The organism is Nocardia yamanashiensis (genome assembly GCF_021183565.1).
In the GTDB taxonomy this organism is placed as follows: domain Bacteria; phylum Actinomycetota; class Actinomycetes; order Mycobacteriales; family Mycobacteriaceae; genus Nocardia; species Nocardia yamanashiensis.
Window position 1 is genome coordinate 6,278,592 of sequence record NZ_CP089226.1, and the last position, 55,330, is coordinate 6,333,921.

A 55,330-nucleotide genomic window follows, 5' to 3' on the forward strand; every position below is an offset into this window, starting at 1 on the left:
CAGCCGGTCCGCGGCGGCCTGCTGGTCCGCGTCGAGCACCACGGTCTGCGTGTCCATGACTACCTCCCACATCCTCTACATCAGTAGAGCTTCCTCTATAGTTGTAGAGGATTCCGCAGCCGCAAAGGAACAAAGGTGACCACTCCCACAACGGACCGCCGCTCCCTGATCGTGGAGAGCGCCATCGATCTGATTGCCGCCCAGGGACTCCGGGCGCTCACCCATCGCGCCCTCGATACCGCCCTGGAGCTCCCCGCCGGCTCGACGTCCTACTACTTCCGCACCAAGCGCGCCCTGATCGAAGCCATCGTCGATCGCATCGCCACCCGCTCGCGCACCGATTTCGCCGCCGCCCAGGCCGACGGCAGCACCCCGCCGCCCACCGGACTCGAGCCGCGCGACATAGCGCACGGCATGGCGGTCTGGCTGGATCGGCTACTGGCGCAGCGCCGTAATCATCTGATCACCCGCCACGCCCTGATCGTCGACCTGCTGGCCGACCCCGGCCTGCACGAGAAGCTGGTCGGTTCCCTCTTCTCCCATCACCACGCCGCCGGGCTCTTCCACGCGCTGCACGCCGACGACCCCGACACCGCCGCGGCCGATCTCATCGCCGTCATCGAGGGAGCGATCTTCGACCGCTTCGCCGGCGCCCGGACCGAACTCGCCCCGGGCACCCCGGCCAGCGTGAATCAACTGGCCCGCATCCTGACCGCCCAGCTCAGCGCGTCTTCGTGATCCGCACGTCCGGCCACGGCGGCCGCCGCACCATCGCCGCGGTAGCGAGGGCCGCCGCCACCAGCCCGGTCAGCACCCCGAGGATCGCCACCCGCCCGGCATCCACCGCCGCCTCGAACTTCACCTGGCCCCCGTGCACCACGAACACCCCGATCGCCCGGTTCCCCAGCAGGCCATTGGAACTCACGGTGATCACCGTGGAGCCGTCCGGCGTCTCCACCGGCTCCCCGAACGCCATTTCCTGACTGGCCACCGAATACTTGTTCAACCGACTCGGCAACTTCATGCCCGGCCTCCCGATCTAGTCCTGCGGCCCAATCTACGCCGGACCCGGACCCGGAACTCGTGTTCCACGCCCGGCCCGCCCGATCAGCCGGCCTGCGGCAGCAGCACGACTTTGCCGGTGACGGTGCGGGATTCGGCCAGGGCGAGGGCGTCGCCGGCGGCGGTGAGCGGGAAGCGGGCGGCGATCTGGGGATCCAGTTCGCCGCGGGCGGCCAGGGCGAGCACCGCGGTCAGATCCTCGGCCAGGCGGGCGCGGAAGGCGGAGCGGCGGCGCAGACCGGCCCAGATGTTGTAGAAGTGCGCGGAGCGCTTGTTGGGCAGGGCATTCCAGAGCAGCAGGCGGGCGAAGAGAGCCAGGACGGGGAGGCGGGAGTTGCCGGTCTCGTTCTTGGTGGCGGCGCTGCCGTAGGCGACGAGGGTGCCGCCGGGGGCGAGCAGGCGGAAGGAGTCGAGGATGCCGGGGCCGCCGACATGGTCGAAGACCGCGTCCACGCCATCGGGCGCGAGGGCTCGCACCTGGGCGGTGACGTCGCCGCGGTAATCGACCGGGGTCGCGCCGAGCGCCGCCACGGCTTCGGCATTGCGGGCCGAGGCGGTGCCGATCACCCGGACGCCGGCCAGGCGGGCCAACTGCACCAGGGTCGAGCCCACTCCCCCGTTGGCGCCGTGCACCAGGATGGTCTGCCCGGCACGGACTTTCGCGTGGCGGTGCAGCATCTGCCAGGCGGTGATGCCGTTGACGACGAAGGTTTCGGCGGCGGCCGGATCCAGGTTCTCGGGGACGGGGACCAGGTCGGCGGCGTCCACCAGCACCCGGGTGGCCCAGCCGCCGATCTTGGTCAGCGCGGCGACGCGGCGGCCGAGGAGCGCGGGATCGGTTCCGGGACCGAGGGTTTCGACCGTGCCGACCAGGTCGTAGCCGGGGACGAAGGGGAAGGCGGGCTGGTCGTAGTACTTGCCGCGGCGCATCTGCTGTTCGGCGAAGGAGACGCCGGTGGCTTCGACGCGGACGAGGGCCTGGCCCCGGGCGGGCGGCGGGAGTTCGCGCTGGACGGTGCGCAGTTCGTGCGGTTCCACGAGGCCGGGGAGCAGGATTTCGGTGGTGGTGGACATGAGATTCCTCGATTCATGGTGAGTGACTACTCAGTCACCCGATAGGTGAAAGAAAGGCCCCGAGCATCGGGGCCGAAAAATCAGGCCGTGTGGGCGGTTTCCGCGGTCTTCCCGACGGCGGAAGCCCCGGGCGTTTCCGGGTAGTGGCGAATGCCGGCGGTGAGCACCGCGGCCCAGCCGCCTTCGCCGCCTTCCAATCCGAGCGTGGTGATGAGATGGCACAGCTGGCCGTAGGCCATGAAGCGCTGCACCGCTTCGTCGGACGCACCGGAGCGGGCCTTGGCGTAGTCGGTGACCCGCGCCAGTCCGCGCCGCACCGCGTCGGCGATATCGGCGATATCGGCCGCCGACTGGGCGTGCACCTGGAGCATGAGCAATCGCTTGTCGGCGATGAGTTCGGCGTAGGCCCCGCCCATTTCGTGCAGGACGGCTTCGGGATCCGCGCCCGGAACCCGCGCAGCACCGGTGGCCAGGGACTTCTCCACCAATTCGAAGCAGCGATCGAGCGCCGCCACGAACAACCCCACCTTCGACGGGAACAGCTTGAAGACATAGGCGGTGGAGATGCCCGCACTCGCCGCGACCGCCGTGGTGGGCGTGCCGTGGTACCCGGTCCGGGCGAATTCGGTGATCGCCGCGTCGACGACCGCCTCGCGCCGCACATCCGAGGTGGAGAGGGAAACTCCGCGCTTTGCCATGTGAGTGACTGTACACTCACTCTCGTCGGCGGCACAACCCTCGCAACGCGGAACACCCCCGAGCGCCGTCCGGAGCGCTCGGGGGTGCTTACGAATCACCCTGCGGGCGAGGCTAGTTCGAGGTCAGCACCAGACCGGAGGTGGGCACGCCGGTACCGGCCGTGACCACGATGTTCTCCAGGCCCTCGACCTGATTCACCGAGGTGCCGCGAATCTGGCGCACGCCCTCGGCGATGCCGTTCATGCCGTGGATGTACGCCTCGCCCAGCTGACCGCCGTGCGTGTTCAACGGCAGCTTGCCGCCGATCTCGATGGCCCCGTCCTTGATGAAGTCCTTGGCCTCGCCGCGACCGCAGAACCCGAGCTCCTCGAGCTGCATGAGCACGAAGGGCGTGAAGTGGTCGTACAGGATGGCGGCCTGCATATCGGCCGGGGTCAGCCCGCTCTGCGCCCACAGCTGATCACCGACCAGGCCCATTTCCGGCAGGCCGGTCATGGCATCGCGGTAATAGCTGGTCATGACGTACTGATCGGCTCCGGAACCCTGTGCGGCCCCGGCGATCAGCGCCGGCTTGTTGGGCAGATCCTTGGCCCGCTCGGCACTGGTGATGACGATGGCCACGCCGCCGTCGGTCTCCTGGCAGCAATCCAGCAGGTGCAGCGGCTCCGCGATCCAGCGCGAGGCCTGGTGCTCCTCCAGGGTGATCGGCTTGCCGTAGAAGTGCGCGGCCGGATTCACGGCGGCGTGCTTGCGATCGGCGACCGCGATGCGGCCGAAATCCTCACTGCGCGCGCCGTATACGTGCATGTAGCGCCGCGCCACCATCGCCACCTGCGCGGCCGGGGTGCCCAGGCCGTGCGTGTAGGAGAAGGCGTTGTCGACGCCCGAGGAGCTGGGGTTGCCGGTCGCGAGGTGAGTCGCGAACTGCCCGAACCTATTTCCGGAGCGCTCGTTGAAAGCCCGGTACGCGACAACGACATCCGCGACGCCCGTGGCCACCGCGAGCGCGGCGTGCTGCACGGTGGCGGCGGCCGCGCCGCCGCCGAACGGGATGTTGGAGAAGAACTTCAGGCTCGGGATACCGCTGGCCCGGGCCACGGCGGCCTGGGTGTTGGTGTCCATGGTGAAGGTCGTCAGGCCGTCCACGTCGGCGGGCGTCAGGCCCGCGTCGGCGAGCGCCGCGGTGACCGCCTCGGCGGCCAGGCGCAGTTCACTGCGACCGGAGTCCTTGGAGAAATCCGTCGCGCCGATGCCGACGATCGCGGTCCGGCGGCTGGTGCCCGTCACTGCTGGGCCTCCTGAAGAGAGATAACGGCTTTCGCCACGATGTGATCACCGAGGCTGTCGCTGCCGGTGACCTGGATGGTGACGTCGGATCCCTCGATCTCGGTCACGGTGCCGGAAAGCGTCAGCGTGTCACCGGCGTACAGCGGCACGCCCAGGCGCAGCGAGATGGACTTCACCCGCGCGGCCGGACCGGCCCAGTCGGTGACGAAGCGCTGCACCAGACCGGTGTCGGTGAGGATATTGACGAAGATGTCCTTGGACCCCCGCGCGACCGCCTTGTCCCGGTCGTGGTGCACGTCCTGGAAATCCCGCGTCGCCAGCGCGGTGGCGATGATGAAGGTGGGGTCGGCATGAATCGCCAACTCCGGCAAAACCGTTCCGACGGCGACGGTGGCCGGTTCGATGGTGGATGTCATCGGACAGCCTTCCAGTAGGGCACGGTGTTGTCGTCGTCGATCTTCAGGAACGCGGCCTCGACCGGCAGGCCGATCTCGACCTCGGACGCGTCGACGCCGGTCAGCTCACCGAGCATGCGCACGCCCTCTTCCAGCTCGACCAGGGCGATCACGTACGGCAGCTGCCGTCCCGGCACCTTGGGCGCGTGGTGCACCACGAAGCTGAACACGGTGCCGCGGCCCGAGGCCACGACGTAGTCGGTCTGCTCCGTGTGGTCCTTCCACAGCGCCGGCACCGGCGGATGCTGGAGCGAACCGTCGGGCCGCTGCTGGATGCGCAGCTCGCCGAGCTTGGTGCCCTCCCAGAAGAATTCGGTGTCCTTGGAGACCGTGGGCCGCACCCGCTTGGCCAGATCCTCCGCCGAAACCTCGCCGGATTCCTCGGGGGCAGCCGTCTTTCCGGTCCCGGGCGCGAACTTCAGCATCCGGAACTTCATCTCGGTGACGAGCTCGTCGCCGACGTACCAGTTGGTGAGGTAGGTGGTGAACCACCCGTCGCCGAGCCCGGTCTTCTTGGGCCCCACGATGTCTCCGATGCTGGTGCGCACCGTCACCTGCTCGCCCAGCTCCAGGTACCGGTGGTAGACCTGATCGCAGTTGGTGGCCACGACCGAGGTGAACCCGGCCGCGTCGAACAGCTCGTTGGTGCGGGTCATCGGGTCGTCGTCGGCGCGCACGCCGCCCAGTCCCAGCATGGTCCACACCTGCGCCATGGCGGGCGGGGCCACGATCCCGGGATGCCCGGCCGCCTTCGCGGCGGCCTCGTCCACGTAGATCGGGTTGGCGTCGCCGAGCGCCTCGACCCAGTTGTTGATCATGGGCTGATTGATCGGATCCCGCCCCGCGCGCGGCGCGGACTCACCGTCGGCCTTGATCTTCTCCAGGCCCGCGCGGATCTCGTCGGCCGTGAAACTCGTTGTCACGCTGAAACTCCTATCGCGGCACGCGGGGCAGCCGCAGGCCCATCTGGGCAATCGGACCCAGCCGCATGATCTCGTCCTTCATCGGGGCACCCGCGGCAGCCGCAGGCCCATCTGGGCGATCAGCTCGCGCATGATCTCGTTGACGCCGCCGCCGAAGGTGACCACCAGGTTCTGCTTGGTGCGGCGGTCCAGCCACACCAGCAGGTCCGCGGTGGCGGGTTCGGCGGGATCGCCGTAGCGGCCCACGATCTCCTCGGCCAGGCGGCCGGCCTCCTGCAGCGCCTCGGTGGAGAACACCTTGGTGGCGGAGGCATCGGAGATGACATCGGCCGGATTCGCGTCGGGGCGTTCCATATTGGACGCCACCTGCCAGTTCAGCAGTTCGTTCAGCCGGACCATGGCGTGCAGGCGGCCCAGCGAGCGGCGCACTTCCTGCTCACCCAGCACGCCCTGCTTCTGCGCCCATTCGCGCACCCGCTCGTAGAGCTGCTCGATCTTGCCCGACGGGCCGAGGCTGACGCGCTCGTGATTGAGCTGGGTGGTGATGAGCTTCCAGCCGCCGTTCTCCTCCCCGACGATCATGTTCGCGGGCACGCGCACATTGTCGAAGTAGGTGGCATTGGTGTGATGCGCGCCGTCGGCGGTGATGATCGGCGTCCAGGAGTAGCCCGGATCCTTGGTATCGACGATCAGGATCGTGATGCCCTTGTGCCGGGATTCCACCGTCCCGGTGCGCACCGCCAGCCAGATGTAATCGGCCTCGTGCGCACCGGTGGTGAAGATCTTCTGCCCGTTGACGATCCAGTCGCCGTTCGCGTCCTTCACGGCGCTGGTGCGCAGCGCCGCCAGGTCGGTCCCCGCGTCCGGCTCCGAGTATCCGATGGCGAAATGCACGTCACCAGTGAGGATCCCGGGCAGGAACTTCTGCTTCTGCTCCGGCGTGCCGAAACTCTGCAGCGCCGGGCCGACGGTCAGCAGGGTGACCAGCGGCACCGGCACGTCCGCGCGCACGGCCTCGTTGTAGAAGATCTGCTGTTCCAGCGGGCCGAAACCCTGCCCGCCGTATTCGACGGGCCAGCCGAGGCCGAGCTTGCCGTCCGCGCCCATCCGCTTCACCACCGCGCGATAGGCATCGCCGTGGCGGTTCACCAGCATCTCGGCCTCCTCTTCGGGAGTCACGAGACCGGTGAAGTACGAACGCAATTCGTCGCGCAGCTGCCGCTGTTCCGCGGTCAGTTCGATGAACATCTGGCTCCCAAGCGATCCAGCCGGAACGATTCGCCGCCGAGCCAGCGCGCGATGTCCTTGGCCTGTGAGTAGTAGCGGTGCAACGGGTGGGTCATATCGACGCCGAGACCACCGTGCAGGTGATGGCACTTCTGCATGGCCGCAGGCAGCTCGGAGGCCACCGTATAGGCCAGCACGTCCAGATCGTCGTCGATGCGGTCCAGGTGTTCGGCGGAGTCGTCGTCCTGCGCGAGCGCCCAGTTGGCCGAGGTGTTCGCGGCGTGCAGCGTCCGCGAGACCACGTAGACATCGGCGATCTGCTGTGCGACAGCCTGGAATTCGGCCAGCGCGCGGCCGAACTGCTGCCGGGTGCGGACATGTTCGGCGGTCAGCGCGATGACGCCCTTGAGCAGGCCGTCGGCCACCGAGCCGATGCTCGCCAGCGCGAAGCGGTGCAGTTCGGTCAGCCCGCCGGGCAGCAATTGCTCGGCCGGGATCTGCACCTCGTCGAAGGCCACCGAGAACTCCGGCACGCCATCGGAAGTGGGGCTCGCGGTCTTGGTGATGCCGGGGGCGTCACCGTCCACCACGGCGATACCGCTGTCGGTGGGCACCAGCAGCCAGCGCGTGGTGTCCGCGTACGGCACCGCCACCTTGCGGCCGGTGATGCGCACGGTGACGCCGTCCGGCGTGGCCGTGGTCTCGGGCTTCACGGTGAACGGCGAGCCGGTCTCGTGCAGGGCGGCGGTCAGCACCGCACCCTGCGCGACGGCCGGAAACACCTTCTCCGCCAGCGCATCCGGCGCCCCGATGGCCAGCAGGGGCAGCACGCCGAAGCCCAGGGTGCTCAGCGCCGGGGTCTGCACGGCATCGGTGGCCAGCTCGGTGAGCAGCGTCGACACCTCCAGCAGCCCCATCTCGTCGCCGCCGAAGCGTTCGGGCAGCGGCAGGGCCAGCAGTCCGGACTCGGCAATGACCGGCCAGAGCTTGATATCGCGCGCGCTATCGTGCTCCAGCAAACTTACGACAACCTCGGCGACAGCATCCTGGCTCTCGTCCCGCGTGAAGTCCAATTCCATACTCCCGGTTGAAGGGTGGGCTAGCCGTGCGACTCGCGCGGCAGTCCGAGGATCCGTTCACCGGCGACGGTCAACAGAATCTGCTCGGTACCGCCAGCAATCGACAAACAGCGTGTGAGCAGGAATTCTTTCACCACATCGGTCTCGAGAGCACCCGCCGCACCGGACAATTCGACCGCAAATTCGGCGACCGCCTGGCGGTGTCTGACACCGACCAGCTTGCGCACGCTGGACTGCGGTCCAGGATCTCCACCGGACAGCAGCTTCTGCGCGGCACGAGCTTCCAGCAAAGTTCCAGCGACCGATTCGGAGATGAGTCCTCCGAGTCGGTCCGCCACCCGTTCGGCGCCGGGGCCCGACTTCGGAGCGGCGGCGATCATGGCCTCCAGCTCGTCGCCGATTCCCTTGCCGCCCATGGCGACCCGCTCCGCCGACAGCGTGGAACGGGCGATCTTCCACCCATTGCCGAGCTGACCGACCAAGCAATCGTCCGGGACGAAGACATCGTCCAGGAAGACCTCGTTGAAACGCGCCTCGCCGGTGATCTCGACCAGCGGGCGGATATCGATCCCGGCGGACTTCATATCCACCAGGAAGTAGGAGATGCCCTTGTGCTTGGGGGCGTCACCGTCGGTGCGCGCCAGGCAGATGCCCCAGGTCGCCTTGTCGGCGAGCGAGGTCCAGACCTTCTGGCCCTGGAGCTTCCAGCCGCCCTCGACCCGGGTCGCCGTGGTGCGCAGCGCCGCGAGATCGGAACCCGCGCCCGGCTCGGAGAACAGCTGGCACCAGAGCACATCGCCGGTCAGCGTCGGCAGCGCGTAGCGCTCGATCTGCTCGGGCGAACCCCATTGCAGCAGGGTCGGAATCGCCCAGTTGGCAATGGCCAGCTCGGGCAGTTCGATCCCGGCCTTGCGGACCTGATCGTCGAGGAAGGTGCGCAGGATCGGGCCCGCGCCCCGGCCGTACGGCTTGGGCCAGTGCGAGGCCAGCAGGCCGGATTCGGCCAGCGCGACGCGCTGCTGCTCCGGCGGCAGGGCGGCGATCTTGGCGAGATCGGCGGCCAGCACGGCCGCTTCACCGGCATCCAAACCGACGGTGTCCCAATCGGCTTCGCCCTCGCCGTCACCCAGGTCCAGGCCCACGGTGCGGCGCTGGCCCGCCAGGGTCAGTTCCGCGACCCGGGCCCGCCAGCGGGCGCTGCCGCCCAGCAACTGGCGGATGGCGGTGGCCTTGCGCAGGTACAGGTGGGCGTCGTGCTCCCAGGTGAAACCGATTCCACCGAGCACCTGAATGCAGTCCTTGGCGGTCTCGACGGCGGCATCGAGCGCGACCACCAGGGAAATGGCGGCGGCCAGCGGCAGTTCGGGGCTACCGGTGTCGACGGCGTGCGCGGCATCGGCGGCGACCGCGCGAATCTGCTCGGCCCGGCACAGCATCCAGGCGCAAATGTGTTTCACCGCTTGGAATTCGCCGATTTTCTTGCCGAATTGCTCACGCACCTTGGCGTATTCGACGGCGGTCTCCAGGCACCAGCCCGCGAGGCCGGCGGCCTCGGCGGCAACCAGCACGGCGGCCAGGTCCAGCACGCGCTGCCGCGGCTGGAAGATCTTTTCCGGCGCGACAGCAACATCCGAGCAGCTGACCTTGGCCAGCGGGGTGCTGCGGTCGATGGCGTCGAGGGGCTCGATGCGCAGACCGGCGGCGTCGGCGTCGACCAGGCACCAGAGTGACCGGTCGCCATCGACGATCGGGAGCAGGACGGCGGTGCCCGGGGCAGCGCCCAGGACCGAGTCCCACTCACCGGACAAGATCACACCGGATTCCCCGGCGGATATTGCGATTTCGCCCCCGAGAGCCACGCCGCACGGCGTATCCTCGTCGAGCATCTCGCCGGCAACGAGACCAGCCAATGCCGTCGAGAGCACGGGACCGCCGACCAGATCATGCGCCGCCTGCTCCACCAGGACAGCCAGATCCCCGACGGAACCACCAGCTCCGCCGTTCTCCTCCGGGACCGCGACCCGGAAAATTCCGAGTTCGGCCAGGCGCGACCAATATTCGCGCCAATATTCCGGTGCTCCGGTTCGCATTGTTGCAATTGGACGCACCGCCGCGGCCCATCCGCGCATCGACTCCTGAACGGCTTTATGCTCGTCAGTGGTGGCTATGGTCACACTCCATACCGCCTTTCCGGAGTGACTTCCGCTCCTAGAACATGTTCTAATGTTCAGGCCGGGCGGAAGTCAAGCGCCGTCAGGTCGCGGTACGAACTCGTAGCCCACCGCCACCGGACGACTGGGTGAGATGACCGAACGATTCGTGCAGGAAAGGACTTTCAACCGATGGCCAGTCCCTCCCGATCGCAAGCAGCAGCCGATCAGGTGGCCGCCGCGCGCACCGCGCCCGTGACCACGCTCAGCGAGGAGGACCTCAGCTCGGCCGCGCAGCGCGACCGGCGCAAACGCATTCTCGACGCCACCCTCGCGCTCGCCTCCAAGGGCGGCTACGACGCGGTGCAGATGCGGGCCGTCGCCGAACGCGCCGATGTCGCCGTCGGCACGCTCTACCGGTACTTCCCGTCCAAGGTGCACCTGCTGGTGTCGGCCCTGGCCCGGGAATTCGAGACCTTCGAGGGCCGCCGCAAGCCGCTGGTCGGCGCCACCGCGCAGGAGCGCATGCACCTGCTGCTCACCCAGGTCACCCGCGCCATGCAGCGCGACCCCCTGCTCACCGAGGCCATGACCCGCGCGTTCATGTTCGCCGACGCCTCGGCCGCGGCCGAAGTCGACCGGGTGGGCAAGGTCATGGACCGGTTCTTCGCCCGCGCCCTCGCCGACGAGAACCCCACCGAGCGCCAGCTCGCCATCGCCCGCGTCATCTCCGACGTCTGGCTCTCCAACCTGGTCGCCTGGCTCACCCGCCGCGCCTCCGCCACCGACGTCACCGAGCGCCTCGAGTTGACCGTCGACCTCCTCATCGGAGACAGCAAGAAGTAGCACCGCGCGAACGCCCGGCGGGCGTTCGCCGGGTGTGACGAAGGTCCGTCCACTGCCGGAGAGTGGGCGGGCCTTTTCGTTGTTGCTACAACGTGACTGGTCAAGGGGGGTTCGCACAGCGGAACCGGACAATCGGTGAACGAGACGCAAGTGTCTTGTAAACGCTATGTATCACCACACATACGAAGGGGAAACCAGTACCCAGTAGCATCACTCGCGCCCTGAAAAATCTCCTCCGATCATTAGGTTGGATGCGTGAGCGCACAGGATTTGCCACTCGAACTTCGCCGTGCGTTGGCGGCCATCGCCCGCGTGCCACGGCTGCTGGTCGCTTCGGACTACGACGGGACCATCGCGCCCATCGTCTCCGACCCCGCGAAGGCCTATCCCCATAGGGAATCCGTCAGCGCCCTGCGCGCCCTGGCTTCCCTCACCGGCACCACCGCCGCCGTCATCTCCGGGCGTGCCCTGCGAGATCTCGCGGCCCTGTCCCGGCTGCCCGTCGAGGTCCAACTCATCGGCAGCCACGGTTCCGAATTCGATGTCGGCTTCGTGCACGCCATCGACAACGACGCCAAACAACTACTGCAAGAGGTCACCTCGACCCTCACCCAGATCGCGCAGGACAATCCCGGCGCGACGGTCGAGATCAAACCCGCCTCCGTGGCACTGCACGTCCGCAATGCCAGCCCCGAAATCGGCCGCCGCGCACTGGTTCAGGTCCGGCAGGGCCCCGCCAGCTGGGTGGGCGTGCAGATCACCGAGGGCAAGGAAGTCATCGAACTCGCGGTCGTCGAGACCGACAAGGGCGCGGCCCTCGACATCGTCCGGCATCAGCAGGGCGCTTCGGCGGCGGTGTTCATCGGTGACGACGTCACGGACGAGAAGGCCTTCAAACGGCTCTCCGGGCCCGATGTCGGCATCAAGGTGGGCGACGGGGAAAGCCTCGCCAAGTACCGAGTCGCCAGCACCGAGGAGGTGTCGAAGGCGCTGGCGTTCCTGCTCGAGGAACGCCGCACATGGTTGGCAGGTGCCAGCGCCCCTCGAATCGAGCGGCTGACCATGCTGGCCAGCCCGCGCTCCAAAGCCCTTGTCACCCCGGACGGCACCATCACCTGGCTGTGCCATCCCGAACCCGATTCGGCGGCGGTGTTCGCGCACCTGCTCGGCGGGCCGGGCGCGGGCCACTTCACCATCCAGCCGGAGCGCGCGGGCCTGCCGCTGTCGCAGCGGTACGTGGACGGCACCATGACCGTCGAAACCCGTTGGTCCAGTTTGCAGGTGGTGGACTACCTGCCGCACGATGTCGTCCCCGAGCGCACCGACCTGACCCGCGTCATCACCGGTGACGCCAAGGCGGTCATCACCTTCGCGCCGCGACCGGAATTCGGTCAGGTGCCGGTGCGCATCGTGCACGCGGCCGGCGGTTTGAAGGTGCAGGGCACCAACGATCCGATCGTGCTGCGCTCCCCCGGCGTGGAGTGGGAGATCCTCGACGAGGGCAACCATCACACCGCGCGGGCCGTGGTCGATCCCGCACAGGGCCCGATCGTGCTCGAAATGCGCTGCGGCACCTCCGATCTCGCCCCCGCCATGACCCCCGAGGCGGACCGGCGGCGGGAAGCCGAACGGTACTGGTCGGAATGGGTCGGCACGCTGGAACTGCCGCCGCTCAAGCCCGACCTCATGAAGCGGTCCGCGCTCACCCTGCGCGGGCTGGTGCACGCACCGTCCGGTTCCATCCTGGCGGCGGCCACCACCTCGCTGCCCGAGGACATCGGCGGCGTGCGCAACTGGGACTACCGCTACTGCTGGCTGCGCGATGCCTCGCTGACGGCGTCCGCGCTGGTCTCGCTGGGCTCGGTCGGCGAGGCCGAGGAGCTGCTGGCCTGGGTGCACCGGGTGCTGGAGACCCTGCCGGGACCCGAACGGCTGCACCCGCTCTACACGCTCTACGGCGAGACCCTGCCGCCCGAGGCCGTCATCGACCAGCTGCCCGGCTATGCCGGATCGCGGCCGGTGCGCGTCGGCAACGCGGCGAACATGCAGGTGCAGCTGGACGTTTTCGGTCCCATCGTGGACCTGATCTCGCAGCTGGCCCACGCGCGCGAGCGCAAGGGCATCACCGATCCGGCCAAGGCGCTGCCCGACGCCGATTGGGAATTGGTGCACGCCATGGTTTCCGCGGTGCAGCGCCGCTGGCGCGAACCCGACCACGGCATCTGGGAGATCCGCGGCAATCCGCGGCATCACGTGTACTCCAAGGTGATGGGCTGGCTCACCGTAGACCGTGCCCTCACCCTCGCCCGGCAGTTCGGCCGTCCCGCCGATCTGGACTGGGAAGCCCTGCGCGACACCATCGCCGACGAGGTGAAGTCCGAGGGCTGGAACGAGGAAGTGCAGTCCTACACCGCCGCCTACGAGGGCACCGACCTCGACGCGGCCACCCTGCACATCGGCCTGAGCGGTCTGATCGACCCCTCCGACCCCCGCTTCGCGGCCACCGTCGTCGCGACCGAAGCCGAACTCCGCAGCGGTTCCACCGTCTACCGCTACCACCACGACGACGGCCTGCCCGGCGGTGAAGGTGGCTTCCACCTGTGCGCCGCGTGGCTGGTCGAGGCGTATCTGCTCATCGGCAAGCGCGAGGACGCGGAAGCGCTCTTCGCCCAGCTGGTCGATGTGGCGGGTCCGACCGGTCTCCTCTCCGAGGAGTACGACCCCGTCGCCGAACGGTCCCTGGGTAACCACCCGCAGGCGTACAGCCACCTCGGCCTGCTGCGCTGCGCGCAGCTGCTGAGCCAGCCGGTCGCCGCGCTGACCACGTAGGTCCTACCGGACCTGAGAGAGATGGCCCCCGCGAACTGACGTTCGCGGGGGCCGTCCGCGTTTCGGGGGGGTAGCGCAGCGCCGCTTGCTTCGAGCGGCCGGTTGCGCTGTGGCCGCCATGGGTCGGCGGGAGTTCCCGCACCGCGCGCCCTGCCCCACATACCGTCGCCCGCGCCGTGCGCGCCGCCGCCAGGATCCTCCTCTACCGGGGGTGTGGGGGTGCAACCCCCACGTGTCCCCCACCACAACCGGGCGGTCGGATTACTGCCCTGCTGGACACTTGCGCTACATTTTAATGGCAATCGTTTTCGTTTTAGTTAAGCGTCAGGTTCCAGGAGTTACCGCGTGAACAAGAGATTTGCCCGAGGATTCGCGTTCTTCGCCGCAGGGCTCGCCGCAGTGGCAACCCTGACCGCTTGCGGGAGCTCGAAGCACGATTCCGATCAGCTCACCGTGCTGGCCTCCACCAATGTGTGGGGCGATATCGCCAAGACCGTCGCCGGCTCCGATGCCAAGGTCGAGTCCCTGATCTCCGATCCCAGCGCCGACCCGCACTCGCACGAGGTCAGCCCGCTGGAAGCCACCAAGATCCAGGATGCCGCGCTGGTCGTCTACAACGGCGGCGGCTACGACGAGTTCATCGACAAGGCCATCAGCGGCAAGAACAAGAAGACCGTCAACGCCTTCGAGATCGCCTCCGGCCACGACGAGCACGCCGAGGCCGCGAAGTCGCAGCCGACCGAGACCGCGGGCCACAACCACGGCGATACCAACGAGCACGTCTGGTACGACCCGCACACCGTCGGCCACGTCGCCGAGCAGATCGCCGACGCTCTCGGCGAACTCGACCCGGACCACAAGCAGGGCTACGCCGATCGCGCCGCCGGCTTCGTCACCCAGCTGACCGGTATCGAGACCATCATCGCCAAGATCGCGGCCGAGCATCCGAACCAGCCGGTCCTGCAGACCGAACCGCTGGCCTACTACCTGCTCGTGGACGCCAAGGCCGACGACCGCACCCCGCATTCCTTCCAGGAAGCCGTCGAACAGGGCACCGACCCGTCCCCCGCCGATGTCGCCGCCGTGCGAGACCTGTTGAACGGCAAGCAGGTTCGCGCCCTCGTCTACAACATCCAGACCGAGGACAAGGCCACCAAGGACCTGCGCGCCACCGCCGACAAGGCCGGCGTCGCCGTCGTCGAGGTCACCGAAACCCTGCCCGAGGGCCAGAACTACGTGCAGTGGATGACCACCAACGCCCAGTCCCTGGCCAAGGCGCTCGGCTAGGCCCGCGCCATGCCCACCGTTCCGCTCAGCGAGGACATCGCCGCGACCGCATCCCGGTCCCGGCGGAATTCCCCGGACGCCCACTCGGCGTCCGGGGAATTCCCCGCTCCCGGAACCGGTTCGACAGCCACGACCCCCACCCGGACCGCAACCCCCACCGGGAGCACCGCCATGAACGCGCACCACGCTGTATCACCGCCGCTCGCCCGCCCCGACGTCGCCGTAGACGAAGACGCAACGCCCGCAACCGAATCCGCGATCACCTCCGGCACGACTCCGCCCGCAACCGAATCCGCGAGCCCCTCCGACACGACTCCGCCCGCCGCCGAAATCCGCACGCCCGCCGCGGGAGCCGCGATTCCCGCGGTTCGGCTGACCGGGGCGCGGCTGGCGTTCGGGGAGCGCACGCTGTGGCAGGACCTGGATCTCGAGGTGCGGCCGGGCGAGTTCATCGCGGTGCTGGGGCCGAACGGGTCCGGCAAGACGTCGATGCTGAAAATGCTGCTCGGGCAGGTGAAGTTGTCGGCGGGGACCGTGGAGATCGCGGGCTCCGGGGCGCGCACCGGGAATCCGGATATCGGGTACGTGCCACAGCAGAAGACCATCGACGGCGGGGCGCAATTGCGCGGCGTCGATCTGGTCGGGCTCGGTGTGGACGGACATCGGTGGGGATTCGGTCTGCGCGGCCGCAAAGAACGCAAAGCCAAAGTGGCGCAGGCCATCTCGGACGTCGGGGCGGAGCGGTTCGCGTACGCGCCGCTGGACGTGCTCTCCGGTGGCGAACAACAGCGGCTACGGGTGGCGCAGGCGCTGGTCGGGGATCCGCGGGTGCTGCTGTGCGACGAGCCGCTGCTGTCGCTCGACATGGCCAATCAGCGGCTGGTGTCGGAGCTGATCGACAAGCGCCGGCGCACCCACGACACGGCCGTGCTGTTCGTCACCCACGAGCTCAATCCCATTCTGCCGCTGGTGGATCGGGTGCTGTACCTGGTCGACGGCAAATTCCGGATCGGCACACCGGACGAGGTGATGACCTCCGAGGTGCTCTCCGAGCTCTACCGCACCCAGGTCGACGTACTGCGCGTGCGCGGGCGGCTGGTCGTGGTCGGCACCGGCGACAGCATGGACGCGCTCGGCTCGGCCGGGCACTGCCACGGCGAGGATCCGAACTGCCACGAGGACAAGGCATGATCGACAAACTCTCCGACGTCTTCTCGAAGATGTTCGACTTCTCCACCACCGGGCACCTGCTGTCCTACGACTTCGTACAGCAGGCGGTGCTGGCGGCGGCGCTGCTCGGCCTGCTGGCCGGGGCGATCGGCCCGCTGATCATCAGCCGGCAGATGTCGTTCGCGGTACACGGCACCAGCGAGCTCTCGCTCACCGGCGCGGCGGCGGCGCTGCTCGCCGGTATCGGCGTCGGCCTGGGCGCGATCATCGGCTCGGTGGTGGCGGCCGTCCTGTTCGGCGTGCTGGGTTCCCGTGCCCGCGAACGTGATTCGGTGATCGCGGTGGTGCTCTCGTTCGGCCTCGGCCTGTCGGTGCTGTTCCTGTGGCTCGGCCCGGAACGCGCGGGCTCCAAGTTCTCGCTGCTCACCGGCCAGGTGGTGAGCGTCGGCAACAGCGGGCTCACCCTGCTCGCGACCTGCACCGCCGGAGTGCTGATCGTGCTGGCGGCCATCTACCGGCCGCTGCTGTTCGCCAGCACCGACCCGGAAGTGGCGGTGGCGCGGGGTGTTCCGGTGCGCGCGCTGTCCATCGTGTTCGCGGTGCTGCTCGGCATCACGGCGGCGTTCGGCGTGCAGATCGTCGGCGCGCTGCTGGTGCTCTCCCTGCTGATCACCCCGGCGGCCGCGGCGGCACAGCTCACCGCCAGCCCGGCGCGCGCGGCGATCCTGGCCATCGTGTTCGCCGAAACCGCGGCGGTGGGCGGCATTCTGCTCTCGCTCGCGCCCGGCGTGCCGGTATCCACCTTCGTCACCGGCATCTCGTTCACCATCTATCTCGTCTGCCGTGTCGTCGGCTCCCGGACGCGAGCCCGCCGCCGCGCGCTCGTTCCCGCCTGACCTCACGCTCTTCCACCCATCCGGCGCAGCTGAGCCGCCCAGCCGGATGCGGCACGACCCCCGAAGAGCGTGGGGCTGCCATCTGCCGCATGAGGGGCGGCAGATGGTGCCCCGCCGCACCCCTTCCCGCGTGACGCCCCCTCGTCCCGTGCGGGGAGGGGTGCGCGCATTTCAGGCTTCGCCCGCCAGGGCGAACAGGCCGTCGGCGGTCTGCTCGATCAGGCCGTCGACCAACAGCGAGTCGAGGGCGCGGTCACGCTGGCCCGGATCGCGAGTCCAGGCCAGGTCCAAGCGGACTCGTTCGACGGGGCCGGTGGCAGCGCGCAGCACATCCAGGAGGCGGCCGCGGGCCTGGCGATCGGTGCCCTCGTACTTCTGGACGCGGCGGACCACGTCGGACGCCGGTCGGCCCGCGGAAACCCAAGCGCACGAAGGCAATGGGCAGCGGGCGCAGTCGGGGGTGCGGGCGGTGCAGACGGTCGCGCCCAATTCCATGAGAGCGGCGGAGAAGACGGCCGCGCGATCCACCTTGGCGGGCAACAGCGCTTCGGTTTCGGCGAGGTCGCGCGCGGCCGGATTGCCCGCTTCGGCGCGGCCGTGCACGGCGCGGGCGACGACGCGGCGAACATTGGTGTCCACCACGGGGACTCGCTGGCCGTAGGCGAAACAGGCCACCGCGCGAGCGGTGTACGCGCCGATGCCGGGCAGGCTCAGCAGGACATCGACATCGGTCGGCACCTCATCACCGTGATCACGCGCGAGCACCTGGGCGCATTCGTGCAGCCGCAGCGCGCGGCGTGGATACCCGAGTTTGCCCCAGGCCCGCAGCACTTCGCCTTGGGATTCAGCGGCCATGGCCGAGGGCACCGGCCAGCGCGCGACCCATTCCCGCCAAATCGGTTCCACCCGAACCACCGGGGTCTGCTGGAGCATGATCTCGCTCATCAAGATCTGCCACGCGGTCACCTCCGGCCGCCGCCACGGCAGATCACGGGCGGTTTCGCCGTACCAGTCGATGAGCACGTCGCTGTCCACGAAGACCTCCTGCCGGCAACCGGAGCCGGGATTTCCCCCACGAGCTCACGCCAGCGATGGTAGCTATCCCGCCTCCCCGCGCCTTCAGCGCCAGGCTCGAGTGCCCCCGAACGTCGGGCCGGCGACCGGCGGTCCGGCAAGAACTCCACTTCGCCCGTCCCCGACGAGTTACCCTCGCCGCACGACATCAGCTGTCACCTTCTCACCGGGTGCGGTGTGAGGTGGTCGGTCCCTCTTTGCCCGACCGTAACTTCGCAGACTCGCCGGTAACCGACGACGTATGGAAAATGGGACACATGCCGCATTCCAACCCGATCAGCGCCTGGAAATCCCTGCGTGAAGGGAATGAGCGCTTCGTCAACGGCGCGTTGCAGCACCCTAGCCAGGGGGCCGCCGATCGCGCCAAGCTCGTTTCCGGACAGCAACCGCAGGCCATTCTGTTCGGCTGCGGCGACTCGCGCGTGGCCGCCGAGATCATCTTCGATCAGGGCCTCGGCGATATGTTCGTGGTCCGCACCGCCGGTCACGTGGTGGACAGTTCGGTGCTCGGCTCCATCGAATACGGCGTGCAGGTGCTGAACGTGCCGCTCATCGTGGTGCTCGGTCACGACAGCTGCGGGGCCGTGCGCGCCACCATCGACGCCCTCGACCACGGCAATGTGCCGGGCGGGTTCATTCGCAGCGTGGTGGAGCGGGTGACGCCGTCCATCCTGATCGGGCGGCGCGAGGGCCTGAGCGAGGTCGACGAGCTGGAAGCGCGCCACGTGGAGGAGACCGCGCGCCTGCTCATGCAGCGTTCGATGATCATCTCGCAGCGGGTGGCCACCGGCGAGTGCGCCATCGCCTGCGTCACCTACAACCTGGGCGAGGGCCAGATCAAGCTGCACCGCGTGATCGGCAATATCGGCGAGGTCGTGTAGTACCGGACCAAACGGACACCTTGCGGAGCTCGCGGACGATACCGACCGCGCCGCAAGGTGTTTCGTCTTTCCGGGGCCCGCCACGCCGCCGCCGGGCGCGGAAATGTACCTGTCGCGTAGGCCGTTTCACCTCCGACACGCCGAGACCCTGCCGGGGATGCGTCCGACGGTGCCCTTACCGTTGTCAGCGTGCTGGAACCGAATGGACCGCTGCCGCCGGAAATCTACTGGCGTCGTCGCGCACTCGCGATCGGCGCACTGGTGGTCGCCCTCGCGATAGTGATCTGGGTGGCTTTCGCACTGCTGCGCGGCGGCGGTGGCGACGACGCCAAGGCCGACGGCAAGACCACCACTTCCGCGGGCGCGACCAACAAGCCCGCCGGAAGCTCCTCCGGCGCACCGGAGTCGAGCGCGCCCAAGCCCAGCGGCAGCGGCGCCAGTGCCGCGCCGGCGGCCTCCGGGCAGTGCCCGGACCAGTCCCTGGCAGTGAAGGTGAATGTCGGGCAGCCGACCTACAAGACCGGTGAGCAGCCGGTGTTCGGCATCGTCATCACCAATATCTCCAGCAGCGCCTGCGAACGGGACATGGGTTCGGGGCTGCAGCTGGTGTCGGTGCAGTCGCTGGACGGGCAGCGCAAGCTGTGGGCCTCCACCGACTGCTACCCGGACGGCACCCCCGACGTGCGCACCCTCAATCCGGGCCAGCAGGCCGCCTTCACCGTCACCTGGTCCGGGGCCACCTCCGCGCCGGGCTGCGCGGGCGAGCGCGTCGCCGTGTCGCCGGGGCCGTACACCGTTGTGGCGCAATTGGGTTCGGTGCGCAGCTCCCCGGAACCGTTCAATATCGCCTGAACTGTTCCGCCTCTCCGCGACTTCGGCGCACGGCTGAGAGCCGTCGCCAGTTGGCATGCGGGGCGGCGGTTCGGAGCCGAACCGCTTCTGGCGTACCCGATGAGTTACCCCGGTCGTCCCGAAATCAGCTGTCGCGTTCGCGGACGGAACGGGCCGCCTTCGTCGTTCCGGCGCGGCTCACGGGTGGCGGTGGTCGCCGAGCCGGGCCACACCCTCACGAATGCGGCGCGCCAGTACGGGATTCATGCCCTCCACCGCTTCCAGATCGGCCGGAGTGGCCTCCAGAAGCGCGCGTAGCGTGCCGAACGCGGCGACCAAGGGTTCGACCCGCCGGAAGGGGACGCGCGGGATCTGGGCGAGCAGGCGGTAACCGCGCGGGCCGACCGCGGTCTCCACGGCTTCCGGGGTGGCCGGATAGCCAAGGGGCGGAGCCAGATTCGCCAGCTCCACCAGATCGGCGTCGGCGAGCCGGTCCAGGCGGGCCAGCGCCCGGTCCACCTGCGTCTCCCCCGCCGCCTCGGCGACCAGGTAGTCGCGCACCAGCAGGCGGCGCAGGTTCTCGGTGTCGGCGACCAATTCGGTGAGCTGCAGCGCCAGCTGGCGGCCGTCCACGCCGAGCTCCAGGACATCCTGTTCGATCTCGCCCGCGGTGCGGCGCATGAGCTCCAGGCAGTGCAGCACGGTCAGCACGTCGCGCAGCGTCGCGAAGTCCTCCAGCTCCAGCGCGGACAGCCGGCGGGTCAGCTCGTCGAGCCGGAAACGGTAGCGCTGCAACGTGGCCATGGCCTGATTGGCCCGCGACAGGATGGTCGCCGAATCCTGCACCAGATGCCGGCCGCCCTGCATGTACACGGTCACCAATCCGGTGGAACCGCTCACCGACACCACCGGATATCCGGTCTGCAGCGCGGTGCGTTCGGCGGCTTTGTGCCGGGTCCCGGATTCCACCGTCGGCAATCCCGGATCGGGCACCAAATGCACATTCGCGCGTACGATCCGCATACCGTCGGTGGAAAGCACAACCGCACCATCCATTTTCGATAATTCGCGCAAGCGGGTGGGCGCGAATTCGGCATCCAATTCGAATCCGCCGTCGCAGATTCGCTCCACTCGATCGTCGTATCCGAGCACCACCAAACCACCGGTGCCGGCCCGCAGAATTCGATCGATTCCATCGCGCAATTGCGTCCCCGGCACCAGGCGCGCGATCACGTCCCGGACCACTTCCGCCGAATTCTCCTGACCAGCCGCGGAATCGCCGGCACTGGCGAGCACCGGCATCGAACGACCGAGCAGCCCGTTCATCCAGCGTCCCGCCATCACCCGCGCCCTCTCCGGCTCGCCCCCGCCACGATCGTCATTCGGCCAATTCCTCGCGCGGCCGTTCCCGCCGCCGCCCGCGCAGCCCGGTGATGGCCAGCGCCGCACCGAGATCCGCGACCTCGCGCAGCGTCATGCTGCGGCCGGCGCGGTCCACGCCGGGCGGCACCAGCGCCTCGGTGAACCCCAGCCGCTCGGCCTCGGCCAGCCGCCGCGACAGCCCGGTCACCTGCCGGACCTCGCCCGCCAGCCCGACCTCGCCGAGCACCACCATGCCGCTGGGCAGCGCCCGGTCCATACCCGCGCTCGCGATGGCAAGCGCGACAGCCAGATCCGCCGCCGGTTCCACCAGCCGCATGCCGCCGACGGTGGCCGCGTACACGTCCTGCTTGCCCACGTAGACCCCGCCGCGGCTCTGCAGCACGGCCAGCACCATCGAAACCCGGTTGTAGTCCAGGCCGCTCACCGCGCGGCGCGGCGCGGGCGCCTGGGTGTCCACGGTCAGGCCCTGCACCTCGCCGAGCATGGGCCGCTTGCCGTCCATGGCGACGGTGACCGCGGTGCCCGGCACGGCCGCGCCCCGGTGATGCAGGAACAGGCCCGACGGATCGTCCACGCAGTGGATGCCGGCCTCGCGCATCTCGAAACAGCCGACCTCGTCGGTGCTGCCGAAACGGTTCTTGATGCCGCGCACCATGCGCAGCGAGGAATGCTTGTCGCCCTCGAACTGCAGCACCACGTCCACCAGATGCTCCAGGGTGCGCGGACCGGCCACCGCGCCGTCCTTGGTGACGTGCCCGACCAGCAGCACCGCGATACCGCTCGCCTTGGCCAGCGAGGTGAGCGCCGCCGTCACCGATCGCACCTGGGTGACGCCGCCGATCACGCCGTCCGCGTCGGCGGCCAGCATGGTCTGCACCGAGTCCACCACCAGCAGTGTGGGTTTCACCTGCTCCACATGCCCCAGAATGGTCCCCAGATCGGATTCCGCGGCCAGGTACACCTTTTCGTGCACCGCACCGGTCCGGTCCGCCCGCAGCCGCACCTGCCCCGCCGATTCCTCGGCCGTCACGTACAGCGCGATCTCGTCCCGCACCCGCGCCCACCGATGCGCCACCTCGAGCAGCAGCGTCGACTTGCCCACCCCCGGCTCGCCCGAGAGCAGCACCACGGACCCGGGAATGATCCCGCCGCCGAGCACTCGATCGAGCTCCGAAACCCCCGTCGACCGGGCGAACGTCTTGTTCGCGTCGATCCCCGTGATCGGCACCGCCGCGGTGCTCGGCAACATGGCCCGCCGCCCCACCGCCACCGCGGCCGAGGACGACGCCACCTCCTCGATGGTCCCCCAGCCCCCGCACTCCGGGCACCGGCCCACCCATTTGGCGACCTCGTGCTGGCAGTCGGCACAGCGATACAGCGATTTCACCTTGGCCACGCGGGCAGCCTAACCAGCCGCCCCGACAGGTCCGGGCAGCCCGCCCCCGGCAAAAGATCGCGCCCCGCTTCGGTTTCCGAAGCGGGGCGCGATCGAGGCTGTGGAGCGGGGCTCAGTGGCCGCCCTTCCTCTCACCCTCCGCGGAGACGGGCTCCGGGCGCGGGTGGTCCGGGCCGGCGTCGACCGGGACGTTGACGACGACGGTGCCGGCGTCCTTGAAGTTGAAGGTGACCGGGTAGGTCAGGCCGGGGGTGACGTCCTTGGTCAGCCCGGTGACCTCGATCAGGACCGGCTTGGCGTCCGGGTCGGCGACCTTCTCCGACGCGGGGGCGGCCGCGGAGGTGGTGGCGCCGTGCGAGTCGTGCCCGGCCTCGGCCGCGCCGTGCTCGTCCTTCTTGGCGGCGGCGCCCTCGGCCTTGTCGGCGACCACGGTGGCCTGCGGCTTGATCTCGACCTTGGAGGCGATCTTGACCGGGCCCAGGTCGGTGGTGATGCTGACCAGCTCGTCGGTCTTGTACTCGCTCATATTGACGGCGCTGAAGGCGAGCACCGCCTTGCCGCCCTTGGCGTTGTTGTACTCCTCGGTCTTCGGCAGCAGGAAGCGCACGTCGCGCAGCGCGATATTGCTGACGTTGGCCGCGTTGCCGTTGACCGCCGCGACCTGGCTCGCGGTCTGCGAGATCTGACCGGCACCGCAACCCGACAGCGCGAGCACCGCACCCGCGGCGAGTGCGGCAACGGTCACGGCACGCCGCCGCTTCTTCGACGCAGTGGTGGCTTTCAGGGCAGTCACGGGGTCCTCCATGTCGACCGGGCTCACTCCACTATGGAGAGTAGTAGTCAAAGAGAGTAATCCGTGTCTCGCCGCGCCACACAGGCGGGCGGTGTTGTGGGTGGGACGCACGGGGCGCGCCCGGGCGTGATGATCGAGTGCGCACATCCACATGATCGATTCCGAGTTTGCGTCGTTGCGTTCGCAGCGGATGCAATGTCGTTTATGGGAGGTGCGCACTCGCGTATGCGTGAAGCGCTCCCGCATATGCGTCCGTTTGTAACTCCTTATGGCACAACGGGATGCATACGAATCGCGTTCTGTCAACCCCCGCCGCCGCCTCGTTGTGGCCCTGACCTGCGCCGTTGATCGCGCCGTTACCGAGTCGCATGTTAAACTGTGAACATCGAAAGGGGCACGGGACACATGATTTTTAAGGTCGGAGACACCGTCGTTTACCCCCACCACGGAGCGGCGCTGATCGAAGCTATCGAAACCCGCACCATCAAGGGTGTACAAAAGGAGTATCTGGTCCTGAAGGTCGCACAAGGCGACCTGACCGTTCGGGTTCCCGCTGAGAACGCGGAATACGTCGGCGTCCGCGACGTCGTCGGCCAGGAGGGCTTGGATCGAGTCTTCCAGGTACTGCGCGCTCCGCACACCGAAGAGCCCACCAACTGGTCTCGCCGCTACAAGGCCAACCTCGAGAAGCTCGCCTCCGGCGATGTGAACAAGGTGGCCGAGGTCGTTCGTGACCTGTGGCGCCGGGAGCAGGACCGCGGCCTGTCCGCCGGTGAGAAGCGCATGCTGGCCAAGGCTCGGCAGATCCTCGTCGGTGAGCTCGCGCTCGCGGAAGGTACCGACGACGTGAAGGCCGAGACCCTGCTGGACGAGGTTCTCGCCGCGGCGTCCTGACCGTGAACAGATCAGCCGGCGACTCTCGTGTCGTCGCACTGGTTCCTGCCGCCGGCATGGGTGTTCGCCTCGGTGAAAACAAACCGAAGGCGTTCGTCCACGTCGGCGGCAGTCCCATGCTCGCATTGGCGGTGCAGGGCCTGATCGATTCCGGGTCCGTCGACGAGGTTGTGGTTATGGTGCCCGCCGAACTCGTCGCCGAGACCCGCGCCCTGCTGCCCGACACCCCGACCCCCGTGCACGTCGTGCCCGGGGGCGCCGAGCGCACCGATTCCGTGCGCGCCGGGCTGGCCGCCGCACCGGACGCCACCTACGTGCTGGTCCACGACGCCGCCCGCGCCCTCACCCCGCCCGCGCTCATCACGCGCGTGGTGGACGAATTGCGTGCCGGGGCGCAGGCCGTGGTGCCGGGGCTGCCCGTTTCGGACACCATCAAATCCGTGGACGCCGCGGGTGCGGTGACCGGCACGCCCGACCGTTCCGCACTCCGCGCGATCCAGACTCCGCAAGGCTTCGATGCCGCACTCCTGCGCTCGGCCTATGCCACCGATACCCAGGCGACCGATGACGCGGGCCTGGTCGAACTGCTGGGCGCTATCGTGCGCACCGTGCCCGGAGACACCCTCGCCTTCAAGATCACGACACCGCTCGATCTGATCTTGGCCAATACGCTTGCCGCCCAGCGTGATACCGCCGACACCGTCAGCACCCTTGACCGGACACGCGAGGCGGTGACTGCGCCGTGATCGATCCCGCCTCGATGCGCGTGGGCATCGGCTCCGACGTGCATCCGATCCAGCCCGGCCGCCCCTGCTGGATGGCGGGCCTGCTGTTCGACGGCGACAGCGGCTGCGAAGGCCACTCCGACGGCGATGTCGCCGCCCACGCGCTGTGCGACGCGCTGCTCTCCGCCGCAGGTCTGGGCGATGTGGGCGCGGTCTTCGGCACCGGGAAACCGGAGTGGGAAGGCGTGTCCGGGGCGGCCATGCTGAAGGAAGTCCGGCGGCTGCTGGACGAGGCCGGCTTCACGATTGTCAATGCGGCTGTACAAGTAATCGGGAATCGTCCCAAGATCGGTCCGCGCCGGGCCGAGGCACAGCAGGTGCTGGGCGAGATCCTGGGCGCACCCGTGTCGGTCTCCGGCACCACCACCGACGGCCTGGGACTCACCGGCCGCGGCGAGGGCATCGCCTCGGTGGCGACCGCCCTGCTCTGTTGTCGGTCCTGATACGCCCTCGGTCCAGAAACCGATTCGAGTAAAAACCTGTTCGCGGCCGACCTCGAAGCCGTATCCGCCCGTAATCCGCTATATCTCAACAGCTAGGATGCTCTGTCGTGACTCTGCGCCTTTTCGACACCGAGACAAGGACCTTGCGTGACTTCACGCCGCTGGTCCCCGGTCATGCCTCGGTGTACCTGTGCGGCGCGACCGTCCAGGGGGAACCGCATATCGGCCATGTGCGCAGCGGCGTCGCGTTCGACGTCCTGCGACGCTGGCTGGCCGCCAATGGATTCGACGTCGCCTTCATTCGCAATGTCACCGATATCGACGACAAGATTCTGAACAAGGCCGCCGAACACGGCCGCCCGTGGTGGGAATGGGCCGCCACCCATGAACGCGCCTTCGACCGCGCGTACGAGGCCCTGGGCGTGCTGCCGCCGTCCGCCGGACCGCGGGCCACCGGGCATATCACCCAGATGGTGCAGATGATGGAACGGCTCATCGAGCGCGGCCACGCCTACCCGTCCGACGGGAACGTGTATTTCGATGTGCTGAGTTTCCCGGATTACGGGAAATTGTCGGGGCACAAACTCGACGACGTGCACCAGGGGGAGAGCGCCGGGACCGGTAAGAAGGATCCGCGCGATTTCACGCTGTGGAAGGCCGCCAAGCCGGGTGAGCCGAGCTGGCCGTCGCCGTGGGGTCCGGGCCGCCCGGGCTGGCATCTGGAATGCTCCGCCATGGCCGAGTTCTATCTCGGCGCGGAATTCGACATCCATTGCGGCGGTATGGATTTGATCTTCCCGCATCACGAGAACGAGATCGCCCAGTCACAGGCGGCCGGGGACGGGTTCGCCCGGTACTGGCTGCACAACGGCTGGGTGACCATGAGCGGCGAGAAGATGTCCAAGTCGCTGGGCAATGTGCTCTCCATTCCCAATGTGCTGCAACGGGTCCGGGCCGTGGAGCTGCGCTACTACCTGGGCAGCGCGCACTACCGGTCCATGCTGGAGTACTCGGACAAGGCGCTGGCCGAGGCCGCGACCTCGTACCAGCGGATCGAGGCGTTCGTCGAGCGGGTGCGCGAGCGGGCCGGGGAGATCCCGATCGGCACTTGGACCGACGCCTTCGCCGAAGCCCTGAACGAGGACCTCGGGGTGCCCAAGGCGCTGGCCGAGATCCATCACGTGGTGCACGAGGGCAACAAGGCCGTCGAAGCCGGCGACCTCGAGGCCGCGCGCACGCTGGCCGGTCAGGTGCGGGCCATGCTCGGCATTCTCGGGGTCGATCCGCTGGACGCGCACTGGGTGACCCCGGCCGACGACACCTCGGCCATCGCGGCCCTGGACGTGCTCATCGGGGCCGAACTCGAACGGCGTCAGCAGGCCCGCAAGGACAAGGACTGGGCCACCGCCGACGCGGTCCGCGACCGGCTCAAGGCCGCGGGCGTCGAGGTCACGGACACCGCGCAGGGTGCGGAGTGGACGTTGACGAAGGACAAGTGAACTTTCCGCCCCCGGGCGGAACGGGTGAGGTTCGGTCGCCGCGTGCGGCCGGACAGTGGAGGTGCTGCCCCCGGGCAGCGCGGATTGACAGGGGCGCAGCCGTTTCGCTGCGCCGACCGGATGCAGGTTTCCCGCAGTGATCGACGGAGCGCGGGTTCTCCCGTGACCGGCGAGTGCGGGTTTCCCGCGTGATACGGAAGGCGAAGTGATGGCAGGGAATTCGGCACGGCGCGGCGCGGTGCGTAAGTCGGGCACCAAGAAGGGGCAGGTCGTCGGGTCCGGCGGCAAGCGCCGCCGCGGGCTCGAGGGCAAGGGCGCGACCCCGGCGGCGGTGGACCGGCCGTACCACGCGGCCGCCAAGAAGGCCAAGGCCAAGGCGAAGGCGGAGAACGCCGCCGCGACCACCCGGTCCCGCAATGCGAGCCGGCCGCTGGCGGGCCGTAAGGACAGCGACGGGCCGGAGCTGGTGCTCGGGCGCAATCCGGTCGTGGAATGCCTGCGCGCCGGAGTGCCGGCGACCGCGCTGTACGTGGCGGTGGGCACCGAGAACGACGACCGGCTCAGCGAGGCCGTGAAGATCGCGGCCGAGACCGGGATCTCGATTCTCGAGGTGCCGCGCACCGACCTGGACAAGATGAGCCACAACGGGCTGCACCAGGGACTCGGGCTGCAGGTGCCGCCGTACAAGTACGCGCATCCGGACGATCTGGTGGACCGGGTCAAGCAGAGCGCGGAACCGGCGCTGCTGGTCGCCATGGACAACATCACCGATCCGCGCAATCTGGGCGCGGTGATCCGTTCGGTGGCGGCGTTCGGCGGGCAGGGCGTGGTGATCCCGCAGCGGCGCAGCGCCAGCGTGACCGCGGTGGCGTGGCGGACCAGTGCGGGCGCGGCGGCGCGGCTGCCCGTGGCGCGGGCCACGAATCTGACTCGCACGCTGAAGGATTGGGCGAGCCAGGGGTACCAGATCGTGGGCCTGGACGCGGGCGGGGACACCACCCTCGACGAATTCGACGGCAGCGCACCGACGGTCATCGTGGTCGGATCCGAGGGCAAGGGGCTCTCGCGGCTGGTGCGCGAGAACTGCGATTCGATCCTGAGCATTCCGATGGCGGGGCCGGTGGAATCGCTGAACGCCTCCGTCGCGGCGGGCGTGGTGCTCGCGGAAGTGGCGCGGCAGCGGCGCAAGTAGGACCGAACTCGCCGATCCCGGCGGGCCGCGAATTCGTCATCCCGGCGGGCTTTGGCCGGGAATCAGGTAGTCGATCGTCCAGAAACGGTGTCGCGCAAGCGAACACCGCGCGTCAGCCTGCCGAGTCGGGGCTTGCGAACGTAAAATCGCACGGTGGTCATCCCTGAGCAGCCGATCGGCGCACCTGTTGAGCACGAGCATGCGACGACGGTGTTGCTGCTCGGCGTGCTCAGTCTGTTCTGTTGCGGGGTGCTCGGGCCGGTGGCCTGGGTGCTCGGGCGGCGGGCCCTGAACGATATCGAGGCATCCGGCGGCGCCTACGGCGGCCGCGTGCAGGTGATGGTGGGCTACGTGCTCGGCATCATCGGCACACTGTGGATGATCGCCCTCGCCATCCTGTTCATCCTGATGATCATCGGCGGGAATGCCTGAGGGTCAGTCCAAACCGGGACGTTTGCCGTCGGTGACGGCGTCCCAGGCGGGCCATTCGGTGCTGACGGTGCCGGTCCATTTGGGCTGGCGGCGGTCCTTGAGGGCGGCTACGCCTTCGCCGCCGTCGGTGGATTTGGCCACGTAGTCGTTGAGTTCGGTTTCCAGGCGGCCGACGGTTTCCGGGGTCATGGTCGGGGCTTCCCAGAGCAGGCGCTTGGAGAGTGCGACCGGGAGCGGGGCCGAGCCGTGGGCGATGTCGTGCGCGACTTCCAGCGCGGTGGGCAGCACTTCGGTGGCGGGCAGGCAGGCATTGGCGATGCCGAGCGCGCGGGCTTCGTCACCGTCGAAGGTGCGGCCGGTCAGCAACAGGTCGGCGGCATTGGCGCTGCCGATCAGGCGGGGCAGGGTCCAGTGCGCGTAGCCGTCGGCCAGCGCGCCGCGGCGCACCTGGTTCAGCGCGTAAACGGCATCGCGAGCGATATACCGCAGATCGCACTGCAAGGCGATGGTCAGCCCGATGCCGACCGCATGCCCGTTCACGGCCGCGATGACCGGCTTGCGAATCCGGAAGGGCGGCGGATCGATCAACCCGTTGACCTCGCCGACCTTCAACGACAGATCGGCCCCCGCGCAGAAGGCCGGCGGCGTCCCGGTGATCACCACCGCGCCGATGGCGTCGTCATTGTCGCAGCGACGTAGCGCCGCACCGAGTTCCGACGCCATGGCGGGTGTGAGCGCGTTCTGCTGGGCAGGCCGGTTGAGCGTGAGCACCGCGACCCCACCGGACACATCAACATGCAGTTCCGAACTCATGCTCGCGAATCCTAGTCGGTGACTATGACTTGTCCCGCCCCTTCGGGCAGGTAGACGTGGGCTCGCGGCTCCCAGGGGTTCGGGGGCGAAGCCCCTGAGAGTTACGAGAGTTGTGCTATCCGCGGAGCAGTTTGCGGCCGATGGCGTATTTGTGGACCTCGGTGGGGCCGTCGTAGAGGCGGAACGCGCGCATGTCGCGGAAGATCATTTCGACCACGGTCTCGTCGGAGATGCCGATGCCGCCGAGCACCTGAACGCAGCGGTCGGTGACCTTGAACAGTTCCTCGGAGACGTAGGACTTGGCGATCGAGGATTCGTGCCGCGCCTTCTCGCCCTGATCCATCAGCCAGCAGGCATGCCAGATGGTCAGCCGGCACTGGTGCAGCGCGATCTCGTTGTCCGCCAACATGAACGACACGCCCTGATGCTCACCGATGGTCTTGCCGAAGGCAGTCCGGGTCTTGGCGTAGTCGACGGCGATGGCCTGCGCCCGCTCGGCCGCGCCCAGCCAGCGCATGCAGTGCGTCAAACGCGCCGGAGCCAGCCGCAACTGGGCGTACCGCAGCGCCTGCCCGGTCTCGCCGAGCACGGATTCGCGCGGCAGCACCAGGTTCTCGAAGTTCACGACCGCATGCCCGCCGACATAGTTGCGGTCCATGGTGTTCATGATCCGCTCGATGACGATGCCCTCGGCGTCGCCGTCGCACAGGAACAGCGTCGGCCCCTCGGGCAGGTGCGGGTTGGCGGCCAGGCGGGCCATGATGATCCAGGTCTTGGCCCCGTCGGCGCCGGTGATCAGCCATTTGCGCCCGTTGATGGTGAAGTTCTCGCCGTCGAACACGGCTTCGGTCGCGAGCTGGTTGGGGTCCGAGCCCGCGCCGCCGGGTTCGGTCATGGCGAAGACCGAGCGCTGGTGGCCGTCGATGACCGGCTGCAGGTACTGCTTGGTCTGCTCCGGGTTCGCGATCTTGGAGAGCAGGAACATATTGCCCTCGTCGGGCGCGGCGCAGTTCATGGCGACCGGGCCCAGGGTCGACCAGCCGGACGCCTCGTACAGCACGGCCTGTTCGACGTGGGTCAGCCCGCGACCGCCCAGTTCCTTGGGCGCCTGCACGGTCAGCAGGTTCTCGGCGCGCGCCAATTCGACCAGTTCCTGGCGCAATTCGTCATTGGGCCCGTGCGCGGTCAGGCGCGGGTCGCGCTCGAAGGGGACGATCTTGTCGATGACGAACTGGCGAACCCGATCGCGTTCGGCGGCGAGTTCGGCAGGAATCGTGAAGTCGATCATCGGTGGTCACCATTCACTCTGGGATGCGTCGAGCCGAGCATACGACGGGCGCGCGCGGAGACTGAAGGCACCCGCCTTCAATCGAGGACGCGCCGCAGGAAAGCCTCGACTTCGGCCCGGTAGGCGGCGGGTTGGTCGTCGTGGACCAGGTGCCCGGCATCGGCGATGACCACGTGCCGGGCGCCGGGATGCACGGCCGCCATCTCCGCCATCTGCCCCGGCGGGGTGATGGTGTGCTCGCCCTCGAGCAGCAGCGCGGGCACGGTGATGGATTTCCACTGCGCCCAGAAGTCCCGGCTCCCCCATTCCTCGGAAATGTCCCGGAAGGTCGGTATGTCACCGTGCAGCCGGAACCCGTCCGGCCCCTTGATGAAAGAGGCCAGGAAATACCGCCCCGCCACCGGACCGAAGAACTCCAGCACCGCCTCCTCGGACGGAAACGGTTGCGGCCAAGCCGAAATCACGGCCGCCCAATCCGCCGCGGTCCGGCCCCGGAAATCCGGTGCGATGTCCTCGACCACCAGCGCCCGCACCCGCTCCGGATGCGCCGCGGTGAACATCCACCCGTGCAGGCCGCCCATCGAATGCCCGATCACCACCATGGGTTCGGCGATAGCCGCCGTGGCCGCGGCCAGATCCGCCACGAAGGCCTCGGTGGTCAGCTCGGCCGGTGCGGGCCGCCCGTGCCCCGCCGCGTCGAAGGTGTACACGTGCCCGAACTCGCGGATCCAATCCAATTGGGAATCCCAGGTCCGAGCACTGCCCATCAACCCGTGCAGGAGCAGGATCGGCACGCCGGCGCCGCCTTCGTCATACAACACATGATCAATCTATGGGCAAACGGCAGGTCGGGGCTGAGACAGGGCGGGGTAGCCTCGCTCCCATGGCAGTAGTCAAGATCAACGCAATCGAGGTTCCCGAGGGCGCCGGCCCCGAATTGGAGAAGCGCTTCGCGGCCCGCGCGCACGCCGTGGAGAACTCCCCCGGCTTCCTGGGCTTCCAGCTGCTCCGCCCGGTCTCCGGCGACAATCGCTATTTCGTTGTCACGCAGTGGGATTCCAACGAATCCTTCGAAGCCTGGCGCGACGGCCCGGCCCGCGAAGCGCACGCCGGCGAGGCCCGCAAGCCGGTGTCCACCGGTGCGTCGCTGCTGGAGTTCGAGGTCGTCCTCGACGTCACCGGCAAGAACGCCTGATAGACCCCGTATTGACGCCGGGCCAGCGGGGATGTCACTCTTCGGAGTGAAGTAAGCGATGGTGACGTGTAACCCGGTGTGATTCCGGGGCGGTCGCGCCACTGTTATCCACGCACAAGTCCCGAGTTCGGGGTGGGTGCCGGAAAAGCCAGACACCGGCACCGTCGCAACCCAACTCGAGGGGGACGCGAAATCCCCAAGGAGGACTCGCATGGCCATCGTCCACAATCCCAGCCGGAGTGGTGACGCGCTGAACGCGCTGCTCATCTCCGCGGCTGTCGTTCTGCTCGCACTGCTCACCGTGTACCTGGTCGGTTTCGATCAGGGCGTCATCTCCCGTACGGGGATGTACATGCACGAGCTGATGCACGACGGACGGCACCTGCTGGGCGTCCCGTGTCACTGAGCGAAACCAAACCCCTCGCGGGTTCGCTCAAGACGCTTTTGCTGCGCGGCCTGCTGGCCGGCCTCATCGCGGGCCTGCTGGCGGGCACCGTGGGTTTCCTGATCGGGGAATCCAAGGTGGACGCGGCGATCGCCATCGAAGAAGCGCAATCCCGAACGCATTCCGATGCCCATGGCGCGGCCGAGTCGGCCGGTGGGCATTCGCACGGTGACGAGGAAGAACCCCTCGTGAGCCGTACCGGTCAGAAGTTCGGCCAGTTCCTGGCATTGGGCCTGTTCGGCATCGCCATGGGCGCACTGCTGGCCACGGCCGCCAATGTGGCTCGGCGATATACCCGATGGTCCGGGCCGCAGCTGGCGCTCGGGCTGGCGGCGGGTGGCTGGCTCGCCGTTGTCGCGGTGCCGTTCTTCAAGTACCCGGCCAATCCGCCCGCGGTGGGCGATCCGGACACCATCAATCAGCGCACCTGGTTGTGGCTGGCGGTCGTGATCCTCGGCTTCGCGGCCGTGGGCGCGGGCGTGTACGTGTTCAAACTGCTTCGCACGCAGCTGAATACGGTGCGGATCATCGGCGGCGTGGTGGCGTTCCTGGCGGTCACCGCCGTCGGATACGTGGCGCTGCCGGGTATCAACGAGGTCAAGGACGATTTCCCGGCGACGCTGCTGTGGCAGTTCCGGGTGGCGTCGCTGGCCGAGACCGCCACGCTGTGGGCGGCGCTCGGGCTGGCCTTCGCGGCCTTGACCGAATTCGCTAGCCGCGATCGGGTACCAGCCGGTCTGTGACGCCCATGGTCACCCTGTGCAGCAGCCACTCCGCCGGACCGCGGCGGAATACGCTGCGCCACAGGGTCGCCAGGAGCAGTGAACCGAGGGCCAGGATGGCCAGCAGGCCCCAGCCCGGGGCGTGAATTCCGGTCGGCATCGCATCGGATTCCGCATCCGGCAGCGGGACCAGGATGCCCACGGCCAGCACCTGCAGGATGTACAGGCTCAGCGCGCAGGACCCCGCGGCGATCAGGGGCCGCAGCAGCAGTTCCAAGCGCGGGGTGAGCAGCAATAGCGCTCCGATCACCAGCAGTGCCACGCCCGTCGCGCCGAAGACCTCGAACGGGGTGCCGCTGTGCGGATTCGCCACGGTCAGCCACCACCAGCTGGTGGTCGGGGTGACGCCGAGGCCGGACGCGTCGAGGAACTGCCCCGGCTCGAAATCCGTGCCCGATTCGGCGAAAACCGGGGCCAGCAGATCGATCAGGTGCTGCCGGCCGCCCAGCGCGTGCTGCACGAACCACGAACCGCCGTAGCCGAGCACGGCCAGTGCCAGACCACTGCCGAGCACCGCGGCGGGCCGGATATGGCGAATCCCGAAGCGCCCCAGGGCCAGACCGGCCAGCACGAACGGCATCCAGGTCAGCGCCGGGTAGCCGCCGGTGAGAATCAGCATCTCGGCGAACTCGCGCAACCCCGCCCACGTGGTGAGCATGTCGAAGGTCGGGCTGCCGCCGAAGGTGTTCTGGTCCATATGGCTTCGGAGCACGAACGACAGGATCGGTCCCGCCACCGCCCACGCCGCCGCGAGCAGCGCCAGCGTCCGTGCGGAGAGCCGCAGCAGTGGTAGCGCGAGCAGGAAATACAGGCCGTAGTAGGTCAGGATGATCATGATGCCGATGCCGGACGGCACCAGCGCGAGCGCCATGCCCAGCACCGCGATGAGCAGTGCCCGCGCGGCGATGCGAACCCTGGTGCGGCGCGCCGCGATTCCGGAGTAGGGGCGATCCCCGCCGGACATCAGCGCCAGCGACACCCCTGCGAGCACCGCGAACAGCGCGGCGGACCGGCCCTGGAAGACCGTCAGCCATGATGCCCCGGCCATGCCGTCCTGCGGTCCGACGTGCACCGCGAACATCCCCAGCACCGCGATCCCGCGCGCCGCGTCGAGCGCGAGCACCCGCGGCAGCGAACCCTTGGCATCCGCTGTAACGGCGGTTTCGACGGCTGTCTGCCCACTCATGAAAAACACCCACCTTCGCGATCTCGACTGGCAGCGACTGCCAGGCTAGATCCGAAAGTGGGTGCGATTCGAGGCGAAAGCCCGGTTCCGGGCGAGAAATAGCCGAAAGGACTAGCCCCCGGCCATCCCTCGCAAACTATCGGCGTACCGGCTTCGCGACTCAGGACTCGAAGGTCGCGTCCAGTTCGATGTTGTCCACACCGGAGAGCGCCTTGGAGACCGGGCAGCCCGCCTTGGCGGCCTGCGCGGCGGCCAGGAAACCGTCGGCGTCGATGCCGGAAGCACGGCCGACCACGGTCAGCTTGATGTTCGAGATACGGAAACCGCCGGCCGGATCCGGGCCGAGCGTCACATCAGCGGTGACGTCCAGGGCTTCCGGAGTGCCGCCCGCCCGGCCGATCTCGGCCGAGAGCGCCATCGAGTAGCAGGAGGAATGCGCGGCGGCGATCAGCTCTTCGGGGCTGGTGGTGCCGTCGGCATTGTCGGCCGAACGCTTCGGGAACGAGACGTCGTACTTGCCGACGCCGGAGCTGACCAGCTCGACCTGACCCGAGCCGTCCTGCAGACCACCGGTCCACGCGGTGCGTGCGGAACGTGTAGGCATCACTGTCCTTTCTGTGTTGGATTTGCCCCTCCGCTTCGCTTCGGGGCGGGTTCGCGGCCTTTATGTCTCGTTCTTCCCTCCCTCCGCTCCTCCGCTTCGCTCCCCCGCTCCACTCAGTCCAGAACGAGACGGCCGCGAACCTTTGCTGACGCTACTAGGAAGTTGCGACAGCCGTGCGGCGGTCCAATTGTTCGAGGACCTGGGGCCAGGACTTTTCGTGGCGGTCGCGGGAGGCGGCGTTGGGGAAGCCGGCGTGGGTGAGGAGGAGGACGGTGCCGGCGCCGTGGTCGGTGAATTCAACGGTGAGAACGGTTTCCACGCCCTCGGTGCCGCCGGGGCCGGTCACCCAGGTCAATTCGACCAATTGGTCCGGGATAAGGCGCAAGAAGCGGCCGTAGTGGGGGTGGCCGCCGCCGGCGGTGAAGAAGAACGGCTCGTTGACGGCGGGGCGCATGAGCACCGATCCGGGATCGGCGAACCACAGCGACAGCTGCTGGGTGCACATGCGGTAGAGCTCGGCGGGCGAGGCCGCCATGATGCGCTCGGTGGCCAGGAAGAACGGCCGCGCGGAGAGGTCGGGAGGCCGGATCGGCGCAACGTCCATGGGGCGGCACGATACCGCCCCGCGCGCACGTCACTCGGGATTGGTCACCCTTGCCAGCACTATGCCGCCGACGATCATGGCCAGCGCGAGCACCCGGCCCGCACTGAGCGGGTCCTTCTGCACGATCACGCCGAGGCCGATGGCGCCCACCGCGCCGATGCCGGTGAAGACCGCGTAGGCGGTGCCGACCGGGAGCGATTGCATGGCGTAGGAGAGCAGGTAGACGGCGACCGCGGCCAGCACGAAGCAGATCAGGGTGGCCAGCGGCTTGGTGAAATTCTGGGTCGGCTTGATGGACTGCGACCACGCGATCTCCACCAGGCCGGCCAAACCGAGGATGAGCCAGTTCATTTCAGTACTCCTTGCCGAGGCGGCGGGCCGCTTCCAGGGCCGCCGCATAGGACGCGTCGTGCTTGTCGCGCAGGTGGGCCAGGCCGGGATCCTGGCGGGAGTTGGCCAGTTCCGCGTGCACGAAGACGGTGTCCTCGACGGCGAAATGGCCGGCGAAGAAGTCGCGGAGGTAGCGCTCCTGGTAGTCGTAGATCGCCTTGGGCGCGCCGGGCGAGTACGCGCCGCCGCGGGCGCTGGTCACCACGAAACGGCTGGGGGCCAGCGACATTCGCGGGAAGGTGATCTGGTCCAGCCAGGCCTTGAGCGCCGCCGGGATCGAGTAGTTGTACATCGGGGTGCCGACCAACACCACGTCGGCGGCGCGCACCTCGCGCAACAGCGGTTCGACAATGGCCCAAGCCGCTTGCTGCGCAGGGGAATTCACCAGCTCCGGGAGCCGATCGAGGTCGATGCTGCCCGGACCGGCGGGGAGCAGCCGGGCCAGCACCAGATCGCAGAGTTCGGCCCACGCCTCGCCGATGAACGGGACGGGCTCGGCCGCCAGGTCGCGATAGACGTAGCCGCCGTCCGGATGCTCGGCCCGCCAGGCGTCGGCGAACACGCCGCTGAGCTCGCGGCTGATCGAGGTGCGGCGGGCGCTGGCGTCGAGGTGCAGCAGGTTCGGCATGACGTTCTCCATTCAAGTGGACATTGTGTCCGGTTGATGAATCGAACGATAGCGATAACCGGACAGCTTGTCCACTTATTCCGTGACGGCTACAGTGAGCTGCATGAAACCCGTCGGGCTACCGCTGCTGAACGATCTCTCGACGCCCGCCGCGCCGGTCGAACGCGCCGACGCCGCCCGCAATCGGGCCAAGATCCTGGCGGCCGCCACCGAACTGTTCGGGTCACGCGATCCGCGCACGGTGACCATGGACGACATCGCCAAGGCGGCCGGTGTGGGGCGGGGGACGCTGTATCGGCGGTATCCGGATGTGGGGTCGATCGCCGTCGCACTGCTGGACGAGCACGAAAGGGCTTTGCAGGAAAAGCTTTTGCGCGGCGAGCCACCGCTGGGTCCCGGAGCGCCGCCCGCGCAGCGATTGGCCGCCTTCTACGCCGCCATGGTCGAACTCCTGGATACCCACGCCAACCTGGTACTCGGCGCGGAGGCCGGCAGTGCCCGGTTCCGGACCGGGGCCTATCAGTTCTGGGTCGTGCACGTGCGGTCGCTGCTGACCGAAGGCGCTGTGCCGCAGCCCGATTCACTGGCCGACGCACTGCTGGCTCCGCTCGCCGCGGAGGTCTACCGACAGCAGCGCGAGCGCGGCCTGACCTCGGAGGAGATCAAGACCGCGCTCGGCAGACTGGCCGTCGGCGTCTTCGGTTAGGCCATATCGCGGCGGCGGATCAGGAATACCGTGCCGGCCACGAACAGCGCCACGTAGACGGCGAGGGTGAGCAGGGACTCGTTGCGGCTCAACACATCCAGCACACCGGGGGTGGCGGGGCCGCCCGTGGTGCGCATGGCTCCGGCCAATGAGCCCGCGGCCGTACCGGGCAGATGATCGGTGATCGCCTCGATGGGTGAGAAGATGCCCGCTACCCCTCGAAGCAGGTTCTCCACCACCAATACCCAGACCAGGCCCAGGCCCACGGCCAGCGCCGGTCCTCGGGCGATCACGCCGATCACCGCCCCCGCGAGGGTCCACATACCGAGAATCGCGGTGCCGGTGGCGATTCCGAGCACCATACGGCTCACCGGCGGCAGGGCGAGGGACTGCCCCTGGGTCGAGGCGATCAGCGCCGCCACCCCGGTATCGACGACGAAGGCGACCAGCACCAGCGCCACCACCGTCGCGGCCAGGCTCACCACCACGCCGCCCACCGCCGCGGCCCGCGAAGGCCCTTGGGTGAGAACGGTTTTCCAGGTGCCCCAGCCATACCCGCTACCGGTGGCCAGCGCGCCGAGCACCAGCATGAGCGCCCCGCCGAACATGGCCATACCCTGCGTGAACACCTCGGGCACGGCGGCCGGAAGCATCAACTGCAACAGCACTTCTCGCGGCTGGCCATTGGACATCCGGCCGCTGTCGCCGGTGGTGTAGGCCAGATAGTTGAACAGGTAGGCGAACGTGAGATTCAACAGGATCCACGTCCCCAGTACGATCCAGAAGGCGGGCCATTTGCGCAGGCGCAGCAGTTCGGCCCGGGTGGCGGCTAGCAGGTCTCTCATTTCACCGACTCCGTCATCTCGAAGAACACTTCTTCCAGCGATTTCTCGTCGCTGCGCAGTTCCAGCAGGTCCGCGCCCGCCGCGATGACCGCACGCGCTACCGCGGGCGCCTTTGCCGCACCGGCGTCGACTCTGATGCCGGTGGCGGTCAGCAGTGCGGATCGATCGCCGACCACCCGGCGCACCGCCGGGAAAGCCAGCTCGAGCGGGTCGGCGCGCACGAAAAGCGATGCCGCGCCGCGCAGTTCACGCACGGTGGACTCGGTGAGCAGCCGCCCGCCGGAGATGACGCCGACGCGGTCACAGATCTCCTGCACTTCGCTGAGCAGGTGACTGGACAGCACGACGGTGTGCCCGTCGGCGGCCAAACCGGTGATGAGCTCCCGCATCTCGGCCATGCCGGCCGGATCGAGACCATTGGTGGGTTCGTCGAGAATCAGCAGGTCGGGACGGCCGAGCAGGGTCGCGGCCACGCCCAGGCGCTGCTTCATGCCCAGCGAGTAGGTGCGGAACTTGTCGTCGCCGCGCTCGGTGAGCTTGACCCGGCCGAGCACCTGCTCCACCTCCGCGCGGCCGGCCCCGCGGTATTCGGCCAGCACCCGGAGGTTGTCGCGACCGGAGAGATACGGGTAGAAACCGGGGCCTTCGATCAGAACGCCTATGCGGCGCAAGGTATCCGGATCGCCCGGCCGCTGCCCGAGCACCGTCGCGGCGCCCTCGGACGGCCGGATCAGGCCGACCAGCATGCGCAGGGTGGTGGTCTTGCCCGCCCCGTTCGGGCCGAGGAAACCGTAGATCTCACCGCGCTGGACGCTCATGCTCACGGCGTCCACTGCGGTGTGGGAGCCGTAGCGTTTCGTCAACCGGTCGGTGCTGACTACCGCGTCGGTCGCGTCGAGCCCGGAGGCGGCAGCCCGCGTAACCCCGGAGGGCTCACGATCGACGCTGTCGGATGCTGCTTCGTTCATGGCTTCCAGAATCCGCTCCTACCTGCGGCGGAACATCCGGCGCGGGGCGCGATCGGGCGTACGTATCCAGACGTATTTCGGGCGTAGCGGCTGCCGCCCGGGGGTGTACGGCATTACCGTGCAGCTATGGAGTCGAGTGGGGGACGAGTCGGACGGTGGGATATCGCGCTCGCCGCGATCGTCGCCGTCGTGCAAGCGGGGGCGGGCACGCTGGCCAATCGGCATCAGACCGGGATCCGGGAACTGGACGTGCTCGGGTACCTGCTGCTGGTGGCGGGGCCGCTGCTACTACTGGCGCGCGATCGGTATCCGCTGGCGGTGTTCTACGGCGTGCTGGCGGCGACGTGCGCGTTCATGCTCGCCGGGTACGGGTACGGACCGGTGTTCATCTCGCTGGTGATCGCGTTCCTCACCGCCGGGGTGCGTGGATCACGTTGGCACACCTACGGTTTGGTGCCGGTCGGCTATCTGCTGATGGTCTGGCCGGTGCCCGGATGGCGCGGCTACGACACCGATGCGTGGCAGGAATTCGGGCTGCTGGCATGGCTGGTCGTGCTGGTGGCCATCGCCGAGGGGCTGCGACAGCGGCGGGCGGCGGTGCGGGCGCGGCGCGAACGCGAGGACGAGGCGCGGCGCAACGAACAGGCCGAACGGGAACGCGAACACGCCGAGCAGGCGCGGGAACTCGCCGAACGGGAACAGCGCGCCAGCGAGGAACGCCTGGCCATCGCGCGGGAACTGCACGATGTGCTGGCGCACAGCCTGTCGCTGATCAATGTGCAGTCCTCGGTGGCGCTGGAGCTCATCGACCGCAAACCGGAGCAGGCGGCCACCGCGCTGGCGGCCATCAAGACGGCGAGCAAGGACGCGCTCGGCGAGGTGCACGCGCTGCTGCGGTCCATCCGGGCGGGGGCGGGGACCAGCAATGCGGGGACCATCACCGCGCCGACCGCGCCCACCGTGGGCATTACCGATCTCGACAGTCTCACCGCGCCCGCGCGGGCCGCCGGGCTGGTGGTGCACACGGCGGTGACGGGGGCGCGGCAGCGGCTGCCCGCCGTGGTGGATGTGGCGGCGGCGCGGATCGTGCAGGAGTCGCTGACCAATGTGGTGCGGCACGCACCCGGCGCGAGTGTGCTTGTCACGCTGAACTGTTCGGCCGATCGGCTGCAATTGACCATCGACAACACCAAGCCCACGCGGGCGCCGGCGCCGGCTTCCAGCGGCGGGCACGGGATCACCGGGATGACCGAACGGGTGCGGGCGCTGGGCGGGCAGCTCTCGGCGGAACCGAAGGTGGACGGTGGATTCCGGGTGACGGCCCGGCTGCCCACCCATCTGGCCCGGCCGGAACCGGCTGCGTAGCTTCGATATTCGACAGGAAGGACGGGCCTTGAGCATTCGAGTGGTGATCGCCGACGATCAGGCGCTGGTGCGGGCGGGATTCGTGGCGCTGCTCGATGCCCAGGACGATATCGAGGTGGTCGGCGAGGCCGACAACGGTGAGCAGGCGCTGCGGCTGGCGCGCGAACACGCACCCGACGTGGTGCTGATGGACATCCGTATGCCGGTGCTCGACGGGCTGGCCGCCACCCGTGCCATTGCCGCCGATACCGCGCTCACCGGCGTGAAGGTGGTCGTGCTGACCACCTTCGAGCTCGACGAATACGTCTTCGAGGCGATGCGCGCCGGGGCCACCGGGTTCCTGGTGAAGCACACCGAACCCGCCGATCTGATCAAAGCCATTCGGGTGGTGGCGGGCGGTGACGCGCTGCTCTCCCCCAGCGTCACCCGCCGCCTGGTCGCCGAATTCGCCACGCACGCCAAACCCGCACCGGCGGCGGAACTCTCCGAACTCACCGACCGGGAACGCGAGGTCATGGCGCTGGTCGCCGAAGGACTCACCAATGCCGAGATCGCCGAGCGGCTGTTCATGAGTCCCGCCACCGCACGCACCCACGTCAGCCGGATCCTGTTGAAGCTCAATGCCCGGGACCGCACCCAGCTGGTCGTCATGGCCTACGAATCGGGGCTGGTGCGGCCGGGCTGGCAGTGAATCAGCTGCCGGGATTGGATTCGTGGCGTTCCTGATCGGTGAAGCCGCGGCGCGCCCGGGCACGCATGTGCCGCTGGGATTTCAGATCCGAGGTATTGCGTGAGGCGGCCCGGAAGACGTTCGAAACACCCTGTGCGCCCGCGGCATAGGTGATGGACTGCTGCGGGGCGAAACCCATGGCGGTGCCGATCGAGACGGCGTCCATGTTCGCGCCCAGGAACAGGAAGTTCCAGTTGTAGACGTCCTGCTGCTGGGTGATCAGGGCGCGGACGGCCGGATGCGTCCATTCCTTGCTGGAGTTCTCGTGGCCGTCGGTGAGGACCACCACCACGACGGTGCCGGGGCGGGCGGACTCCGGGCGGGCGGCGAGTTCCGCGCCCACATCGGTGATCAGGCGGCCGACGGCGTCGTACAGGGCGGTCATGCCGCGCGGTTGCAGTTGCAGCGGCGGGACCGCGGGCAGTGGGCGATTGGCGTAGACCAGGTCGTATTCGGTGTCGAACTGGGCCAGGGTCACCTCGACGATCTCGTCGCGGCCCGCGGAATCGCGCTGTTCCTGCATGTAGGCCGCGAAGCCGCCCTCGGTATCGGACTTGATGGACTGCATCGACCCGGAACGGTCCAGCAGTACCGCGATCAGCGTGAGATTCGGATTCGTCATCGGTTTCAACCCTTGCGATTCGGCCATGTGAACGACCCCGACGGTACGACCGGGCGCTTACGGCCCACCGTGTCTTTTCCTTGCAGGACCGGCGGATTCGGTCTATCCCCGTTGACGCCCGTACGTACCCGGACGTAGTCGAGATACCGTCCGCAAACAGATTCCCCGACAATCCGCCCCGCGCATGCTCGAAGCATGAGCATGAACTTCGGCCTAGTCACCGCCCCTCGATCCGGTTCCGAATGGGTGCGCACCGCCCAGGACGCGGAAGCGCAGGGCTATTCGGTCCTGCTGCTCCCCGACACCCTCTACACCCCCTCGCCCCTGCCCGCCCTGGCCGCCGCGGCCGCCGTCACCGAGCGGATCCGATTGCGCCCCAACGTCCTGGCCGCCCCCATGCGCACTCCCGCCGCCACCGCCCGCGAAGTGTCCGCGCTGCAATTGCTCTCGGACGGCCGGTTCGAACTCGGACTCGGCTCCGGCCGTCCGGACGCCGCCGGCGAGGCCGAAAAGCTCGGGGTGCCTTGGGGTTCCGCCGGGCAGCGGCGACAGCAGCTGGTGGACGTCATCGCGGCCGTGCGCGCGACGGTGCGACCCGCGCCGCCGATCGTGCTCGCCGCCTCCGGGCCGCGCATGCTGGCCACCGCCGCCGAACTCGCCGACCGCATCCACCTGGCCGTCCAGCCCGCGGCCACCGAACAGGAGCTGGCCGGCATCGTGGCCACCGTGCGCGATCACACCGACCGGCCGATCGCCTTCAGTCTGCAATTGGTGGGGATCGGCGAGCAGCTGCCCTATTTCATGTCCAAGCACCTGGGCGTGACCATCGAACAGTTGCGGGCGGCCGACTCCGCCGCGCTGCTGCCCGCCGATCCGGGGGCGGCCGCCGAACTGCTGGAATACCGCCGCGAGAAATACGGCATCGACGAACTGCTGGTCCCCGCCGAACTCGCCCGGCCCATGGCTCCCGTGCTGGCCCGTTTCCGCTGACCTGCGCTACCCGGGAGCTCAGGCCGGGACTGCGGAAGCCCCGCACACCGGAGTGGTGTGCGGGGCTTCCGTTGTCTCGCTGGACCTTTCGGACTACTCGCCCGAGGCGGCCGCGGCATCACCCGCGAGGGCGACGACCGGCTTGTCCTCGGCGGCCTCGTCCTTCTTGGTCAGCTTGGCCTTGGCCGTGAACGTGAACTTGGCGTTCTCGCCCTGGCCTTCGCCGTCCCAGCCTTCCACGTCGACCACCACGACCTGACCGGCGCCCAGTTCGCCGAAGAGGATCTTCTCCGACAGCTGGTCCTCGATCTCGCGCTGGATGGTGCGACGCAGCGGGCGGGCGCCGAGCACCGGATCGAAACCGCGCTTGGCCAGCAGGCTCTTGGCCTGCGGGGTCAGCTCGATCTCCATGTCCTTGTTCCGCAGCTGCGTGGCGACGCGGCCGATCATCAGGTCCACCATCTGCACGATCTGCTCGCTGGTCAGCTGGTGGAAGACGATCACGTCGTCGATACGGTTCAGGAACTCCGGGCGGAAGTGCTTCTTCAGCTCGTCGTTGACCTTCTGCTTCATGCGCTCGTAGTTCGAGCCCTCGACATTGCTCTGGGTGAAGCCCAAGCCCACGGCCTTCGAGATGTCCTGGGTGCCGAGGTTCGAGGTGAAGATCAGCACGGTGTTCTTGAAGTCGACCGTGCGACCCTGGCCGTCGGTGAGACGACCGTCCTCCAGGACCTGCAACAGGGTGTTGTAGATCTCCTGGTGGGCCTTCTCGATCTCGTCGAAGAGCACGACCGAGAACGGCTTGCGGCGCACCTTCTCGGTGAGCTGGCCGCCCTCTTCGTAGCCGACGTAGCCCGGAGGGGCGCCGAAGAGCCGCGAAGCGGTGAAGCGGTCGTGGAACTCGCCCATGTCGATCTGGATGAGCGCGTCGTCGTCGCCGAACAGGAAGTTCGCCAGCGCCTTGGACAGCTCGGTCTTACCGACACCGGACGGACCGGCGAAGATGAACGAGCCCGAGGGACGCTTCGGATCCTTCAGACCGGCGCGCGTACGGCGGATGGCCTTGGACACGGCCTTGACCGCGTCCTCCTGGCCGATGATCCGGCGGTGCAGCTCGTCCTCCATGCGGAGCAGACGGGTGGTCTCCTCCTCGGTGAGCTTGAACACCGGGATACCGGTCCAGTTGGCCAGCACCTCCGCGATCTGCTCGTCGTCGACCTCGGCCACGACGTCCAGATCACCGGAGCGCCACTGCTTTTCGCGCTCGGCCCGCTTGGCGACGAGCTGCTTCTCCTTGTCGCGCAGGCGCGCGGCCTTCTCGAAGTCCTGCGCGTCGATGGCGCTTTCCTTCTCGCGGCGGGCGTCGGCGATCTTGTCGTCGAATTCGCGCAGGTCCGGCGGCGCGGTCATCCGGCGGATGCGCATGCGCGCGCCCGCCTCGTCGATGAGGTCGATGGCCTTGTCCGGCAGGAACCGGTCGTTGATGTACCGGTCGGCCAGCGTCGCCGCCGCCACCAGCGCGGAGTCGGTGATGGAGACGCGGTGGTGCGCCTCGTACCGGTCGCGCAGGCCCTTGAGGATATTGATGGTGTGCTCGACCGTCGGCTCGCCGACCTGCACCGGCTGGAACCGGCGCTCCAGCGCGGCGTCCTTCTCGATGTACTTGCGGTACTCGTCGAGGGTGGTCGCACCGATGGTCTGCAGCTCACCGCGAGCCAGCTTCGGCTTCAGGATCGAGGCCGCGTCGATGGCGCCCTCGGCGGCACCCGCACCCACGAGCGTGTGCAGCTCGTCGATGAACAGGATGATGTCGCCGCGGGTGTTGATCTCCTTGAGCACCTTCTTCAGGCGCTCTTCGAAATCACCGCGGTAGCGGCTGCCCGCGACCAGGGAACCCAGGTCGAGGGTGTAGAGCTGCTTGTCCTTCAGCGTCTCCGGCACCTCGCCGTTGACGATGGCCTGCGCCAGGCCCTCGACCACGGCGGTCTTACCGACACCGGGCTCGCCGATCAGGACGGGGTTGTTCTTGGTACGGCGCGAGAGCACCTGCATCACGCGCTCGATTTCCTTCGAGCGGCCGATGACCGGGTCCAGCTTGCCTTCGAGGGCGGCCTGCGTCAGGTTGCGGCCGAACTGATCCAGCACCAGCGAGGTGGACGGCGTCCCGGCCTCGCCACGGGTGCCCGACTCCACGGCTTCCTTACCGCCCTGGTACCCGGACAGCAGCTGAATCACCTGCTGGCGCACGCGGTTCAGGTCCGCGCCCAGCTTGACCAGCACCTGCGCCGCGACGCCCTCACCCTCGCGGATCAGGCCGAGCAGGATGTGCTCGGTGCCGATGTAGTTGTGGCCCAGCTGCAGCGCTTCGCGCAGCGACAGCTCGAGCACCTTCTTGGCGCGCGGGGTGAAGGGAATGTGACCCGACGGGGCCTGCTGGCCCTGCCCGATGATCTCCTCGACCTGCGACCGCACGCCTTCGAGCGAAATGCCCAGCGACTCCAGCGACTTGGCGGCGACGCCTTCACCCTCATGAATCAGACCCAGCAGGATGTGCTCGGTGCCGATGTAGTTGTGGTTGAGCATCCTGGCCTCTTCTTGTGCCAGAACGACGACCCGCCTAGCGCGGTCGGTGAACCTCTCGAACATCGCTCCCTCACTTCCTGCTCCGCTGTCAACGGCATCCGGCGCTTCAGTACCCGACTGTGCGTCAGCCTGCCATGAAGCCCTGGGGTTGCTTCCCCCGACTCCACTCTAGTTGTCGGGGGTCACGCACGTCGCCCGTCCACCCTATTGCGAACCAGCGACAACACGAGTCATTAGGTCATAACGGGGCTGTAGCCGGGATCGTTTCCGACCCGGCTACGCCCACAGCGAACAAACCCGTCTGCTCGAATGATTACCCGGTGAAGGGGGCCACGAACCCGCACGGCACATCACGCTGATGTTCCGGATCGAGACCGTTCAGGGCAAAGGCGGCCGAGCGCCAGCTGCCGGCGATGGCCAGGTGATCGGAGTAATCGATGGGGCAACCGTCCTGCACCACGTGGTTGACCGCGTTCGGCGCTTCGACGACCCCGATCGAGTAGGGCACCACCAGTTCGTCGTAGATGCCGATGATGTTGGTGTAGGAGACGGTCGGGTCGTAGATGCCGTCCGCGTTGAGCGCGGTCATGAAGTCCGCGCCGCCGGTCATCTGGGTGCAGGGGGTGCAGACGCCGCCGCCGAGCAGGGCGTCGACGTTCGAGACGCCGAGCGCCGTGGAGAAGGCGCGCACGGCCTTCATCTGATCGCCGTAGGTGCCGAGCCAGGGTGCGGCGATGGCGATGAAGTTCCCGACGTGCCCGGAGCCGCCGAGCCGCTTGATGAAGTACTGGGCGACGATATTGCCCTGCGAATGGGCGACGAAGTCGACCTTGTCCGCGCCGGTCGCGGCCCGGACCCGGGCCACGAAGGACGCCAGCTGCAGGCCGCTGGTCTCGATCGGTTGCATGCCGCCCATGGCGTTCAGCGGCCAGGGGACGTCGAGAGCGCCGTAGGTCAGCGAGTAGACGCAGTAGCCCTCGTTGGCCAGCAGCGGGGCGTACGCGCCCCAATTGGTCTGTGCCCCACCGGCGGTGCCGTGCACCAGCACGACGGGATCGGGGTGGGCGGCGGTGGGTTTGCAGTTCCAGTCGTTCGAACCGGGCAGGGAGCCACCGGGATTCGCGAGCTCGTAGGGGATGCCGGCGAAGAAGTTGTAGACCACCGGGTATTCGGCCCGCGCGGTACCGGCCGCGGCCGTCCATAACCCCGCCAGTATCACCAAGATCAGCATCGATCCCGGCGTACGCCGCAGCATACGTCGCATGAACCCCTCCAAAACTAGAACGCGTTCCGGACAAGGTAGCCGGAGCATCGGGCAGTTCGGGGGCGTACCGGCGAGTAACTATTACAACGTGTTACGCACACAGGAAAAATGCGCCCCGCCCGGAAGGGCGGAGCGCATGTTTCCTGCTCGAATTCAGCGGTTCCAGTTCTGCCCCGGCTGCAGCGGCGCCTGACCCGGCTGCTGCACCGGCGCCTGGCCGTACGGCGCGGCCGCCTGGCCGAACTGCGGGCCACCGGCCACCGCACCCACCGGCGCGGCGGCGGCCGAGTTCTGCGACTTGCCGTGCTGCACACCGGCCACGAACAGGGCGCCCATCAGCACCAGGAAGGCCAGCGTGTGCAGGATGGCCCGCAGCACGTTCCAGCGCACCCAGGAATCCTCGAACTGCGCCCGCACCGCGGCGATATCGCCGATCTGCCCGACATCGCCGGCCGCGGCCAGCTGGTCGTTCAGCGGCACGTTCAGCCCCGAGGTGATCCCGAAGGCGATGATATTGATGACCAGCGCCGCCACCGTCCAGATCAGCACGGTGCGAACGTCTTTGCCCAGATGCAGGGCGGCCGCCAGGATGCTGAACCCGACGGTTCCCATGAAGCCGATCATGAACCACGGGTTGATGATGACCACGTTGATCTTCTGCATCACGTCGACGAAAGTGCGGTCGTCCGACTGATGCAGGGCACCCATCACCGAGGTCGCGTAGGCGTAGAACACTCCGGCGATCAGACCGGTCGTAAGCGTCGCGGCGACCAGAGCGGCCATGCGAAGTGCGAACATTTGACTATCTCCTGACTGGGTCTGTTCCCCGCCGAAATCTTCGGGGGATCAATGACTTCCAGTCAACCGCTGCGGCTCCGCACTCTCCATCGCTCAGAAGCTCACGCGCATGAGCTTCCGTCTCACAGGTCGCGTTCGGAGATCACGCCGGAGCGCAGCGCCAGATTCGCCAGCTGTACCCGCTTGGCGTTCTGCGGCAGATCCTCCACGCCGAACTTGGCGAACAGCGCGCGCAGATGCGTCTTGATGGCGTCCACGCTCAGGAACAGCTCGGCCGCGATCTGCTGATTGGAGGCCGGCGAGGCGAACCCGTCGTTGCCGCGCAGCGGTCGGCACAGCGCCACCAGCACCGAGCGCTGGGTTTCGGTGAGCGAGCGCAGGGTGGGCAGGCCGCCGGTGGAGGTCTGCGTGATATCGCCTGCGGCGCCGCTGAAGTCGTGATAGGTGATGCGCGAGGTGCCCATCCGGATGACATCGCCGGGCTGCAGCCGATGGCGGCCGACCAGGCGATCGCCGTTGACGAAGGTGCCGTTGCGGGACAGCCCGTCGTCGACGATGGTCCAGTGCGGGCCCAGGTATTCGGCGGTGGCGTGCAGCCGGGACACCTCGACGTCCCAGAACAGCGAAAGATCGGCCTGCGGGGAGCGGCCGATGGTGATGCGAGGCTGATCAGGGGTCAGCATCAACTCGTGCTGACGGCCCTCGTGATCCTTCACTCGCAGGAGTGAACCGTGAAATGCGGTCACTGTGCCGATACCTTCTCTCTACACCCAGCCAGTGACATCATGCACACAGTTTCAATGGTGCCTGCCCGCTTCGGCCCGAGCAAGATCGGGGCTCGTAGATGGGCGACGACCACCCATCGGAGTTATACGCAAAGCGTATGAATAAACCACTGCCGCCCGGGTTCGCACGAAACACCCGAGCGGCAGTCGAATCGGCGACTAGTTCTTGACAGCAGCCTTGTTGTAAGCCTCGGTGATGTCCGCGGAGATACGACCGCGCGCCGAAACCTTGTGTCCATTACGACGCGCCCATTCACGAATGGCGGCGCTCTGTTCACGATCGATGGAGATCCGGCCCTTGGGCGCAGCGCCCGCGGCGCCGGCGGCGACCTTGGTGCGGCGGCGTCCACTCACCCGACGCGCACTGGAAACCCAGACCTCGAGCCCGTCCCGCAGCTTGGCCGCATTCTCCGTCGACAGGTCGATCTCGTACGAGACGCCATCGATAGCGAACTCGATGGTCTCGTCCGCGATGGACTCACCGTCGACATCGTCGATCAAGCTAACGGTGACCTTCTTTGCCATGAGATGAACGTCCTCTCGAAATCGTGCGACCCGCATAGTTAGGCCGATTACCCGAACCCAGAATAGCGCTAATTGCAATACTCCCAGAACGGGCCTCGACAATGCAATCCAGCGAACTCAGCGAGACGATGGACGCACAATTGGAAAGAGTATCGTTTCCCGGATTCCCAAGCCAGTCAGGGCCATCAGCAAACGATCGATACCCATACCGGTTCCGGTCGTCGGCGGCATACCGTGCTCCATCGCGGCAAGGAAGTCCTCGTCCAGGCGCATAGCTTCATCGTCACCGGCGGCGGCCAAACGCGCCTGATCAACGAATCTTTCGCGCTGGATGACCGGATCCACGAGTTCGGAATATCCGGTGGCGAGTTCGAACCCGCGCACATAGAGGTCCCACTTCTCGGTAACCCCGGGTTTGCTGCGATGCTGACGCGTCAACGGAGAGGTCTCCACCGGGAAGTCCCGCACGAAAGTCGGGGCGTACAGCTTGTCGCCGTAGACGTGCTCCCAGAGTTCCTCGACGAGTTTGCCGTGACCGTAGCCCTTGTCCGCCGGAATTTCCAGACCCACGCGATCGGCGAGCGCCAGCAATTCCTCGACCGAAGTTTCCGGAGTGACCTCCACACCGATCTGCTCGGACAGCGACGGGTACATCTCGACCGTCGTCCACTCGCCGGACAGATCGTATTCGGTGCCATCGGCAAGGGTGACGACCTGCGTGCCGTACACCTCCTGCGCGACTTCCTGGATCAATTCCCGCATCATCTTCGCGGAATCGTCGTAGGTGCCGTACGCCTCGTAGGTTTCCAGCATTGCGAACTCCGGCGAATGCGTGGAGTCGGCGCCTTCGTTGCGGAAGTTCCGGTTGACCTCGAACACCTTCTCCAGGCCGCCGACCACACAGCGCTTCAGGAACAGCTCCGGCGCGATACGCAGGAACAGCTCCATATCGAGCGCATTGGAGTGGGTGGCGAACGGACGGGCCGCGGCGCCGCCGTGAATGGTCTGCAGCATCGGGGTCTCGACCTCGAGGAAACCCCTGCGCTCCAAGGCATTACGCAGCGCGCGCACCGCCTTGACGCGGGTGCGGGCCATTTCCCGGGCCTCCGGGCGCACGATCAGATCGACATAGCGCTGGCGGACGCGGGCCTCTTCCGACATCTCCTTGTGCGCCACCGGCATCGGGCGCAGCGCCTTGGCGGCCATCTGCCACTCGTCGGCCATCACGCTCAATTCGCCGGTGCGGGAGGCGATCACCTCACCGTGCACGTAGACGAAGTCGCCCAGGTCGACATCGGACTTCCAGGCCGCGAGAGCATCGGCGCCGACGCCGTTCAGGCTGATCATGGCCTGCAGCTTGGTGCCGTCGCCCTCCTGGAGGGTGGCGAAACACAGCTTGCCGGTATTCCGGACGAAAATGACCCGGCCCGCGATTCCGACCACCTGACCGGTCTGCGTATCCGCTTCGAGATCGGGGTACGCCGCGCGAATTTCGGCCAGGGTGTGGGTGCGGGACACCACCACCGGATAGGCCTCGCGGCCTTGCTCCAGCAACCGCTCCCGCTTCTCCCGGCGAATCCGCATCTGCTCGGGAACATCGTGCTCGACAGCATCCTTCGCACGGGTTTGCCCAGCAGGAGCCGTGTTGCTACCGGTGGAAGTGGGGTTGGGGGTGCTCACGGGTTTCAAGGGTATATGGCGTGGGAAAGCGAATTTCCCGCGCCCGGGTCAGAGGCGGCGGTCCCGTGCACCCCGGGGTCTACAACCAGGCGAGCGCCGCGACCTCGCGCTGGAAGTGCGGGGCGGCCGCAGCCACATTCAGCAGTCCGGCGGCTTTGGCGGCCTGATATCCGCCCACCAGGTCGGTGGCGCGGCGCAGGCCCAGCTGCTGCAGCGAGGCGGCGGCCAGACTCGAGGTGTAACCCTCGGAGCACAGGATGATCCATTCCACATCGTGGTCCTCGGCCAGCGCGAGGCGCGCGGAACTGGTCGGATCCAGCCGCCATTCCAGGACATTGCGCTCGATGACCAGCGCGCCGGGGAAGGTCCCCTCCTTCAGGCGCTGGGCCTGCGGGCGGATATCCACCAGAATCGCACCGCGCGCGATGGCCTGCGGCAATTCGTAGGCGTAGATCCGTCGCAGCGTCTCGCGCGCCTGGGCGAGCATGCCGTCGATGGTCAAGTGCGTCATTCGAGTTCGCCTTCGGGCTGATCGGTCAGGACGGAACGGGTGCGCCGCAGGGTGCCGTGGCCGGTGACCTCGTAATAGGACATGGCCGTCAGCGGCGGCGAATAGGCGTGCACGCTCAAAGTGGGATTCAACGGGCCGGTGATTCCGGCTTCCTCGGCCGGCGCGCGAACCACGTCGTGCACCCAGCCGAGCGGAAAAGACGCCTGATCGCCCGCGGTGAGGGTGCGGCGGCGCAATTCCTGGCCATTCCAGCGATATTCGGAAAGTGCACCGGACAAAACGGTCAGCGCGCCCAGCGAGCCGGCGTGATCGTGCAGTTCGGTGTACTTGCCCTCGGCCCAGCTGATCAGCCAGAGATCGACCTCGTCGTCGGCGATCAGCCTTGCGGCCCAACGGTTTTCGGTCGGCCACAGGCCGCCCTGCGGAAGCAGGTGATCGTAGCGGCCCTCCAGGACGTCCTGCGCTCCCTCATCGGTGAGACGCAGCAGATCGGCCGGCCGGAGCCGGGTGGGGAGAGCCGAGGCGGTGGCCCGTTCGGTGACCTCGGGCAACAGCCGCGAGGCGCCGGTGTGGGCGGAATCGTTCTTCGACAGCGAAAGCAAAGAAGATCGCATGAGCGAAACTCCAGGAGGTGTGTAAATGGCCGGGGGCTATACGAAGCCTCGACGACCGTCGAGGCGAGTCAGCCTCGACAACACTCCTGGGTGCTCATGCGGGAATACACGTCGGCGAGTCTAACAGCGCATCTCCGGGAAGCAACAGACCCTCCCGGAGACGACTGGATCACTTTTACTCAGACCGGTCGGTATCAGGCCCGGGCGCGGCGTTGCTGGTTGCGCTCGTACACCAGGCGCAGGCCATCCAGGGTCAGGTTGGGTTCGTGATGCTCGATGGTCTCCGACTCCGGGACGATCAGCGGCGCGCTGGCACCCGTCGCCACGATGGAGACGTCATCGCCGGAGAAGGCGTCGAACTCGTCGCGAATACGGTCGATCAGACCGTCGACCAGCCCGGCGAAACCGAAGATCGCGCCCGACTGCATGCACTCCATGGAATTCTTGCCGACCACCGAACGCGGCCGCGCCAACTCCGCCCGGCGCAGCGCACTGCGCTCCACCAACGCCTCGGTGGAAATCTCCACACCGGGCGCGATGATGCCGCCGAGAAATTCGCCCTTGGCCGAAACCAGATCCACGCAGATGGCCGTGCCGAAATCCACCACGATGGCCGGCGACTGGAAACGGTGATATGCCGCAAGGCAATTCACGATTCGATCCGCGCCCACTTCTTTCGGATTGTCCACCAGCAACGGAATACCGGTGCGCACACCGGGTTCCACCACCACGTGCGCCACATGACCCCAATAACGGGTCAGCATCTCGCGCAGCTCGCGCAGTACCGGCGGCACCGTCGACAAGGCCGCGACACCGGTCACCTGCTCGGCGTCCGCGCCGATCAAACCGCGCACCTGCAAAGCGAATTCGTCCGCCGTCAGCAGCGGATTGGTGTGCATCCGCCAGTGCCGGGCCAGCTTCGCGTGATCGCCGCTACCGGTGAACAGCCCCAGCTCGATACTGGTGTTGCGGACATCGATGGTCAGCAGCATGCCCGCCCGCCGCTCAGACGGCCGAGAGCGTGCGCGGGGAGATCAGATCCGAGCCCTCCGGGGCGTGCGCCGGGTCGGTGCCCAGCTCGATCGGGCGATTGCGCTCATCCACGAAAACCACGTGCGGAGCGTAGTTCTCGAGCTCCTTCGCGTCCATCATGCCGTAGGCGATCAGAATGACCAGATCACCCGGGTGCACGAGATGCGCTGCGGCGCCGTTGATTCCGATCACGCCGGAACCGCGCTCGCCCGCGATCACATAGGTCTCCAGCCGGGCGCCGTTGGTGATGTCGACGATCGAGACCTTCTCGCCCTCGAGCAGATCGGCGGCGTCCAGCAGATCCTGGTCGACCGTGACCGAGCCGACGTAGTGCAGGTCGGCGTGAGTCACCGTGGCGCGGTGGATCTTCGAGGTCATCATGGTGCGCAACATCGTCGTCGCCTTCCTAGTGAGACGCCTGGGCAGGCTGGTCGGGGGTGGTCGGGTGGCCGTCGATCGGAGCGCCGATCTTGACGGGCATATTGTCGATGAGCCGGGTATTGCCGACCCGGGCCGCGACCAGCAGGCGGGCATTGCCGGTCGGCCATTCCTCGGAGAAGTCCGAACCGCGCAGCGCCAGGTAGTCGACGTCGATCTCGGGGGCCAGATCCAGCACCGACTGCGCGGCTTCCAGCACCGCTTCCGGGCCAAGGCCGCCGGAGTGGCGGCCGGCCAGCAGGGCGGCGGACAGGGTGGCGGCGAGCTCGCGCTGTTCCTCGCTGAGGTAGCGGTTGCGCGAGGACATGGCCAGGCCGTCGCGTTCGCGGACGGTGGCGGCGGGGACGATCTTCACGTCCATGTTCAGGTCCACCACCATCTGGCGGATCAAAGCCAGCTGCTGGTAATCCTTTTCGCCGAAGAACGCCTCGTGCGGCCGGCAGATGTTGAACAGCTTGGAGACCACGGTCAGCACGCCGGAGAAATGCCCCGGGCGGGTCGCGCCCTCGAGGATGTCGCCGAACGGGCCGGCCTGCACCGTGGTGCGCGGGCCGAACGGGTACATGTCGTTGGCGCTGGGCGCGAACACCAGCTCGACGCCCTCGCCGCGCAGCAGTTCCACGTCGGCGTCCAGGGTGCGCGGGTACTTGTCGAGGTCCTCGTTCGCGCCGAACTGCAAGGGGTTCACGAAGATCGAGACGATGACGGTGGTGTTGGACAGCTTCGCCAGCCGCACCAGCTCCAGGTGGCCCTCGTGCAGCGCGCCCATAGTGGGGACCAGCGCGACCCGGCGGCCGACCGACTTCAGGGCCTTGACGACCTTGGTCATGACGACCGGATCGTGGTGCACGGTCAGTTCGCCGCGCTTGTAACTGCCGATCAGTTTGGGGTCCATCAGTGTCCTTCCAGCAGTTCGATCAGGGCGGGATTGGTGCGGGCACGTTCGGCCGAACGCAACGAGAGCGCGCGATAGCCGGCTTCCAGGCGGGGATCCACGGCGGCGAGGGCGTTCAGATGCGCGGCCACCGCGGCCACGTCACCGCGCGCGACCGGGCCCGTCAGCGCGGATTGCCCACGGCGCAGGGCATTGTCGAGCGCGGCCGAGGCGAGCGGGGCCAGCATGCGTTCGGCCAGGCCGTTGGGCTGATCGTCGACGATCTGCTGACCCAGCAGGCCCGGGCCGGCGAGGGCGGCCCGAAGTGCTTCCACCGCATCGACGATGAGCGTGACCAGGTGATTACTGCCGTGCGCCAGGGCCGCGTGATACAGCGTGCGGTTCTCCTCGGCGACCCGCACCGGCTCCCCGCCCATCTCGATGACCAGCGACTGGGCGATGGCGAAGCCGATATCGTCCGCCGCGGTCACGCCGAAGCAGGCATTGGACAGGCGGGCCACATCCTCGTCGTGCCCGGTGAACGTCATCGCCGGATGAATGGCCAGCGGCAGTGCGCCCTGCTCGGTGAGCGGAGCCAGGATTCCCACCCCGTTCGCACCGGAGGTGTGCGCCACGATCGTGCCGGGCCGCACCACCATCGCGGCGGCCAATCCCGAGATCAGCCCGGCCAATTCACTGTCCGGCACCGCCAGGATCAGCAATTCGCTCCGCGCCGCCACCTCTTCGGCGGGCAGAATCCGCGAATCCGGCAGCCGGGTCTGCGCACGCCGCACCGACGCGTCCGAAATCGCGGAAACGCCGAAAACCACGTGACCGGCACGCTCGAGTGCCGCACCCAGAGCGGACCCGACGCGTCCCGCCGAGACGATTCCCACCGTCAACCGTGCAGGCGCAAGATCGGTTCCGCAGACATCCTTGTCCGAGGTCACCCTTGTCCTCTCGAAAGTCGTTCCAGTCCCGCCATGCGGGTACCGGACGTTACTTGCCGAGAATATCGGCCCCGATTCGGGACGACCACCGACTGTGGGAATGCCCACTCCCGGGGCCCTCAGGGGCAAGCCCCTGAAACCCCGATATACGAATCCGGAGGCCGCTCGGGCCAAGCCCCTGAAACCCCGATGTACGAATCCGGAGGCCACCCGGGCCAAGCCTCGGAAACCCCGATATGCGAATCCGGAGGCCACCCGGGCCAAGCCTCGGAAACCCCGATATGCGAATCCGGAGGCCACTCGGACCAAGCCTCGGAAACCCCGATATGCGAATCCGGAGGCCACTCGGGCCGAGCCTCGGAGACCCCGATGTGCGGATTTCGGCGGCCGGGGTGAGGTAGGTCAGCGTTCGCTTTCGGAGCGGAGATTGGCCATGATCTCGGCTACCGAGAGGCGGGGGCCGGAGTCGGTGGATTCCTCGGAGCGGCGACGGCGACGGGAGCTGGCGGTGCCCATCGGGGTGGAGGC

60 protein-coding genes (2 of these 60 only partly in view) are annotated in these 55,330 nt (G+C 68.0%); 21 read left to right on the forward strand and 39 right to left on the reverse strand.

The window, feature by feature from the left end; genetic code table 11:
- On the reverse strand, window positions 1–57 hold the start of the coding sequence (gene zapE, locus LTV02_RS29005; RefSeq protein ID WP_233035007.1) for a cell division protein ZapE. It extends 894 nt beyond the left edge of the window; the window shows 57 of its 951 coding nt (coding positions 1–57); the start codon lies at window positions 55–57; its stop codon lies off the left edge, out of view.
- Between the two features lie 78 nt (window positions 58–135).
- Here zapE and LTV02_RS29010 point away from each other — a divergent pair, with 78 nt between their 5' ends.
- Entirely contained in the window at window positions 136–738 is a 603-nt protein-coding gene (locus tag LTV02_RS29010; RefSeq protein WP_233035008.1) for a TetR/AcrR family transcriptional regulator, read from the forward strand.
- Here the strand turns inward: LTV02_RS29010 and LTV02_RS29015 are convergent.
- From LTV02_RS29015 to LTV02_RS29055, 9 genes are all read right to left on the reverse strand, one after another.
- Entirely contained in the window at window positions 722–1,024 is a 303-nt protein-coding gene (locus tag LTV02_RS29015; RefSeq protein WP_233035009.1) for a hypothetical protein, read from the reverse strand. The genes LTV02_RS29010 and LTV02_RS29015 overlap by 17 nt on opposite strands.
- A gap of 83 nt (window positions 1,025–1,107) precedes the next feature.
- A complete protein-coding gene (locus LTV02_RS29020) occupies window positions 1,108–2,136 on the reverse strand; it encodes a medium chain dehydrogenase/reductase family protein (protein ID WP_233035010.1) in 1,029 nt (342 codons plus the stop codon).
- Between the two features lie 80 nt (window positions 2,137–2,216).
- Entirely contained in the window at window positions 2,217–2,834 is a 618-nt protein-coding gene (locus LTV02_RS29025) for a TetR/AcrR family transcriptional regulator (RefSeq protein WP_233035011.1), read from the reverse strand.
- 112 nt (window positions 2,835–2,946) lie between these two features.
- On the reverse strand, window positions 2,947–4,122 hold the full coding sequence (locus LTV02_RS29030; protein WP_233035012.1) for a lipid-transfer protein: 1,176 nt from the start codon (window positions 4,120–4,122) through the stop codon (window positions 2,947–2,949).
- Window positions 4,119–4,538, reverse strand: a complete 420-nt coding sequence (locus tag LTV02_RS29035) for a MaoC family dehydratase (protein WP_233035013.1) — start codon at window positions 4,536–4,538, stop codon at window positions 4,119–4,121. Before LTV02_RS29035 ends, LTV02_RS29030 begins: the two co-directional genes overlap by 4 nt.
- A complete protein-coding gene (locus LTV02_RS29040) occupies window positions 4,535–5,500 on the reverse strand; it encodes a bifunctional MaoC family dehydratase N-terminal/OB-fold nucleic acid binding domain-containing protein (protein ID WP_233035014.1) in 966 nt (321 codons plus the stop codon). The genes LTV02_RS29035 and LTV02_RS29040 overlap by 4 nt, the downstream gene beginning before the upstream one ends.
- 78 nt (window positions 5,501–5,578) lie before the next feature.
- A complete protein-coding gene (locus LTV02_RS29045) occupies window positions 5,579–6,748 on the reverse strand; it encodes an acyl-CoA dehydrogenase family protein (protein WP_067718825.1) in 1,170 nt (389 codons plus the stop codon).
- On the reverse strand, window positions 6,733–7,800 hold the full coding sequence (locus LTV02_RS29050; protein ID WP_233035015.1) for an acyl-CoA dehydrogenase family protein: 1,068 nt from the start codon (window positions 7,798–7,800) through the stop codon (window positions 6,733–6,735). Before LTV02_RS29050 ends, LTV02_RS29045 begins: the two co-directional genes overlap by 16 nt.
- 26 nt (window positions 7,801–7,826) lie before the next feature.
- Window positions 7,827–9,980 carry an acyl-CoA dehydrogenase gene (locus tag LTV02_RS29055; protein WP_233035016.1) on the reverse strand — a complete coding sequence of 718 codons (2,154 nt, stop codon included), beginning with the start codon at window positions 9,978–9,980 and terminating at the stop codon, window positions 7,827–7,829.
- Between the two features lie 168 nt (window positions 9,981–10,148).
- Between LTV02_RS29055 and kstR the strand changes: the two genes are divergently transcribed.
- The 3 genes from kstR to LTV02_RS29070 all read left to right on the forward strand — a co-directional run bounded on the left by kstR (window position 10,149) and on the right by LTV02_RS29070 (window position 14,918).
- Window positions 10,149–10,802: a cholesterol catabolism transcriptional regulator KstR gene (gene kstR / locus LTV02_RS29060; protein ID WP_233035017.1), complete on the forward strand. Its 654-nt coding sequence runs from the start codon at window positions 10,149–10,151 to the stop codon at window positions 10,800–10,802.
- A 255-nt stretch (window positions 10,803–11,057) separates the two neighbouring features.
- Entirely contained in the window at window positions 11,058–13,631 is a 2,574-nt protein-coding gene (otsB, locus tag LTV02_RS29065) for a trehalose-phosphatase (protein WP_067718815.1), read from the forward strand.
- A gap of 345 nt (window positions 13,632–13,976) precedes the next feature.
- Window positions 13,977–14,918, forward strand: coding sequence for a metal ABC transporter solute-binding protein, Zn/Mn family (locus tag LTV02_RS29070; protein WP_233035018.1), 942 nt, complete (start codon window positions 13,977–13,979; stop codon window positions 14,916–14,918).
- On the opposite strand, the gene LTV02_RS39350 is transcribed toward LTV02_RS29070, so the two are convergent.
- On the reverse strand, window positions 14,915–15,049 hold the full coding sequence (locus tag LTV02_RS39350; protein ID WP_269821568.1) for a hypothetical protein: 135 nt from the start codon (window positions 15,047–15,049) through the stop codon (window positions 14,915–14,917). The two genes, LTV02_RS29070 and LTV02_RS39350, sit on opposite strands and share 4 nt — an antisense overlap.
- 226 nt (window positions 15,050–15,275) lie before the next feature.
- On the opposite strand from LTV02_RS39350, the gene LTV02_RS29075 reads away from it, so the two are divergent.
- Both LTV02_RS29075 and LTV02_RS29080 read left to right on the forward strand, forming a co-directional pair.
- Window positions 15,276–16,109, forward strand: a complete 834-nt coding sequence (locus tag LTV02_RS29075; protein ID WP_408639426.1) for a metal ABC transporter ATP-binding protein — start codon at window positions 15,276–15,278, stop codon at window positions 16,107–16,109.
- Window positions 16,106–16,984, forward strand: coding sequence for a metal ABC transporter permease (locus LTV02_RS29080; protein WP_233035020.1), 879 nt, complete (start codon window positions 16,106–16,108; stop codon window positions 16,982–16,984). The genes LTV02_RS29075 and LTV02_RS29080 overlap by 4 nt, the downstream gene beginning before the upstream one ends.
- A gap of 171 nt (window positions 16,985–17,155) precedes the next feature.
- Here LTV02_RS29080 and LTV02_RS29085 read toward each other — a convergent pair whose 3' ends face one another.
- Window positions 17,156–18,019: an HhH-GPD family protein gene (locus LTV02_RS29085; protein ID WP_233035021.1), complete on the reverse strand. Its 864-nt coding sequence runs from the start codon at window positions 18,017–18,019 to the stop codon at window positions 17,156–17,158.
- Between the two features lie 296 nt (window positions 18,020–18,315).
- Between LTV02_RS29085 and LTV02_RS29090 the strand changes: the two genes are divergently transcribed.
- Together LTV02_RS29090 and LTV02_RS29095 are read left to right on the forward strand one after the other, a co-directional pair.
- The gene (locus tag LTV02_RS29090) at window positions 18,316–18,939 is read left to right on the forward strand and encodes a carbonic anhydrase (RefSeq protein ID WP_067718807.1); all 624 of its coding nucleotides are present in this window, start codon (window positions 18,316–18,318) and stop codon (window positions 18,937–18,939) included.
- A 189-nt stretch (window positions 18,940–19,128) separates the two neighbouring features.
- Window positions 19,129–19,791, forward strand: coding sequence for a DUF4232 domain-containing protein (locus LTV02_RS29095; RefSeq protein ID WP_067718803.1), 663 nt, complete (start codon window positions 19,129–19,131; stop codon window positions 19,789–19,791).
- A 177-nt stretch (window positions 19,792–19,968) separates the two neighbouring features.
- On the opposite strand, the gene disA is transcribed toward LTV02_RS29095, so the two are convergent.
- The 3 genes from disA to LTV02_RS29110 all read right to left on the reverse strand — a co-directional run bounded on the left by disA (window position 19,969) and on the right by LTV02_RS29110 (window position 23,342).
- Entirely contained in the window at window positions 19,969–21,072 is a 1,104-nt protein-coding gene (gene disA / locus LTV02_RS29100; protein WP_233041739.1) for a DNA integrity scanning diadenylate cyclase DisA, read from the reverse strand.
- Between the two features lie 76 nt (window positions 21,073–21,148).
- Window positions 21,149–22,549 carry a DNA repair protein RadA gene (gene radA / locus LTV02_RS29105; RefSeq protein WP_233035022.1) on the reverse strand — a complete coding sequence of 467 codons (1,401 nt, stop codon included), beginning with the start codon at window positions 22,547–22,549 and terminating at the stop codon, window positions 21,149–21,151.
- Window positions 22,550–22,661: 112 nt separating this feature from the next.
- Window positions 22,662–23,342, reverse strand: a complete 681-nt coding sequence (locus tag LTV02_RS29110; RefSeq protein ID WP_233035023.1) for a copper chaperone PCu(A)C — start codon at window positions 23,340–23,342, stop codon at window positions 22,662–22,664.
- 405 nt (window positions 23,343–23,747) lie between these two features.
- On the opposite strand from LTV02_RS29110, the gene carD reads away from it, so the two are divergent.
- From carD to LTV02_RS29140, 6 genes are all read left to right on the forward strand, one after another.
- Window positions 23,748–24,236 carry an RNA polymerase-binding transcription factor CarD gene (gene carD / locus LTV02_RS29115; protein ID WP_019931623.1) on the forward strand — a complete coding sequence of 163 codons (489 nt, stop codon included), beginning with the start codon at window positions 23,748–23,750 and terminating at the stop codon, window positions 24,234–24,236.
- A 56-nt stretch (window positions 24,237–24,292) separates the two neighbouring features.
- A complete protein-coding gene (gene ispD / locus LTV02_RS29120; protein WP_233035024.1) occupies window positions 24,293–24,982 on the forward strand; it encodes a 2-C-methyl-D-erythritol 4-phosphate cytidylyltransferase in 690 nt (229 codons plus the stop codon).
- Between the two features lie 14 nt (window positions 24,983–24,996).
- Window positions 24,997–25,464, forward strand: a complete 468-nt coding sequence (gene ispF / locus LTV02_RS29125; protein ID WP_067719073.1) for a 2-C-methyl-D-erythritol 2,4-cyclodiphosphate synthase — start codon at window positions 24,997–24,999, stop codon at window positions 25,462–25,464.
- A 107-nt stretch (window positions 25,465–25,571) separates the two neighbouring features.
- A complete protein-coding gene (gene cysS / locus LTV02_RS29130) occupies window positions 25,572–26,963 on the forward strand; it encodes a cysteine--tRNA ligase (protein ID WP_233035025.1) in 1,392 nt (463 codons plus the stop codon).
- Between the two features lie 208 nt (window positions 26,964–27,171).
- The gene (gene rlmB, locus LTV02_RS29135) at window positions 27,172–28,155 is read left to right on the forward strand and encodes a 23S rRNA (guanosine(2251)-2'-O)-methyltransferase RlmB (protein ID WP_067718793.1); all 984 of its coding nucleotides are present in this window, start codon (window positions 27,172–27,174) and stop codon (window positions 28,153–28,155) included.
- Window positions 28,156–28,308: 153 nt separating this feature from the next.
- Window positions 28,309–28,587 (forward strand): DUF4190 domain-containing protein, encoded by a 279-nt coding sequence (locus tag LTV02_RS29140; RefSeq protein ID WP_233035026.1) that lies wholly within the window; start codon window positions 28,309–28,311, stop codon window positions 28,585–28,587.
- 3 nt (window positions 28,588–28,590) lie between these two features.
- Here LTV02_RS29140 and LTV02_RS29145 read toward each other — a convergent pair whose 3' ends face one another.
- From LTV02_RS29145 to LTV02_RS29155, 3 genes are all read right to left on the reverse strand, one after another.
- Window positions 28,591–29,400 carry an enoyl-CoA hydratase/isomerase family protein gene (locus LTV02_RS29145; protein ID WP_067718788.1) on the reverse strand — a complete coding sequence of 270 codons (810 nt, stop codon included), beginning with the start codon at window positions 29,398–29,400 and terminating at the stop codon, window positions 28,591–28,593.
- Between the two features lie 115 nt (window positions 29,401–29,515).
- Complete coding sequence (locus LTV02_RS29150; RefSeq protein WP_067718786.1) at window positions 29,516–30,688, reverse strand: acyl-CoA dehydrogenase family protein; 1,173 nt, start codon at window positions 30,686–30,688, stop codon at window positions 29,516–29,518.
- A gap of 77 nt (window positions 30,689–30,765) precedes the next feature.
- Window positions 30,766–31,509 carry an alpha/beta fold hydrolase gene (locus LTV02_RS29155; protein WP_233035027.1) on the reverse strand — a complete coding sequence of 248 codons (744 nt, stop codon included), beginning with the start codon at window positions 31,507–31,509 and terminating at the stop codon, window positions 30,766–30,768.
- A gap of 62 nt (window positions 31,510–31,571) precedes the next feature.
- Here LTV02_RS29155 and LTV02_RS29160 point away from each other — a divergent pair, with 62 nt between their 5' ends.
- The 3 genes from LTV02_RS29160 (at window position 31,572) to LTV02_RS29170 (ending at window position 33,071) form a co-directional block, all read left to right on the forward strand.
- Window positions 31,572–31,883, forward strand: coding sequence for an antibiotic biosynthesis monooxygenase family protein (locus LTV02_RS29160; RefSeq protein ID WP_067718780.1), 312 nt, complete (start codon window positions 31,572–31,574; stop codon window positions 31,881–31,883).
- Window positions 31,884–32,094: 211 nt separating this feature from the next.
- Entirely contained in the window at window positions 32,095–32,289 is a 195-nt protein-coding gene (locus LTV02_RS29165; protein ID WP_233035028.1) for a CbtB domain-containing protein, read from the forward strand.
- The gene (locus LTV02_RS29170; RefSeq protein ID WP_233035029.1) at window positions 32,280–33,071 is read left to right on the forward strand and encodes a CbtA family protein; all 792 of its coding nucleotides are present in this window, start codon (window positions 32,280–32,282) and stop codon (window positions 33,069–33,071) included. The genes LTV02_RS29165 and LTV02_RS29170 overlap by 10 nt, the downstream gene beginning before the upstream one ends.
- On the opposite strand, the gene LTV02_RS29175 is transcribed toward LTV02_RS29170, so the two are convergent.
- The 5 genes from LTV02_RS29175 to LTV02_RS29195 form a co-directional block, all read right to left on the reverse strand.
- Complete coding sequence (locus LTV02_RS29175) at window positions 33,040–34,296, reverse strand: DUF418 domain-containing protein (RefSeq protein ID WP_233035030.1); 1,257 nt, start codon at window positions 34,294–34,296, stop codon at window positions 33,040–33,042. The genes LTV02_RS29170 and LTV02_RS29175 overlap by 32 nt on opposite strands.
- A 160-nt stretch (window positions 34,297–34,456) precedes the next feature.
- A complete protein-coding gene (locus tag LTV02_RS29180) occupies window positions 34,457–34,900 on the reverse strand; it encodes an OsmC family peroxiredoxin (RefSeq protein WP_067718772.1) in 444 nt (147 codons plus the stop codon).
- A gap of 154 nt (window positions 34,901–35,054) precedes the next feature.
- Entirely contained in the window at window positions 35,055–35,504 is a 450-nt protein-coding gene (locus LTV02_RS29185) for an SRPBCC family protein (protein WP_233035031.1), read from the reverse strand.
- Between the two features lie 30 nt (window positions 35,505–35,534).
- A complete protein-coding gene (locus LTV02_RS29190) occupies window positions 35,535–35,855 on the reverse strand; it encodes a DMT family transporter (protein ID WP_067718762.1) in 321 nt (106 codons plus the stop codon).
- Between the two features lies 1 nt (window position 35,856).
- A complete protein-coding gene (locus LTV02_RS29195; protein WP_233035032.1) occupies window positions 35,857–36,522 on the reverse strand; it encodes an FMN-dependent NADH-azoreductase in 666 nt (221 codons plus the stop codon).
- A 103-nt stretch (window positions 36,523–36,625) separates the two neighbouring features.
- On the opposite strand from LTV02_RS29195, the gene LTV02_RS29200 reads away from it, so the two are divergent.
- Window positions 36,626–37,228, forward strand: coding sequence for a TetR/AcrR family transcriptional regulator (locus LTV02_RS29200; RefSeq protein ID WP_233035033.1), 603 nt, complete (start codon window positions 36,626–36,628; stop codon window positions 37,226–37,228).
- Here the strand turns inward: LTV02_RS29200 and LTV02_RS29205 are convergent.
- The gene (locus LTV02_RS29205) at window positions 37,225–38,073 is read right to left on the reverse strand and encodes an ABC transporter permease (RefSeq protein WP_233035034.1); all 849 of its coding nucleotides are present in this window, start codon (window positions 38,071–38,073) and stop codon (window positions 37,225–37,227) included. The genes LTV02_RS29200 and LTV02_RS29205 overlap by 4 nt on opposite strands.
- Window positions 38,070–39,041: an ABC transporter ATP-binding protein gene (locus LTV02_RS29210; RefSeq protein WP_233035035.1), complete on the reverse strand. Its 972-nt coding sequence runs from the start codon at window positions 39,039–39,041 to the stop codon at window positions 38,070–38,072. The genes LTV02_RS29205 and LTV02_RS29210 overlap by 4 nt, the downstream gene beginning before the upstream one ends.
- A 126-nt stretch (window positions 39,042–39,167) precedes the next feature.
- Between LTV02_RS29210 and LTV02_RS29215 the strand changes: the two genes are divergently transcribed.
- Window positions 39,168–40,406 (forward strand): sensor histidine kinase, encoded by a 1,239-nt coding sequence (locus tag LTV02_RS29215; RefSeq protein ID WP_233035036.1) that lies wholly within the window; start codon window positions 39,168–39,170, stop codon window positions 40,404–40,406.
- A 28-nt stretch (window positions 40,407–40,434) separates the two neighbouring features.
- Window positions 40,435–41,097 carry a response regulator transcription factor gene (locus LTV02_RS29220; protein WP_233035037.1) on the forward strand — a complete coding sequence of 221 codons (663 nt, stop codon included), beginning with the start codon at window positions 40,435–40,437 and terminating at the stop codon, window positions 41,095–41,097.
- Window position 41,098: 1 nt separating this feature from the next.
- On the opposite strand, the gene LTV02_RS29225 is transcribed toward LTV02_RS29220, so the two are convergent.
- Window positions 41,099–41,758: a vWA domain-containing protein gene (locus LTV02_RS29225; RefSeq protein ID WP_233035038.1), complete on the reverse strand. Its 660-nt coding sequence runs from the start codon at window positions 41,756–41,758 to the stop codon at window positions 41,099–41,101.
- A gap of 195 nt (window positions 41,759–41,953) precedes the next feature.
- Here LTV02_RS29225 and LTV02_RS29230 point away from each other — a divergent pair, with 195 nt between their 5' ends.
- Window positions 41,954–42,748, forward strand: coding sequence for an LLM class flavin-dependent oxidoreductase (locus LTV02_RS29230; RefSeq protein ID WP_233035039.1), 795 nt, complete (start codon window positions 41,954–41,956; stop codon window positions 42,746–42,748).
- A gap of 93 nt (window positions 42,749–42,841) precedes the next feature.
- Here the strand turns inward: LTV02_RS29230 and LTV02_RS29235 are convergent, their stop codons facing one another.
- The 13 genes from LTV02_RS29235 to LTV02_RS29295 form a co-directional block, all read right to left on the reverse strand.
- The gene (locus LTV02_RS29235) at window positions 42,842–45,394 is read right to left on the reverse strand and encodes an ATP-dependent Clp protease ATP-binding subunit (RefSeq protein WP_067718752.1); all 2,553 of its coding nucleotides are present in this window, start codon (window positions 45,392–45,394) and stop codon (window positions 42,842–42,844) included.
- A 250-nt stretch (window positions 45,395–45,644) separates the two neighbouring features.
- The gene (locus tag LTV02_RS29240) at window positions 45,645–46,595 is read right to left on the reverse strand and encodes an esterase/lipase family protein (protein ID WP_233035040.1); all 951 of its coding nucleotides are present in this window, start codon (window positions 46,593–46,595) and stop codon (window positions 45,645–45,647) included.
- A gap of 153 nt (window positions 46,596–46,748) precedes the next feature.
- Window positions 46,749–47,393 carry an anthrone oxygenase family protein gene (locus LTV02_RS29245; RefSeq protein ID WP_233035041.1) on the reverse strand — a complete coding sequence of 215 codons (645 nt, stop codon included), beginning with the start codon at window positions 47,391–47,393 and terminating at the stop codon, window positions 46,749–46,751.
- 122 nt (window positions 47,394–47,515) lie between these two features.
- Window positions 47,516–48,076 (reverse strand): FHA domain-containing protein, encoded by a 561-nt coding sequence (locus tag LTV02_RS29250; RefSeq protein ID WP_233041740.1) that lies wholly within the window; start codon window positions 48,074–48,076, stop codon window positions 47,516–47,518.
- 261 nt (window positions 48,077–48,337) lie between these two features.
- Entirely contained in the window at window positions 48,338–48,703 is a 366-nt protein-coding gene (locus LTV02_RS29255; RefSeq protein ID WP_067718743.1) for a histone-like nucleoid-structuring protein Lsr2, read from the reverse strand.
- 117 nt (window positions 48,704–48,820) lie between these two features.
- Entirely contained in the window at window positions 48,821–50,287 is a 1,467-nt protein-coding gene (gene lysS / locus LTV02_RS29260) for a lysine--tRNA ligase (protein WP_067718741.1), read from the reverse strand.
- A 175-nt stretch (window positions 50,288–50,462) separates the two neighbouring features.
- A complete protein-coding gene (locus LTV02_RS29265; protein WP_408639270.1) occupies window positions 50,463–50,894 on the reverse strand; it encodes a rhodanese-like domain-containing protein in 432 nt (143 codons plus the stop codon).
- Window positions 50,891–51,508, reverse strand: a complete 618-nt coding sequence (locus tag LTV02_RS29270) for a cysteine dioxygenase (RefSeq protein WP_233035042.1) — start codon at window positions 51,506–51,508, stop codon at window positions 50,891–50,893. Before LTV02_RS29270 ends, LTV02_RS29265 begins: the two co-directional genes overlap by 4 nt.
- 194 nt (window positions 51,509–51,702) lie before the next feature.
- On the reverse strand, window positions 51,703–52,500 hold the full coding sequence (locus tag LTV02_RS29275; protein ID WP_233035043.1) for a type III pantothenate kinase: 798 nt from the start codon (window positions 52,498–52,500) through the stop codon (window positions 51,703–51,705).
- Between the two features lie 13 nt (window positions 52,501–52,513).
- On the reverse strand, window positions 52,514–52,933 hold the full coding sequence (panD, locus tag LTV02_RS29280) for an aspartate 1-decarboxylase (RefSeq protein WP_067718736.1): 420 nt from the start codon (window positions 52,931–52,933) through the stop codon (window positions 52,514–52,516).
- 13 nt (window positions 52,934–52,946) lie between these two features.
- Entirely contained in the window at window positions 52,947–53,873 is a 927-nt protein-coding gene (panC, locus tag LTV02_RS29285; protein WP_233035044.1) for a pantoate--beta-alanine ligase, read from the reverse strand.
- Window positions 53,873–54,802, reverse strand: a complete 930-nt coding sequence (locus tag LTV02_RS29290; protein ID WP_233035045.1) for a Rossmann-like and DUF2520 domain-containing protein — start codon at window positions 54,800–54,802, stop codon at window positions 53,873–53,875. The genes panC and LTV02_RS29290 overlap by 1 nt, the downstream gene beginning before the upstream one ends.
- 402 nt (window positions 54,803–55,204) lie before the next feature.
- Window positions 55,205–55,330, reverse strand: the end of a protein-coding gene (locus tag LTV02_RS29295) for a DUF6779 domain-containing protein (protein WP_233035046.1). It continues 1,074 nt past the right edge of the window; only the last 126 of its 1,200 coding nucleotides appear in the window; its start codon lies beyond the right edge, outside the window — the gene reads right to left on this strand; it ends in the stop codon at window positions 55,205–55,207.

Bases quoted from the DNA above. Each gene is read 5' to 3' on its own strand.
- LTV02_RS29145 (WP_067718788.1), bottom strand. From the start codon at position 29,400: ATGAGTTCGGAACTGCATGTTGATGTGTCCGGTGGGGTCGCGGTGCTC.
- LTV02_RS29035 (WP_233035013.1), bottom strand. From the start codon at position 4,538: ATGACATCCACCATCGAACCGGCCACCGTCGCCGTCGGAACGGTTTTG.
- LTV02_RS29235 (WP_067718752.1), bottom strand. From the start codon at position 45,394: ATGTTCGAGAGGTTCACCGACCGCGCTAGGCGGGTCGTCGTTCTGGCA.
- LTV02_RS29090 (WP_067718807.1), top strand. From the start codon at position 18,316: ATGCCGCATTCCAACCCGATCAGCGCCTGGAAATCCCTGCGTGAAGGG.
- LTV02_RS29200 (WP_233035033.1), top strand. From the start codon at position 36,626: ATGAAACCCGTCGGGCTACCGCTGCTGAACGATCTCTCGACGCCCGCC.
- LTV02_RS29020 (WP_233035010.1), bottom strand. From the start codon at position 2,136: ATGTCCACCACCACCGAAATCCTGCTCCCCGGCCTCGTGGAACCGCAC.
- LTV02_RS29045 (WP_067718825.1), bottom strand. From the start codon at position 6,748: ATGTTCATCGAACTGACCGCGGAACAGCGGCAGCTGCGCGACGAATTG.
- LTV02_RS29245 (WP_233035041.1), bottom strand. From the start codon at position 47,393: ATGTTCGCACTTCGCATGGCCGCTCTGGTCGCCGCGACGCTTACGACC.
- LTV02_RS29265 (WP_408639270.1), bottom strand. From the start codon at position 50,894: ATGACGCACTTGACCATCGACGGCATGCTCGCCCAGGCGCGCGAGACG.
- LTV02_RS29180 (WP_067718772.1), bottom strand. From the start codon at position 34,900: ATGCCTACACGTTCCGCACGCACCGCGTGGACCGGTGGTCTGCAGGAC.
- LTV02_RS29160 (WP_067718780.1), top strand. From the start codon at position 31,572: ATGGCAGTAGTCAAGATCAACGCAATCGAGGTTCCCGAGGGCGCCGGC.
- LTV02_RS29215 (WP_233035036.1), top strand. From the start codon at position 39,168: ATGGAGTCGAGTGGGGGACGAGTCGGACGGTGGGATATCGCGCTCGCC.
- LTV02_RS29275 (WP_233035043.1), bottom strand. From the start codon at position 52,500: ATGCTGCTGACCATCGATGTCCGCAACACCAGTATCGAGCTGGGGCTG.
- carD (WP_019931623.1), top strand. From the start codon at position 23,748: ATGATTTTTAAGGTCGGAGACACCGTCGTTTACCCCCACCACGGAGCG.
- LTV02_RS29015 (WP_233035009.1), bottom strand. From the start codon at position 1,024: ATGAAGTTGCCGAGTCGGTTGAACAAGTATTCGGTGGCCAGTCAGGAA.
- disA (WP_233041739.1), bottom strand. From the start codon at position 21,072: ATGCCGGTGCTCGCCAGTGCCGGCGATTCCGCGGCTGGTCAGGAGAAT.
- ispF (WP_067719073.1), top strand. From the start codon at position 24,997: ATGCGCGTGGGCATCGGCTCCGACGTGCATCCGATCCAGCCCGGCCGC.
- rlmB (WP_067718793.1), top strand. From the start codon at position 27,172: ATGGCAGGGAATTCGGCACGGCGCGGCGCGGTGCGTAAGTCGGGCACC.
- LTV02_RS29195 (WP_233035032.1), bottom strand. From the start codon at position 36,522: ATGCCGAACCTGCTGCACCTCGACGCCAGCGCCCGCCGCACCTCGATC.
- LTV02_RS29270 (WP_233035042.1), bottom strand. From the start codon at position 51,508: ATGCGATCTTCTTTGCTTTCGCTGTCGAAGAACGATTCCGCCCACACC.
- ispD (WP_233035024.1), top strand. From the start codon at position 24,293: ATGGGTGTTCGCCTCGGTGAAAACAAACCGAAGGCGTTCGTCCACGTC.
- LTV02_RS29175 (WP_233035030.1), bottom strand. From the start codon at position 34,296: ATGAGTGGGCAGACAGCCGTCGAAACCGCCGTTACAGCGGATGCCAAG.
- panC (WP_233035044.1), bottom strand. From the start codon at position 53,873: ATGGACCCCAAACTGATCGGCAGTTACAAGCGCGGCGAACTGACCGTG.
- LTV02_RS29185 (WP_233035031.1), bottom strand. From the start codon at position 35,504: ATGGACGTTGCGCCGATCCGGCCTCCCGACCTCTCCGCGCGGCCGTTC.
- LTV02_RS29250 (WP_233041740.1), bottom strand. From the start codon at position 48,076: ATGCTGACCCCTGATCAGCCTCGCATCACCATCGGCCGCTCCCCGCAG.
- LTV02_RS29255 (WP_067718743.1), bottom strand. From the start codon at position 48,703: ATGGCAAAGAAGGTCACCGTTAGCTTGATCGACGATGTCGACGGTGAG.
- panD (WP_067718736.1), bottom strand. From the start codon at position 52,933: ATGTTGCGCACCATGATGACCTCGAAGATCCACCGCGCCACGGTGACT.
- kstR (WP_233035017.1), top strand. From the start codon at position 10,149: ATGGCCAGTCCCTCCCGATCGCAAGCAGCAGCCGATCAGGTGGCCGCC.
- lysS (WP_067718741.1), bottom strand. From the start codon at position 50,287: ATGCGGATTCGCCGGGAGAAGCGGGAGCGGTTGCTGGAGCAAGGCCGC.
- LTV02_RS29190 (WP_067718762.1), bottom strand. From the start codon at position 35,855: ATGAACTGGCTCATCCTCGGTTTGGCCGGCCTGGTGGAGATCGCGTGG.
- LTV02_RS29025 (WP_233035011.1), bottom strand. From the start codon at position 2,834: ATGGCAAAGCGCGGAGTTTCCCTCTCCACCTCGGATGTGCGGCGCGAG.
- LTV02_RS29205 (WP_233035034.1), bottom strand. From the start codon at position 38,073: ATGAGAGACCTGCTAGCCGCCACCCGGGCCGAACTGCTGCGCCTGCGC.
- LTV02_RS29210 (WP_233035035.1), bottom strand. From the start codon at position 39,041: ATGAACGAAGCAGCATCCGACAGCGTCGATCGTGAGCCCTCCGGGGTT.
- LTV02_RS29165 (WP_233035028.1), top strand. From the start codon at position 32,095: ATGGCCATCGTCCACAATCCCAGCCGGAGTGGTGACGCGCTGAACGCG.
- LTV02_RS29225 (WP_233035038.1), bottom strand. From the start codon at position 41,758: ATGACGAATCCGAATCTCACGCTGATCGCGGTACTGCTGGACCGTTCC.
- LTV02_RS29150 (WP_067718786.1), bottom strand. From the start codon at position 30,688: ATGATCGACTTCACGATTCCTGCCGAACTCGCCGCCGAACGCGATCGG.
- LTV02_RS29230 (WP_233035039.1), top strand. From the start codon at position 41,954: ATGAGCATGAACTTCGGCCTAGTCACCGCCCCTCGATCCGGTTCCGAA.
- LTV02_RS29080 (WP_233035020.1), top strand. From the start codon at position 16,106: ATGATCGACAAACTCTCCGACGTCTTCTCGAAGATGTTCGACTTCTCC.
- LTV02_RS29240 (WP_233035040.1), bottom strand. From the start codon at position 46,595: ATGCGACGTATGCTGCGGCGTACGCCGGGATCGATGCTGATCTTGGTG.